67 protein-coding genes and 1 other annotated feature (1 of these 68 cut by a window edge) are annotated in these 55,225 nt (G+C 48.4%); of the genes, 7 read left to right on the forward strand and 60 right to left on the reverse strand.

From position 1 onward, the window contains the following. The first annotated feature begins 135 nt into the window (after positions 1–135). The 3 genes from C6Y45_RS11005 to C6Y45_RS11015 all read left to right on the forward strand — a co-directional run bounded on the left by C6Y45_RS11005 (position 136) and on the right by C6Y45_RS11015 (position 3,775). Complete coding sequence (locus C6Y45_RS11005; RefSeq protein ID WP_107585274.1) at positions 136–1,428, forward strand: GntP family permease; 1,293 nt, start codon at positions 136–138, stop codon at positions 1,426–1,428. Between the two features lie 302 nt (positions 1,429–1,730). Further along, positions 1,731–2,858: a carbohydrate kinase gene (locus C6Y45_RS11010; RefSeq protein ID WP_107585275.1), complete on the forward strand. Its 1,128-nt coding sequence runs from the start codon at positions 1,731–1,733 to the stop codon at positions 2,856–2,858. Between the two features lie 2 nt (positions 2,859–2,860). Further along, on the forward strand, positions 2,861–3,775 hold the full coding sequence (locus tag C6Y45_RS11015; protein WP_107585276.1) for a pseudouridine-5'-phosphate glycosidase: 915 nt from the start codon (positions 2,861–2,863) through the stop codon (positions 3,773–3,775). Positions 3,776–3,969: 194 nt separating this feature from the next. On the opposite strand, the gene C6Y45_RS11020 is transcribed toward C6Y45_RS11015, so the two are convergent. Both C6Y45_RS11020 and C6Y45_RS17570 read right to left on the reverse strand, forming a co-directional pair. After that, the gene (locus tag C6Y45_RS11020) at positions 3,970–4,866 is read right to left on the reverse strand and encodes a phosphorothioated DNA-binding restriction endonuclease (RefSeq protein WP_107585277.1); all 897 of its coding nucleotides are present in this window, start codon (positions 4,864–4,866) and stop codon (positions 3,970–3,972) included. A gap of 122 nt (positions 4,867–4,988) precedes the next feature. Beyond that, the gene (locus C6Y45_RS17570; RefSeq protein ID WP_160058324.1) at positions 4,989–5,135 is read right to left on the reverse strand and encodes a hypothetical protein; all 147 of its coding nucleotides are present in this window, start codon (positions 5,133–5,135) and stop codon (positions 4,989–4,991) included. A gap of 255 nt (positions 5,136–5,390) precedes the next feature. On the opposite strand from C6Y45_RS17570, the gene C6Y45_RS11025 reads away from it, so the two are divergent. Further along, positions 5,391–6,809 carry an FAD-binding oxidoreductase gene (locus C6Y45_RS11025; RefSeq protein ID WP_107585278.1) on the forward strand — a complete coding sequence of 473 codons (1,419 nt, stop codon included), beginning with the start codon at positions 5,391–5,393 and terminating at the stop codon, positions 6,807–6,809. Beyond that, the gene (locus C6Y45_RS11030; protein WP_107585279.1) at positions 6,787–7,773 is read left to right on the forward strand and encodes a bile acid:sodium symporter family protein; all 987 of its coding nucleotides are present in this window, start codon (positions 6,787–6,789) and stop codon (positions 7,771–7,773) included. The genes C6Y45_RS11025 and C6Y45_RS11030 overlap by 23 nt, the downstream gene beginning before the upstream one ends. Before the next feature lie 575 nt (positions 7,774–8,348). Here the strand turns inward: C6Y45_RS11030 and C6Y45_RS11040 are convergent. After that, positions 8,349–9,686, reverse strand: coding sequence for an MFS transporter (locus C6Y45_RS11040; RefSeq protein ID WP_107585281.1), 1,338 nt, complete (start codon positions 9,684–9,686; stop codon positions 8,349–8,351). Positions 9,687–10,127: 441 nt separating this feature from the next. Between C6Y45_RS11040 and C6Y45_RS11045 the strand changes: the two genes are divergently transcribed. Continuing rightward, positions 10,128–11,258: a hypothetical protein gene (locus tag C6Y45_RS11045; RefSeq protein WP_107585282.1), complete on the forward strand. Its 1,131-nt coding sequence runs from the start codon at positions 10,128–10,130 to the stop codon at positions 11,256–11,258. 16 nt (positions 11,259–11,274) lie between these two features. Continuing rightward, complete coding sequence (locus C6Y45_RS11050) at positions 11,275–12,153, forward strand: protein phosphatase 2C domain-containing protein (protein WP_160058328.1); 879 nt, start codon at positions 11,275–11,277, stop codon at positions 12,151–12,153. Between the two features lie 785 nt (positions 12,154–12,938). On the opposite strand, the gene rpsI is transcribed toward C6Y45_RS11050, so the two are convergent. From rpsI to cysS, 57 genes are all read right to left on the reverse strand, one after another. Then, positions 12,939–13,331, reverse strand: coding sequence for a 30S ribosomal protein S9 (gene rpsI, locus C6Y45_RS11055; protein ID WP_107585284.1), 393 nt, complete (start codon positions 13,329–13,331; stop codon positions 12,939–12,941). Between the two features lie 20 nt (positions 13,332–13,351). After that, positions 13,352–13,789 (reverse strand): 50S ribosomal protein L13, encoded by a 438-nt coding sequence (gene rplM / locus C6Y45_RS11060; protein WP_107585285.1) that lies wholly within the window; start codon positions 13,787–13,789, stop codon positions 13,352–13,354. A gap of 180 nt (positions 13,790–13,969) precedes the next feature. Next, the gene (truA, locus tag C6Y45_RS11065) at positions 13,970–14,752 is read right to left on the reverse strand and encodes a tRNA pseudouridine(38-40) synthase TruA (RefSeq protein ID WP_107585286.1); all 783 of its coding nucleotides are present in this window, start codon (positions 14,750–14,752) and stop codon (positions 13,970–13,972) included. A 13-nt stretch (positions 14,753–14,765) separates the two neighbouring features. Continuing rightward, the gene (locus tag C6Y45_RS11070; RefSeq protein ID WP_107585287.1) at positions 14,766–15,566 is read right to left on the reverse strand and encodes an energy-coupling factor transporter transmembrane component T family protein; all 801 of its coding nucleotides are present in this window, start codon (positions 15,564–15,566) and stop codon (positions 14,766–14,768) included. Beyond that, complete coding sequence (locus tag C6Y45_RS11075; RefSeq protein ID WP_107585288.1) at positions 15,563–16,435, reverse strand: energy-coupling factor transporter ATPase; 873 nt, start codon at positions 16,433–16,435, stop codon at positions 15,563–15,565. Before C6Y45_RS11075 ends, C6Y45_RS11070 begins: the two co-directional genes overlap by 4 nt. Next, positions 16,411–17,244 (reverse strand): energy-coupling factor transporter ATPase, encoded by an 834-nt coding sequence (locus C6Y45_RS11080; protein ID WP_107585289.1) that lies wholly within the window; start codon positions 17,242–17,244, stop codon positions 16,411–16,413. The genes C6Y45_RS11075 and C6Y45_RS11080 overlap by 25 nt, the downstream gene beginning before the upstream one ends. A 388-nt stretch (positions 17,245–17,632) precedes the next feature. After that, positions 17,633–17,995: a 50S ribosomal protein L17 gene (gene rplQ, locus C6Y45_RS11090; protein ID WP_107585291.1), complete on the reverse strand. Its 363-nt coding sequence runs from the start codon at positions 17,993–17,995 to the stop codon at positions 17,633–17,635. A gap of 47 nt (positions 17,996–18,042) precedes the next feature. Then, entirely contained in the window at positions 18,043–18,987 is a 945-nt protein-coding gene (locus C6Y45_RS11095) for a DNA-directed RNA polymerase subunit alpha (RefSeq protein WP_107585292.1), read from the reverse strand. A 159-nt stretch (positions 18,988–19,146) separates the two neighbouring features. Beyond that, entirely contained in the window at positions 19,147–19,539 is a 393-nt protein-coding gene (gene rpsK / locus C6Y45_RS11100) for a 30S ribosomal protein S11 (RefSeq protein ID WP_107585293.1), read from the reverse strand. Positions 19,540–19,557: 18 nt separating this feature from the next. Next, positions 19,558–19,923: a 30S ribosomal protein S13 gene (gene rpsM / locus C6Y45_RS11105; RefSeq protein ID WP_107585294.1), complete on the reverse strand. Its 366-nt coding sequence runs from the start codon at positions 19,921–19,923 to the stop codon at positions 19,558–19,560. Positions 19,924–19,942: 19 nt separating this feature from the next. Continuing rightward, on the reverse strand, positions 19,943–20,056 hold the full coding sequence (gene rpmJ / locus C6Y45_RS11110; protein WP_003322638.1) for a 50S ribosomal protein L36: 114 nt from the start codon (positions 20,054–20,056) through the stop codon (positions 19,943–19,945). A 49-nt stretch (positions 20,057–20,105) separates the two neighbouring features. Continuing rightward, positions 20,106–20,324 (reverse strand): translation initiation factor IF-1, encoded by a 219-nt coding sequence (gene infA / locus C6Y45_RS11115; RefSeq protein WP_107585295.1) that lies wholly within the window; start codon positions 20,322–20,324, stop codon positions 20,106–20,108. A gap of 4 nt (positions 20,325–20,328) precedes the next feature. After that, positions 20,329–20,631: a KOW domain-containing RNA-binding protein gene (locus tag C6Y45_RS11120; RefSeq protein WP_107585296.1), complete on the reverse strand. Its 303-nt coding sequence runs from the start codon at positions 20,629–20,631 to the stop codon at positions 20,329–20,331. Continuing rightward, on the reverse strand, positions 20,632–21,402 hold the full coding sequence (gene map, locus C6Y45_RS11125; RefSeq protein WP_107585297.1) for a type I methionyl aminopeptidase: 771 nt from the start codon (positions 21,400–21,402) through the stop codon (positions 20,632–20,634). Further along, positions 21,399–22,052 (reverse strand): adenylate kinase, encoded by a 654-nt coding sequence (locus C6Y45_RS11130; RefSeq protein ID WP_107585298.1) that lies wholly within the window; start codon positions 22,050–22,052, stop codon positions 21,399–21,401. The genes map and C6Y45_RS11130 overlap by 4 nt, the downstream gene beginning before the upstream one ends. A gap of 882 nt (positions 22,053–22,934) precedes the next feature. After that, positions 22,935–23,378, reverse strand: coding sequence for a 50S ribosomal protein L15 (gene rplO / locus C6Y45_RS11135; protein ID WP_107585299.1), 444 nt, complete (start codon positions 23,376–23,378; stop codon positions 22,935–22,937). A gap of 26 nt (positions 23,379–23,404) precedes the next feature. Further along, entirely contained in the window at positions 23,405–23,593 is a 189-nt protein-coding gene (gene rpmD / locus C6Y45_RS11140) for a 50S ribosomal protein L30 (RefSeq protein WP_107585300.1), read from the reverse strand. Between the two features lie 13 nt (positions 23,594–23,606). Next, positions 23,607–24,104 carry a 30S ribosomal protein S5 gene (gene rpsE, locus C6Y45_RS11145; protein WP_107585301.1) on the reverse strand — a complete coding sequence of 166 codons (498 nt, stop codon included), beginning with the start codon at positions 24,102–24,104 and terminating at the stop codon, positions 23,607–23,609. A gap of 26 nt (positions 24,105–24,130) precedes the next feature. Further along, positions 24,131–24,493 (reverse strand): 50S ribosomal protein L18, encoded by a 363-nt coding sequence (rplR, locus tag C6Y45_RS11150; RefSeq protein ID WP_107585302.1) that lies wholly within the window; start codon positions 24,491–24,493, stop codon positions 24,131–24,133. Positions 24,494–24,526: 33 nt separating this feature from the next. Continuing rightward, positions 24,527–25,063 (reverse strand): 50S ribosomal protein L6, encoded by a 537-nt coding sequence (gene rplF, locus C6Y45_RS11155; RefSeq protein WP_107585303.1) that lies wholly within the window; start codon positions 25,061–25,063, stop codon positions 24,527–24,529. A 31-nt stretch (positions 25,064–25,094) separates the two neighbouring features. Continuing rightward, positions 25,095–25,493 (reverse strand): 30S ribosomal protein S8, encoded by a 399-nt coding sequence (rpsH, locus tag C6Y45_RS11160; protein WP_107585304.1) that lies wholly within the window; start codon positions 25,491–25,493, stop codon positions 25,095–25,097. A gap of 28 nt (positions 25,494–25,521) precedes the next feature. Continuing rightward, positions 25,522–25,707 carry a type Z 30S ribosomal protein S14 gene (locus C6Y45_RS11165; protein ID WP_107585305.1) on the reverse strand — a complete coding sequence of 62 codons (186 nt, stop codon included), beginning with the start codon at positions 25,705–25,707 and terminating at the stop codon, positions 25,522–25,524. A gap of 29 nt (positions 25,708–25,736) precedes the next feature. Next, a complete protein-coding gene (gene rplE / locus C6Y45_RS11170; RefSeq protein WP_107585306.1) occupies positions 25,737–26,276 on the reverse strand; it encodes a 50S ribosomal protein L5 in 540 nt (179 codons plus the stop codon). Between the two features lie 29 nt (positions 26,277–26,305). Then, positions 26,306–26,620 (reverse strand): 50S ribosomal protein L24, encoded by a 315-nt coding sequence (gene rplX, locus C6Y45_RS11175; RefSeq protein WP_107585351.1) that lies wholly within the window; start codon positions 26,618–26,620, stop codon positions 26,306–26,308. Positions 26,621–26,684: 64 nt separating this feature from the next. Beyond that, complete coding sequence (gene rplN / locus C6Y45_RS11180) at positions 26,685–27,053, reverse strand: 50S ribosomal protein L14 (RefSeq protein WP_107585307.1); 369 nt, start codon at positions 27,051–27,053, stop codon at positions 26,685–26,687. Positions 27,054–27,096: 43 nt separating this feature from the next. After that, positions 27,097–27,360, reverse strand: a complete 264-nt coding sequence (rpsQ, locus tag C6Y45_RS11185; RefSeq protein WP_107585308.1) for a 30S ribosomal protein S17 — start codon at positions 27,358–27,360, stop codon at positions 27,097–27,099. A 20-nt stretch (positions 27,361–27,380) separates the two neighbouring features. Beyond that, the gene (gene rpmC, locus C6Y45_RS11190) at positions 27,381–27,584 is read right to left on the reverse strand and encodes a 50S ribosomal protein L29 (protein WP_107585309.1); all 204 of its coding nucleotides are present in this window, start codon (positions 27,582–27,584) and stop codon (positions 27,381–27,383) included. Next, on the reverse strand, positions 27,574–28,008 hold the full coding sequence (gene rplP, locus C6Y45_RS11195; RefSeq protein WP_107585310.1) for a 50S ribosomal protein L16: 435 nt from the start codon (positions 28,006–28,008) through the stop codon (positions 27,574–27,576). Before rplP ends, rpmC begins: the two co-directional genes overlap by 11 nt. A 2-nt stretch (positions 28,009–28,010) precedes the next feature. After that, positions 28,011–28,670 (reverse strand): 30S ribosomal protein S3, encoded by a 660-nt coding sequence (gene rpsC / locus C6Y45_RS11200; RefSeq protein ID WP_107585311.1) that lies wholly within the window; start codon positions 28,668–28,670, stop codon positions 28,011–28,013. A 2-nt stretch (positions 28,671–28,672) separates the two neighbouring features. After that, on the reverse strand, positions 28,673–29,014 hold the full coding sequence (rplV, locus tag C6Y45_RS11205) for a 50S ribosomal protein L22 (RefSeq protein ID WP_107585312.1): 342 nt from the start codon (positions 29,012–29,014) through the stop codon (positions 28,673–28,675). A 22-nt stretch (positions 29,015–29,036) separates the two neighbouring features. Continuing rightward, entirely contained in the window at positions 29,037–29,315 is a 279-nt protein-coding gene (gene rpsS, locus C6Y45_RS11210) for a 30S ribosomal protein S19 (protein WP_107585313.1), read from the reverse strand. A gap of 60 nt (positions 29,316–29,375) precedes the next feature. Further along, positions 29,376–30,215: a 50S ribosomal protein L2 gene (gene rplB / locus C6Y45_RS11215; RefSeq protein WP_107585314.1), complete on the reverse strand. Its 840-nt coding sequence runs from the start codon at positions 30,213–30,215 to the stop codon at positions 29,376–29,378. A gap of 29 nt (positions 30,216–30,244) precedes the next feature. Next, a complete protein-coding gene (rplW, locus tag C6Y45_RS11220; RefSeq protein ID WP_107585315.1) occupies positions 30,245–30,535 on the reverse strand; it encodes a 50S ribosomal protein L23 in 291 nt (96 codons plus the stop codon). Further along, positions 30,535–31,158: a 50S ribosomal protein L4 gene (gene rplD, locus C6Y45_RS11225; RefSeq protein ID WP_107585316.1), complete on the reverse strand. Its 624-nt coding sequence runs from the start codon at positions 31,156–31,158 to the stop codon at positions 30,535–30,537. Before rplD ends, rplW begins: the two co-directional genes overlap by 1 nt. A gap of 26 nt (positions 31,159–31,184) precedes the next feature. Beyond that, complete coding sequence (gene rplC, locus C6Y45_RS11230; RefSeq protein ID WP_107585317.1) at positions 31,185–31,814, reverse strand: 50S ribosomal protein L3; 630 nt, start codon at positions 31,812–31,814, stop codon at positions 31,185–31,187. 48 nt (positions 31,815–31,862) lie between these two features. Beyond that, complete coding sequence (gene rpsJ, locus C6Y45_RS11235) at positions 31,863–32,171, reverse strand: 30S ribosomal protein S10 (RefSeq protein ID WP_107585318.1); 309 nt, start codon at positions 32,169–32,171, stop codon at positions 31,863–31,865. Positions 32,172–32,792: 621 nt separating this feature from the next. Further along, the gene (locus C6Y45_RS11240; RefSeq protein ID WP_107585319.1) at positions 32,793–33,758 is read right to left on the reverse strand and encodes a nuclease-related domain-containing protein; all 966 of its coding nucleotides are present in this window, start codon (positions 33,756–33,758) and stop codon (positions 32,793–32,795) included. Between the two features lie 400 nt (positions 33,759–34,158). Beyond that, the gene (gene tuf, locus C6Y45_RS11245) at positions 34,159–35,349 is read right to left on the reverse strand and encodes an elongation factor Tu (protein WP_107585320.1); all 1,191 of its coding nucleotides are present in this window, start codon (positions 35,347–35,349) and stop codon (positions 34,159–34,161) included. 117 nt (positions 35,350–35,466) lie between these two features. Then, positions 35,467–37,545: an elongation factor G gene (fusA, locus tag C6Y45_RS11250; RefSeq protein ID WP_107585321.1), complete on the reverse strand. Its 2,079-nt coding sequence runs from the start codon at positions 37,543–37,545 to the stop codon at positions 35,467–35,469. Positions 37,546–37,639: 94 nt separating this feature from the next. After that, positions 37,640–38,110 carry a 30S ribosomal protein S7 gene (rpsG, locus tag C6Y45_RS11255; protein ID WP_107585322.1) on the reverse strand — a complete coding sequence of 157 codons (471 nt, stop codon included), beginning with the start codon at positions 38,108–38,110 and terminating at the stop codon, positions 37,640–37,642. Between the two features lie 47 nt (positions 38,111–38,157). Continuing rightward, entirely contained in the window at positions 38,158–38,568 is a 411-nt protein-coding gene (gene rpsL / locus C6Y45_RS11260; RefSeq protein WP_107585323.1) for a 30S ribosomal protein S12, read from the reverse strand. Positions 38,569–38,679: 111 nt separating this feature from the next. Continuing rightward, on the reverse strand, positions 38,680–38,928 hold the full coding sequence (locus tag C6Y45_RS11265; RefSeq protein WP_107585324.1) for a 50S ribosomal protein L7ae-like protein: 249 nt from the start codon (positions 38,926–38,928) through the stop codon (positions 38,680–38,682). 155 nt (positions 38,929–39,083) lie between these two features. Next, a complete protein-coding gene (gene rpoC, locus C6Y45_RS11270) occupies positions 39,084–42,698 on the reverse strand; it encodes a DNA-directed RNA polymerase subunit beta' (protein WP_107585325.1) in 3,615 nt (1,204 codons plus the stop codon). 36 nt (positions 42,699–42,734) lie between these two features. Continuing rightward, positions 42,735–46,280 carry a DNA-directed RNA polymerase subunit beta gene (rpoB, locus tag C6Y45_RS11275; RefSeq protein WP_107585326.1) on the reverse strand — a complete coding sequence of 1,182 codons (3,546 nt, stop codon included), beginning with the start codon at positions 46,278–46,280 and terminating at the stop codon, positions 42,735–42,737. A 367-nt stretch (positions 46,281–46,647) separates the two neighbouring features. Further along, complete coding sequence (locus C6Y45_RS11280) at positions 46,648–47,250, reverse strand: class I SAM-dependent methyltransferase (protein WP_107585327.1); 603 nt, start codon at positions 47,248–47,250, stop codon at positions 46,648–46,650. 564 nt (positions 47,251–47,814) lie between these two features. Continuing rightward, positions 47,815–48,174, reverse strand: coding sequence for a 50S ribosomal protein L7/L12 (gene rplL, locus C6Y45_RS11290; protein WP_107585329.1), 360 nt, complete (start codon positions 48,172–48,174; stop codon positions 47,815–47,817). Between the two features lie 55 nt (positions 48,175–48,229). Next, entirely contained in the window at positions 48,230–48,733 is a 504-nt protein-coding gene (rplJ, locus tag C6Y45_RS11295; RefSeq protein WP_107585330.1) for a 50S ribosomal protein L10, read from the reverse strand. Between the two features lie 45 nt (positions 48,734–48,778). After that, positions 48,779–48,932 (reverse strand) — a sequence feature (ribosomal protein L10 leader region). Between the two features lie 38 nt (positions 48,933–48,970). Continuing rightward, complete coding sequence (gene rplA, locus C6Y45_RS11300) at positions 48,971–49,669, reverse strand: 50S ribosomal protein L1 (protein WP_107585331.1); 699 nt, start codon at positions 49,667–49,669, stop codon at positions 48,971–48,973. A gap of 121 nt (positions 49,670–49,790) precedes the next feature. Continuing rightward, positions 49,791–50,216 carry a 50S ribosomal protein L11 gene (gene rplK / locus C6Y45_RS11305; protein ID WP_146159174.1) on the reverse strand — a complete coding sequence of 142 codons (426 nt, stop codon included), beginning with the start codon at positions 50,214–50,216 and terminating at the stop codon, positions 49,791–49,793. A 169-nt stretch (positions 50,217–50,385) separates the two neighbouring features. Further along, positions 50,386–50,919 carry a transcription termination/antitermination protein NusG gene (gene nusG / locus C6Y45_RS11310; protein ID WP_107585332.1) on the reverse strand — a complete coding sequence of 178 codons (534 nt, stop codon included), beginning with the start codon at positions 50,917–50,919 and terminating at the stop codon, positions 50,386–50,388. A gap of 62 nt (positions 50,920–50,981) precedes the next feature. After that, the gene (gene secE, locus C6Y45_RS11315; protein ID WP_107585333.1) at positions 50,982–51,176 is read right to left on the reverse strand and encodes a preprotein translocase subunit SecE; all 195 of its coding nucleotides are present in this window, start codon (positions 51,174–51,176) and stop codon (positions 50,982–50,984) included. A gap of 20 nt (positions 51,177–51,196) precedes the next feature. Further along, complete coding sequence (gene rpmG, locus C6Y45_RS11320; protein WP_107585334.1) at positions 51,197–51,346, reverse strand: 50S ribosomal protein L33; 150 nt, start codon at positions 51,344–51,346, stop codon at positions 51,197–51,199. 176 nt (positions 51,347–51,522) lie between these two features. Next, positions 51,523–52,185, reverse strand: a complete 663-nt coding sequence (gene sigH / locus C6Y45_RS11325; RefSeq protein ID WP_245922646.1) for an RNA polymerase sporulation sigma factor SigH — start codon at positions 52,183–52,185, stop codon at positions 51,523–51,525. 122 nt (positions 52,186–52,307) lie between these two features. Continuing rightward, the gene (locus C6Y45_RS11330; RefSeq protein ID WP_107585335.1) at positions 52,308–52,820 is read right to left on the reverse strand and encodes an NYN domain-containing protein; all 513 of its coding nucleotides are present in this window, start codon (positions 52,818–52,820) and stop codon (positions 52,308–52,310) included. Continuing rightward, positions 52,817–53,575, reverse strand: coding sequence for a 23S rRNA (guanosine(2251)-2'-O)-methyltransferase RlmB (gene rlmB, locus C6Y45_RS11335; protein ID WP_245922647.1), 759 nt, complete (start codon positions 53,573–53,575; stop codon positions 52,817–52,819). Before rlmB ends, C6Y45_RS11330 begins: the two co-directional genes overlap by 4 nt. Beyond that, entirely contained in the window at positions 53,568–53,990 is a 423-nt protein-coding gene (locus C6Y45_RS11340; protein ID WP_107585337.1) for a Mini-ribonuclease 3, read from the reverse strand. Before C6Y45_RS11340 ends, rlmB begins: the two co-directional genes overlap by 8 nt. Beyond that, positions 53,977–55,225 carry the 3' portion of a cysteine--tRNA ligase gene (gene cysS / locus C6Y45_RS11345; protein WP_107585338.1) on the reverse strand. Its footprint extends 170 nt past the window's final position, so the window shows 1,249 of its 1,419 coding nt (coding positions 171–1,419); its start codon lies off the right edge, out of view — the gene reads right to left on this strand; its stop codon occupies positions 53,977–53,979. Before cysS ends, C6Y45_RS11340 begins: the two co-directional genes overlap by 14 nt.

Consider the following 55,225-nt stretch of genomic DNA (forward strand, 5'->3'; position numbering starts at 1 on the left):
TTGTCCCAAATGATCCTAAGACCATTATCTAGAAATATCTCGAGGTGTCCAAGAGGAAAGTATCCTTGAGAAGAAAGCAAGAGAAATTGATAAGTTCCAAAGGGACTTAAACATACTATACGAGGAGAGAGGTATATGGAATTATGGAGCGGTTTGGGTATTTTATTAGGATTTTTGGTTCTAATGATCTCCGTCTGGAAAAAGATCAGTCTATTACTGGCTACGCTCGCTGCCAGTGCTATTATTGCAGGCTTTGGCGGCCTGAATATAGCTGACATTTGGACAGGGCCCTATATGGAGGGATTTGCTGGATTTGCTGGAGACTATTTGCTTTTATTTTGTATAGGAGCAATGTTTGGTAAAATTTTGGAAGATAGCGGTGCAAGCTGGAGACTTGCTACTACTATCGTAGATAAGGCAGGTGAAAAATGGTCTCTTGTTGCTTTCTGCGGGTTGATCATGCTGCTTTTATATGGGGGGGTAAGCATATTTGTTATTATATTTATTATTCTTCCTATTGGTAAAAACTTATTTGAGCGTTTGCAGATTCCCTGGTCCTACTTCCCTGCCATTGCTCTTATCGGTACCATTCCCCCAGTAGGGATGCTTCCAGGTTCTCTACAAATTCTTAATATTATCCCAACCCAGTATTTTGGTACCAACCTTATGGCTGGAGCCTGGGTAGGTATTATTGCTTCAATTGTATACCTTGTTTTAGCAGCGGTATTTGTAAGATTTTTGCTTAAAAATTCTGAGCAAAAGTTTGATATTAAAGAATTTCAAAATATCAAAGCAAGTTCGTCTACTCAGAAAGATTATGCAAATACCGCTCCTAACGTGTGGATATCAATTCTACCTATAATGGTAGCTCTTGCTTCAGTAAATATTTTCAATATTGAAATTATTATAGGGCTTCTGGTTGCAAGCGTTCTGGCTGTGCTGTTATTTTGGAAATCGCTGCAAGATATAATTTCTTCCTTAAGTAAAGGGGCAGAGAATGGATTTGTTCCTCTTATATATGTTTCTGTAGTCGTAGGAGTTGCCAGAGTCGTAGAACAGGTACCATTTTTCGAAGTCGCACAGGAATTATTATTTGAACTTCCTGTAAATGAACTCTTGATCGTTATGGCTGTGACTTCAGTCATCGCAGCAATGACCGGTTCTTCTTCCGGCAGTCTGACAATGATTGTTGATTTATTTGGGGAAACATTTGTTTCATGGGGATACGATCCTGAATTAGTTCACCGACTAATGTCTACCACTGCCATAGGATTGGACGCTGTTCCATGGAATTCAGTCATCGTAGTAATGTTCACTTTGACAGGCGTTGCTTTCGCTAAAGGGTACAAATACGTATTTGTAACGGCTGTGATCCTACCTTTAGTAGGAGCCTTGTCGATTCTCATGGTTTCCCCTGTTTTTTACTAAGTTGATGTAAATAAAAATAAGACCGCAAACAATTCTCAATAGAAATTTGTTTGCGGTCTTATTATGAACAGAAACTATAAATACGTCTATTTTAAACATGCTACGTACTTCCACTAAAATCTGCTTCTTATTAAGGATTACTGTTTTAACATCAGAATATCTGAAATATCTCAACACTCAAACTTAGCTATTAAATACTTAGTATCCCCGCTTTCTTACTTGACTTCTTCTATAGCAACCTTTAAACTAAATTTAACAAACAAAAGTTTATATTTTTTACAAATATCATTAGGAGGTGCACTATGACCCGTTTTCGCTGGACGGATCTTCCGGAAAATGAGCAGGAAGTGTTCCGTCTGATCCGGGATAACCCTTTTATCTCCCAGCAGGCACTTGCCGACAGTGTCGGTCTCTCCCGTCCGTCGGTGGCAAATATTATTTCTTCCCTTATGAAAAAGGAACTGATTAAAGGGAAAGCGTATATCGTCAACGAATCATCGCCGGCAGTATGTATCGGAGGGGCGAATGTCGACCGCAAGTACACAGCGAAAGATCCTTTGCAGTGGGGAACCTCAAATCCGACTTCTTCTGTACAAAGCGCAGGTGGAGTCGCCAGGAATATTGCGGAAAACCTCGGACGGATGGAAACGGACACGGTTCTCCTTACGGCAGCCGGCCGTGACGTGGAGTGGCAGCTGATTGAAGAAGCCACCTCCCCTTTTGTTGATTTAGAACGGACAGCTTTTGTATCCGGTGCTTCCACCGGATCCTACAGTGCTGTACTTGCTCCGGATGGAGAAATGGCTCTTGCGATGGCCGACATGGACGTGTTCGACTCGATTACTCCCGACCTTATCCGTCGGAACGAGTCTCTACTTATTCGGAGCTCCTGCCTTATTATCGATCTGAACTGTCCGCGGGAGTCGGTGGAAGCGGTACAGCAGACTGCCCGACGGGGAAAAATTCCGCTCGCTGTTATCGCCGTTTCCGCCCCGAAAATGAACCGCATCCCCGACAGTCTGGACGGCATTACTTGGCTTCTGACAAACCGTCAGGAAACTGAAACGTCCCTCGGATTCTCTCTCGATACCCGGGAGGACTGGCAGAAAGCCTGCAGGGAGTGGCTCACTAAAGGAATGGAAAAAGTCATTATAACGGACGGAGCAGCAGGTGCAGTACACGCAGAGCGGGAAGCTCCTGATGCCCGGCACGTACCGGCAGGCACGCCGCCGGCTGTCGTAGATGTCACCGGAGCCGGAGATGCTTTTTCCGCTGCCCTCATCCGTGCCCAGCTCGACGGCTGCTCTTTAGATGAAGCCGTACGTGCCGGGATGAGAAATGCCGAAGCAACACTCGCCGTCCCTGAAACTGTACGCCGTGATCTTCATGCAGACAGCATTTATAACCATATTGAAACGGAGGCAGAATAAACATGAATGAAGCCATTAAACTCAGCCGGGAAGTGCTCGAAGCCAAAGAAAACAATAAGCCGGTTGTCGCTCTGGAATCGACGATCATTTCCCACGGTATGCCTTACCCGCAGAACGTACAGACCGCCCGGGAAGTAGAACAGATTATCCGCGATAACGGAGCTGTACCTGCTACGATTGCGATTCTTAACGGCATTATTCACGTCGGACTTACTGATGAAGAGCTGGAAACTCTCGGAACTGCAGAAAACGTAGCTAAAGCTTCACGAAGGGATCTTGCGTACCTTACGGCTACAAAACAGCACGGAGCAACAACCGTTGCAGCTACGATGATCTGCGCTGAACGTGCCGGTATCGATGTGTTCGTTACCGGTGGCATCGGCGGCGTTCACCGCGATGCGGAAAAAACGATGGATATTTCCGCTGACCTCGACGAACTTGCCAAAACGAACGTTGCTGTCGTCTGTGCCGGTGCTAAATCCATTCTTGACCTCGGACTCACTATGGAGTATCTGGAAACAAAAGGCGTCCCCGTCATCGGCTACGGCACAGATCAGCTTCCTGCTTTCTTTACACGCACGAGCGAATTCCCTGTCAATTTCCGTGTGGATACGCCGGAAACTGCTGCAGCGGTGCTGCATGACAAATGGGCTCTCGATCTTCAGGGGGGAGCAGTAATTGCCAATCCAATTCCTGAAGAGCATGCGATGAAAGAAGAAGATATTTCTGAAATCATTAATAAAGCCTTAAAAGAAGCCCGGACGGATGGCATCTCCGGAAAAGACACTACACCGTATCTCCTGCAGCGCATTCATGACCTCACAGACGGAGGCAGCCTCAAAGCGAACATCGCTCTCGTAAAGCACAACGCCGAAGTCGGTGCTGCGATTGCTGTGAGTCTAAACGAACGAAAATAACCTCTCTTTATCAAAAAAGGCTGTCTCAAAAGGATCATAGAAACAGCCGGAATAGCACAAGTGGAGTCGGACTAAGATTTTTAAACCCTGTCAGATCGGAATTTATCTGACAGGGTTTAGTCCGTGCGAAACCGTGCTCTCTTACTTATGGAACATCCCCTTTTTCCAGTAGAAACCACATATATTTTTTGACGTTACTCCACAACATAACGCTCCGGCCCTTTAAACACTTCCTTCACATGCCAGTGAATAAAACTTTCATCCGGCTTATAAGCAGGGCGGACCGGGGCAGAAATTTCCCGTCCATGAAAATCAAGGAGCCATTCCTGAAATCCGGCGGACCCGTTTGCTTCTTCGGCAACTAAAAGTTTTCTTGAAGGAGTAATCGTAAATACACCGCGGTCGAACAGCTTGTGGTGAAGAGAGCAGAGCGCCATGCCGTTTTCTTCTGTATCAGGACCGCCCATCTGATGCCATTTAATATGCGCCGCTTCGATTCCGACAAGCTGACTGCCGAGACGTACGTTAAATCCACAGACGGCACACCGGTATTCGTACGCCCGGAGAATTTTCTCGCGGAAGCGGGGGTCCCGGGCTCTCCGCTTCCGGCTCAAAGCGTACATTTCCATATCGAGCCCCACCGCATCGAGAATATCCTCGTGCATCGTTTCCGGAAAATGCTCCTGCAGCAATAGTTCCGCCGCTTCTTTTAAAAGCAGCGGCTGCCGATCCAGCATCCGGCACACTTCCTCCGTAAAGCCTCCTTTAACATTTTCCTGAAGAAGTAGTTTGTTTCTTGGATTCCGGCGATCTATTTCCTTATCGAGCTGCCAGATGCCGTCCCCGGTGAGACGGACAAACGGTTCTTCCGGTGCATAGGAACGCCTTCTCGGACCGAATTCCATTAACAGCTCCTTCAATTTTGGCTTCACCTCTTCGTATGGAAGGGCGGAAATTTTTTCTGACTGATACTTGGCGAGGGCGTATAATACGAGCAGCGGCTTGTGGGGAGCACGCTGGTCCCCGTTCTTCCATATAGTTAACTGCTGCAGGTGCTGCTGCAGGTGCTGCTTCAGCTGCTCTTCTGTCATACATGGTACTCCTTTTTAATTCCGGCCTGTTTGTGTATTCATTGTACCAAAACCTTTTCTGCTTCTGAAAATATATGTAAAAAACAGGCCCCCGAATTTTTCAGGCTGCCTGCCGCTTTCCATTATAAAAACTGTCTAATCAGCGCAACTGCCACAATAATAACAATGACTGTTGCAGCCGTCCGTATCAGACATCCTACTCCCCGAAGAATGACCGGGAAGAAAAAGATGACGAGTATAATAACGAGAATGAGCGTAAACGGATCCATCATATTCCTCCTTTTTTCTAAAACCGTACTATACATTTAACCAAACAGACGGCAGGAAGTCGAATAATTTGCCGGTGTTCTCTTTCATCCTTACGAAATAAGGATGAAAAAGGTTACATCCTGCTTCTCCGAACGCATTCCCCCATTGCTTTTTTCAGATAATTTAGTAAAATAAACGGGACGGGAGCCCTTTGGAAGGGCTTTTATTCTGACAGCCTACAGCTGATGATACATAAAAGAAAAGAGGACTGCGTTATGGAAGAAAAACATCGGGAACTTATGAAGGAGCTTCAGTCCCTGCTTTCCGTGGAGCAGGTTACACAGAATGAAACAGCGCTTTTGCAGCACGGAGGAGACGAATCGTACCATGCCCCTGTACTCCCTGCATGCATTGCCTATCCGAAAACGACGGAGGAAGTACAGCACATTGTGCGTACAGCGAAAAAATACAGGATGCCGGTTATCCCATACGGGAGGGGAACGAGTCTTGAAGGTCACGTCATTCCCCATGAAGGAGGCATTACGGTCGATTTTGCCTTAATGGATCAGATTCTGGAAATCCGGGACAGCGACTTTCTCGTGAAAGTTCAACCCGGGGTCACCCGCTCCCAGCTGAATAAAGAATTGAAAAAGCACGGTCTGTTTTTTACTGTGGATCCCGGTGCCGACGCAACACTCGGCGGCATGGCCGCAACGAATGCAAGCGGAACCACCTCTGTAAAATACGGCGTCATGCGGGATCAGGTACGGGACCTGGAAGTCGTGACAGCGGAAGGGACGATCATACATACAGGCAGCGAAGCCGTGAAATCGTCCTCCGGCTATCATTTAAACGGCTTGTTTGTCGGGTCGGAAGGAACGCTCGGATGCTTTACGGAACTGACACTCCGGGTGTACGGCATTCCGGAATCGATCATGGCCGCACGTGTTACGTTTCCTTCCGTGTCTGACGCAGTCGGCGGTGTCGTGACACTTCTGCAGTCCGGTATTGAAATTGCACGCGTGGAACTCGTCGATGAACCGTCCATGCAGCAGGTGAATAAACATATGGAAACATCCTACAAAGAAATGCCGACGCTGTTCCTTGAACTTCACGGCAATGAAGCAGGTCTCGCCCAGGACGTGGACTTCATGAAAACGATCATGGAAGAGCACGCCTGCGAAAGCATTGACTTTGAAATGGAAACAGCCGGCAGAAACCAGCTGTGGGAAGCACGCCACAACCTCGCCTACGCTTACGTCCACGGTTATCCCGGCAAAAAGCTGATGGTAACAGACGTCTGTCTCCCTATCTCGCAGCTTGCCGGCGCTGTTGCCCATGCCAGAGAGGAATTAAACCGCCTCGAACTCGTCGGCGGCATCGTCGGCCACGTCGGGGACGGCAATTTCCACGTGCTTCTGATGATTGACTTAAACGACAGCGAAGAAATGAAAAACGCTGCGGAACTCAATGAAAACATTGTTTACTATGCCCTCGCACGCGGCGGAACGTGTACCGGGGAGCACGGGGTCGGCATCGGCAAAAAGAAATACCAGGAGGAAGAACACGGACCGGCGCTTGCTGTGATGGAAAAAATCAAACAGGCACTGGATCCTGAAGAAATAATGAACCCGAATAAAATTATCAGGACAAAACGTGGAGATGAAGCCGATGAAACTGTTAGAACAAATTAGTTCCATTGCCGGTAAATATTTTGCATTCTGGGTCATGGCAATCGCTGTTATTGCCTTTATGCTCCCGGATCTGTTCGTCGGGCTCGGCGCGTATATTACGATCCTGCTCGGTGTCGTTATGTTCGGGATGGGTCTCACACTGAAGGCTGTCGATTTCAAAATTATTTTCAAAAATCCGCTTCCTGTCATCGTCGGCGTCGTGGCCCAGTACGTTATCATGCCGCTGTGCGCATTTGCGATAGCTTACGCGCTGAACCTGCCGGCGGAACTCGCAGCCGGCCTTGTTCTTCTTGGTTCGGTACCCGGCGGGACAGCGTCAAACGTCATGGTGTATCTCGCCAGAGGAAACCTGCCGCTTTCCGTGTCGATGACTTCTTTTTCCACGCTTCTCGCACCGATTACGACGCCGTTTATTCTTCTGCTGCTTGCCGGCCAGTGGCTGCCGGTGGATGCAGGTGCGATGGTGCTTTCCATCGTCCAGGTGATTATTATTCCGATCGTCCTCGGGCTGACCATCCGCCGTTTCTTTACGAGAGCCGTGGATAAAAGTATTACCGTCGTGCCGCTTATTTCGGTGCTTGCGATCATTATTATCGTGTCGGCTGTTGTTGCCGGTAACGTGGAAAATATCGCTTCAGCAGGCCTCCTTATCTTTACCGCTGTTGCGCTGCACAACGCTTTCGGACTTCTGCTCGGCTACTTTACAGCCGTAGCAATGAAACTCGATGAATCGACCCGGCGGGCTATTTCCCTGGAAGTCGGTATGCAGAATTCCGGCCTCGGCGTAGCGCTCGCGAGCGCCCACTTTGGTCCTCTCGCGGCACTGCCTAGTGCTGCGGCCGCTGTTTGGCACAACATTTCCGGTCCGATCCTTGCCACACTCTGGGCGAAGCGGCCGGCAAAAACGCAGGATCCGTCCGCCGCGCAGTCAGAAAAAGAAGAGCGCCGCAGAAAACAGGCGTAACGTACGAAAAAGCTCCTGGCCGGGAAATAAGGCCTGGAGCTTTTTGTTTTAAGCTATATTCGCTGTGGCTGGCTCGAGAAACACTTCGCTTCCAACCGGCCTGCCGTGGAGGAGATTTTCTGGCAGGGTGCGCCCTATTCTCCAATCTCCTTCTTCCACAGGCCGCTTTCCGCCTCGTTTTTTCATAGAAAAAAAGTTCTACTTTTCAAGAACAACCCGGAGCTTTAACAGAGACACTCATGCACTATCTTTGCACCATGAAGAATGAAAATGTAATGTCCTTTTCCAGTAAGGTTATCTCCTATCAAACCAGGGAGGAATGTAGCCTGTTTATGTGCTGTCTTTTTTACCGTAAGCTGTAGTGGACATGGAGGGACTCCTGAGCGATAAAGGCCGAGCCGAAGATCCATTCCATCCGACGCAAGAAGGATGGAATTAGCTGAGGCCGGCCCGCTCGGAAAGCCTCTCCGTGGAAACGAAAGCGAACGTCCATTTTTTTATTTCCAAGGCAGCCTTATTTTAAAAGTTATCTTCACAGCATATACATCTACACCGATTTCCATTGAACTTTACGTTCACGACATTTTTTCTTCAGGCGCAGCAATGTTTATACTTTTATTTTGATCTCTCGTATACCACATAATAATAGGAATAAGTAATAAAGAAAGTAAGGCTCCAATGACTGCCAAAACGGCAAAACTGGACTGTGCCACGACCAGCCCGGATAATCCTCCTCCGAACGCCCCTGCTAATGCAATCCAAACATCCACCGTTCCCTGTGTTTTTGCGCGGGTGCCCTGTGAAGTAGCGTCTACGAGTATAGCGGTACCGCTGATTAAACCAAAGTTCCACCCGAGGCCGAGCAGACCGAGTGATGCCACAAGGACAATCAGAGAATTCCCGGTTCCTAAAGCTGCGATCGCTCCGGCAGCAAGCAGTGTCACAGAAGATGCGATAACCATTGTCCCTCTGCCTGCTTTATCTACAAGATAACCGGTTACTAAGGAAGGGAGAAACATGGCTCCGATGTGAAAGCCTATGACAAATCCGACTGCACTCAATCCATGTCCGTAGTGCCCCATATGGATCGGTGTCATCGTCATAATGGCTATCATGACAAACTGCGTCAAAAACATAACGGCCGCTCCTGTGAAAACTCCCCGCTTATTATTGACTGCCGGGACCGCTTTCTCCTCCAGAGAAGAAGGAATTTTTTCTTTTTCTGCTGCCTGACTGGCGTTTGCCACAATAAATGGATCAGGACGAAGCCAGATAAATAAGATGATACCGGCAAGAATATACGCGGCCGCTGCCAGGATGAACGGTCCTGCCAGTGCGGGTACTCCTATACTTAAAGCAAAGCTTCCCATTACTTCAACAAGGTTGGGACCTGCTACCGCTCCGAATGTCATAGCAACCAGAACGATGCTGATCGCCTTCCCTCTCTGCGTTGAGTCTGCTAAATCTGTTCCTGCGTAGCGGGACTGTAAATTCGTTGCTGCACCGGCTCCATACAGAAACAAGGAGATAAATAATAAAAAGACGCTGTTTATCACTGCTGCAATAATGACTCCGACAGCCCCTGCTCCACCTGCCAAAAATCCGGCCGTAAGCCCCGTCCGTCTCCCGGATCGTTGGGACAGGCGCCCGACAAGCAGAGCGGTCAGAGCCGCTCCTAAAGTAAATAATGCCACAGGCAGACCTGCCAAGCCGGCCGTTCCGAGCATATCCTGAGCTAAAAGTGCACCCACTGTTATACCGGCTGCAAATCCGGCTCCCGCAAAAATCTGTGAAATAGTAACGATAATTAACGTCTTCTTATATAACTGTTTCTGCTTTTCAGAAGAATCAATGTAGCTCTGCAGCCATGGGGATGGAGCACCTGCACCTTTCACCCTTTCTTTACGCAGCATAGTCTTTCCCCTCCTTAATCACGCATTCGTTATAAACAGGGATAAGCAGGATATCTGAAATAAACCGGGCTTGAATTGTCCGACGGAAGGGCCGTTAAAACGGCGGGGAATCGGTGAGGAATAAGCCTGTTTCCAAAGCTTTGAAGGGTTGTTCGGAAGGGTGGATTTTTCATCCTTATACAGAGTTGTAAGGTTCCATACCACCAAATGCCCGGGAGTAAACCCTTAAATTGCTCTGTGCATTTTCAGCCTCATTGCTTCCATTTCTCAAGCTGGCTTGAAACTGCGGTAAAAAGGCTTTTACGTCCGGCGGTCACTGTAAATATATGATAAAATAATGAAAAAAGATCCATTCAACAGGTGAAAAACGAAAAGTACGCTTCGTTCAGCGGATTTAACCAATGCTGTGCAGGCCATCCTATACGTGAAGCAGGTGAAAACATGCGTTATACACTCGAAGACATAAAAACAATACCGACAGATGACTACAAAAACATCGAAGATTTTATCCGCTCCCTTTCCAGTGAAGCTGGAAGAGAATTTGAGATACAGCTGACCTGCCTTGCCAAAGAAAGTGATATGCGGCTTCTTCAGTACATACCAAAAAACCTGCAGGCCGATGATCGTGGATTTGCTTACTTTGTCCTGAAAGCAACCTATTTCCGTCGCCACAAAGACTACAGCGAATTGCGGATGTACGTAAATGAGTATCAACAACATTTTCAGGACCGTGCCTTCTACTGGCATTTAAAATCGATGGCTTACCTGATTCAGGTAACCGAGGAAACGATCTTTCTGGAAGGATTGGCTTATATTAAAAAAGCGGTGGAGTTTGATGAAAGCAGCAGCCACATCGGCATCCTTCACAATTATTCGGAAGCGGTCGTCACCGGTCTGGAAGAATACCCCGGCCAGACAAAGGAACTGTTAAGTGAAAAAGAAATCCGCAGCGCCTCCGGTATGATTGATCAGGTCCTCGAAAAGGACCCCTCCTACCCGAAATTTTACTGTACAAAAGGCAGATGGGAAGCCGCTTTTCATCATAATTTTACTTCTGCAAAGAAACATATCGAAAAAGCGGTTGATATGGAATCCTCTAAAGAGAAAAATTATGCCCTCCGTATCGGCGACTATCAGCGGTATATGCTGAAAGTTGAGCTGCAGGAAGCGAAGATGGAACTTGATGATAAAAACAGCAGCCTGAAAAAACAGCTGGAAGAGTCGAAAAATGATATCCAAGAGCAGCAGGAAACTCTCCAGAAACAGGTGGAACAGTCGAAGCAGAAGCTGGAGACGATGAAATCGGATAATATGAAAGTTCTCGGCTTCTTTACCGCCCTGCTGAGCCTCGTAGTTGGTTCCATTTCCATCGTGGGTACGCAGGACTTTCTCGACGCAGCACTTTTAATCATGGTACTCGGCGGTGTTTTATTGTTTTCCTTTGCAGGCTTTTTCTTTCTTCAGGCAAGGTCCCACGCGAAGTACTTCTTCATTACCATCGCCGTATGTATTTTAATGATCGGCAGTTCTTTTGGTCTTTATATGATGCTTCAGGGACCGGGCAATTTATAACATAAGGATGATAAAAATGATTAAATCAGTAGACATTGTTTACGAGCAGGGAAGTAACGAACATAATGAAGATCAATATATCTCAAATGAGTCACACGGATTCTTTGCCGTCATTGACGGGGCCACCTCTCTTGCGAAAACCGGTATGCCCGGTTTGATCGCCTCTCAGACGGTCAGAGATGCAATGGCAGAGAGCGTTACTGCCTCCCCTCTGGCGGCGTTTCAACAGGCGAATGCTGCGTTGAGTGAAACCGCGGTGGCTGAGTCGGAGTACCTTTCTGTTTCCGCCACTCCAAAAGAGGAGCGAAGTACCTGCGGAGGAACGGCCGTCCGCTTCCACGAAGACGCGCTGGAATACGCACACCTCGGAGACTGCATGCTGTTTCTTGAGTACAGCGACGGGACAGTACGGAGAGTAACGTTTGATCATTTATCCAGGCTGGACAGCGTGGCTATCCGTGAAGCACATGACTACCGCATGAAATGGCTGGAACAGCACGGCCTGCCCTCAGGGGACGACGTGCAGCGGATGCATAAAGAAATAAAGGAGCATGTGTCCCCCACTCTCCTCGCCAACCGGCGGAAGCTGAATGAAAGCGATGGATACGGGGTCTTTGACGGCAGTAAAGAAGCAGAACGTTTCATTGAGTCCGGGACGATCCCGCTTATTAACGTTTCAAAAGTTTTATTACTGTCCGACGGCCTGCAGTATCCTGTTTCCCCGGATTCCGGTTCGGACGGATGGAACGAAGCAGCAGCGCACTCGTTTAAACACGGCGTCCATTCGCTGCTTAAAAAAGTGAACGAACTCGAACAGTCGGACCCTCTCTGTTATAAGTACCCGAGACTTAAACCCGCGGATGATAAAACAGCGGTGCTTATTAATTTAAAGTAGAGAACATTGTTCTTTTTATAATTGTAAAAAAGGTAGTAGACAGCCTCCGTTACAGACGAACGCTTTCCCGAGGGCTTGTCTTCAGCTGACTTATGCGGGAAGAAACCCCGCATAAGTGGATCTTCAGACGGCGCTGAATCCTCCGGGAGTCGTCGTCTTACACTTCGGCTTCCTTTATTGTCCGGACGGTCTCACATAAAATATTAGAGACATTCTTTTTTAAAATGGCTCTGTTAAAGCTCCGGGCTCTTACGTAAACATGGGAATCAAGCTGTTTTTTCTATTAAAACCAAATTGATCAAATAAATTCCATAGAAACAAACCCGTTCTACCAGTATTTTCAACAGATATACCTGATGAAACAAATCAGCATAAAAGGATCTTCCCGCTTTCCATTGTACGGAAGAAAAAACAATGTGGAAATCTGCGGATACCAATATCAGCCGGAGGTCTCCTCCTCGTCAGAACTGGAGCTGAGTTTCCTTCAGCCATCAGTCCCAGACTCCCTCGGTAACATAGGTTTATCTCCGAATAGAACGCAGCCTATTTTATAAAATATTTCTTCTTCAGCAGGAGAAAAAGACGAGAAAAGGAGCCTTTCTTCAGAAAGCCAGAGTGGAATTAGCTGAGACCGGCCCGCTCGGAAAGCGTCCCCATGGAAACGAAGGCGAACTATTATCGCTTATAAGCACACAAAAACCCCCTCTGCCGGGTTGGTAGCAGAGGGGGTGTACGTGCGCCTTTTCCGTCCACAGGAAAGGGCGCCGTTTGCAGTTGTAAAAAAATTAACGCTTCGAGAACTGAGGCGCACGACGTGCTGCTTTAAGACCGTATTTCTTACGCTCTTTTTCACGTGCGTCACGAGTAAGGTAGCCGGCTGCTTTAAGGGCCGGGCGGAATTCAGGGTCTGCAGTTACAAGGGCACGGGCGATACCGTGACGGATTGCGCCTGCCTGGCCTGTGTATCCTCCACCGTTTACGTTTACGTGTACGTCATACGTACCTTCTGTTTCTGTTTCAGCGAGTGGCTGCTTTGCGATTACTTTTAGTGTTTCAAGGTCAAAGTACTCATCGATGCCGCGCTTGTTGATGACAATGCTGCCATCCCCAGGTACTAGGTGTACACGTGCAACGGAGTTTTTACGACGACCTGTTCCGTAGTATTGAACTTGTGCCAAGAAAAATCCCTCCTTCTGAATTAACCGCGTAGTTCGTACGCTTCTGGTTTTTGTGCAGCGTGTGGATGCTCGCTGCCCGCATATACGTGAAGTTTTTTGCCTGTCTGACGGCCGAGACGACCTTTTGGAAGCATGCCTTTGATAGAAAGCTCAAGCAGACGCTCCGGCTTTTCCGCACGCATGTCACCTGCTGAAGTTGCCTTCAGGGAACCAGGGTAACGGCTGTGACGGTAGTAGTACTTGTCCTGCAGCTTGTTACCTGTCAGGTGAATCTTCTCTGCATTGATAATGATGACGTGGTCACCAGTGTCGATGTGTGGTGTGAATGTCGGCTTGTGCTTGCCGCGGAGCAGGCTGGCTGCTTCTGTGGAAAGACGACCGAGCGTCTTGCCTTCTGCGTCAATTACGTGCCACTTGCGTTCTACTTGTTCAGGGCTTGCCATATATGTTGTACGCATTTTTATTTCCCTCCTAAATCTGACTCTTCATAAAAAACTGCTGTCAATTACGATCGATTCCGTACCCGGGGCTAGTGGGCATAAGAATACCGTTAATCATCATATAACACATGCCGGGTGATGTCAATACGAAATACACCAGGCAGGGTTGCTTTTTCAAAAAAATTTTTTGTCTTTCGTTCAGCTTTTCCGAATGGAGGCTAAATGGGCTTTCAGCGCTTCTTCTTCATAAAATACCTGAGACAAATACAGGCCGTGTCCCGGGGCCGTTTTTCCGGCAGCGGCCCGCTCCTCCTGCCGGATAATCGCAGGAATGGATTCAGGCTCTCTCGCCCCGAAGCCGACTTCAAGGAGTGTACCGGTCATGACACGCACCATCTGGTATAAAAAGCCGCTCCCGACAAAGCGGAGTGTCCAGCTGCTTGTATCCTGAAGCACATCTACAGCATACATCGTCCGTACTTTATCCACGACAGACGTCCGCGGCGAAGAGAGGCTCGAAAAATCGTGCGTACCGAGCATAAAGTCCGCCGCCTGCTGCATTCTTTCCTGGTCCGGGGTCTTCCGGAGCTGGTGTTCATAGTGACGTTTGAACACACTGTGCTCTTCACCTGTCGTCATGCGGTATAAATACTCTTTGCCTGAAGCGTCGTAGCGCGCGTGAAAGGAAGGGTCGACTTCCCGGCACGTATGCACGTGAATATCTTTTGGAAGGAGGCTGTTCAGTGCCATCGGCCAGCGCTCCTCGGGAATGTGCAGCGGACTGTCGAAATGAAGCGGCTGCCTCAGCGCATGGACTCCGGTATCTGTCCGTCCGGAGGATACTGCCTGCCATTTCTCCGCTTTATGAAGTTTTGCTAAAGCCCGTTCCACTTCTTCCTGGACGGTACGGGCATTCAGCTGCTTCTGGTAGCCCCGGAAGCCGCTCCCATCATAGGAAATATGGGCAAGAATTCGTTTCATACAAGTAATCTCCTTACAGAATTCTAGTAGTGATACTGAAAGCTCCGAACGCCGAAAACAACACGAGAATCAGTGTGTCCCGCTTCCTCCAGGCAAGCTGGCGGAACTTGGTCCGTCCTTCCCCGCCGGCATACCCCCTTGCTTCCATCGCAATGGCAAGATCCTCCGCCCGTTTGAATGACTGGGCGAAAAGTGGTATCAGGACGGGAATCAGGGCATTCAGCCTTTTCCAGATCGACCCCTGGGAAAAAGACGCTCCCCGGGCCGTCTGCGCTTTAATAATTTTCTGCGTTTCCCCGAGCAGTGTCGGAATGAAGCGAAGGGCAATCGACATCATCAGTGCCAGCTCGTGAGTTGGAACCCGGACGCGCTCCAGCGGGCTCATGAGACGCTCCATGCCGTCTGTCAGGTCCACCGGGGTCGTTGTGAGGGTAAGCATCGTTGCGAGTACAATCAGGAGCAGAAGACGCAGCGCAATCAGCCCGCCTTCAATGACTCCCCCGCTGTAGATCGTCAGCCAGCCGAGATCGAGCCACACGTCTCCTTCTCTTGTCATAAACAGGTGCAGAGTGAATGTCAGCAGGACGATCAGCAGAATGACCCGGATGCCCTTCCAGAAAAACCGGGGCGGGATGCCTGCTGCAAGAAACGCAGCCACCGTGAGAACTACGGCCATGGAAAGAACAAACGGATCGCGCGAAATAAAAATAAATACCATAAATAAAACGACGGCCGTTATTTTTGCCCGGGGATCGAGCGAGTGAACGAAAGATTTTCCCGGGAGATACTGACCGATAATAATGTTATCCATCATCCGCTTCGTTCTCCCTTCTCCCAGGCGAGAATCCGCCGGAGCGTTTCTTCCCGGGTGAAGGCATCGGAGGCGACAGGCCGTCCGGAGGCATCTTCCAGTGCTTTTAAAATCCGGACTGTTTCCGGCATGGCCAGCTGGTAGGTCTGAAGCGTTGTGCCGTCAGTAAAAAGCTCTGCCGGCGTTTTTTCCAGCTGCTTTTCCCCATCTGCCATCACCACGACGTGATCCGCGTAGCGGGCCACCTGGTTCATATCATGCGAAATAAGAACGATCGTCCGCTCCGGCTTTTCTTTGAACCAGTCATAAAACAGCTCCATAATTTCTTTCTGGCCTTTCGGGTCGAGCCCGGCCGTCGGTTCATCAAGGAGAAGCAGCTCCGGCTCCATCGCCAGTACACCGGCAATGGCTGTCCGCCGCATCTGCCCGCCGCTCAATTCAAACGGGGATCGTGCATGCAGCTCTTCCCCGATGCCGACGCGCAGCAGCGTGTCTTTAGCCAGCTGTTCTGCTTTTTCTCTCTCCAATCCGAGATTTAACGGGCCGTACATGACGTCTTTTACAATGGTCTCATCAAACAGCTGCTGCTCCGGAAACTGAAAAACGATGCCTGCATGACGGCGGAGGTCGTACAGGTCCCGCTGTTTCGTTTCCGGAGTAATGGTCCAGTCTCCAACCGTCAGTTTTCCTTCTGTCGGTTTTTCGAGCCCGTTGAAAAGCTGCAGAAGCGTTGATTTCCCGGAGCCGGTATGACCCACTACGGCGTGATACTTCCCGGAATCCAGAACAAGCGACACGTCCCGGAGTGCCTCCGTCTCAAACGGGGAGCCGCTCATATACGTATAGCCTACGTGTTCTGCTTCAATCCGCATAGTGCGCTCACCAGCTCCTTCTCCGACGTCACCCCGGTATCCACTGCCACCCCTGCCTCCCGGAGTTCATGGGCAAGATAAACGGGCAGCGGAAGAGCCAGTCCTGCCTCAAGCAGAAGTTCCCTTTTCTGAAAGATCGCTGCCGGCGGTCCGTCCTCAAGAATTTTTCCTCCGGCCATGACGAACAGCCGGTCTGCTTCAGCAGCCTCCTCGAGATCGTGGGTAATAGCAACAATCGTCATCCCTTCTTCCCGGCAGAGCTCCCGCATCATTTTCCTCACTTCACTTCTTCCGGCCGGATCAAGCATGGATGTCGCTTCATCAAGAATAATCACTTCCGGCTGCAGTGCTTTAATGCCTGCAAGAGCCACACGCTGCTTCTGCCCTCCGGACAGGCGGTGCGGCTCCTGTTCTTCGAGCCCGTCCAGCCGAAGACGGCTGATGCTTTCTTTCACCCGCTCTTTCATTTCTTCGTACGGCACACCGGCATTCTCGAGTCCGAAAGCGATGTCGTCTGCTACCGTGGGGGCTACAATCTGATTGTCAGGATGCTGAAACACCATCCCGGCCCGGCGGCGGAGCGTCATAATCGTGCTTTTATCCATCGTATCCATTCCGCATGTCAGGACGCGGCCGCTTTCCGGCTCGAGAAGACCATTAAGGCATTTAGCAAGCGTCGACTTCCCGGAGCCGTTATGACCGACAACTGCCGCCCATTCTCCTTTCTGCACGCGCAGGCTGACGTTTTTAAGCACGGGGGTCTCCCTGTTATATGAAAATGTTACGTTCTCTACCACAATCGGATCCATGCCTCCGCCGCCTTTACTGAAAAATAGAAGCTTATCCTTTTCACGGGATAAACAGAAAACAGTGCTTTCTGCAAAACGTATTCGCTGCAGGGTCTGCCCATTCAATGACAGCGTGCTCCAGCCTCAGGGCGGGTGCCGCTCTTCCGCTTTCGCTATAAGAGACAGAAAGACCTGGAGAGGCACTTTCGGTACGATTACCGAAACACCTGCCTGTCCAGACCTCTGTTTCTTTCAAGGCTTCCCTGATAACTTCCGGAAAAGCAGCCAAGGGCCTCCTGCATCTATCGATTCACAAAGGAAGCTCCCTTATCTCTACAAAGCCGGGTACAAAAAAAAGGGCGTGCGCAATTACTGTTTCCAGCAATGGCATCCCGCCCTTCCGAATTAATTATACAAGCTCGATGATGGCCATTTCTGCACCGTCACCGCGGCGAGGTCCAAGCTTCATTACGCGCGTGTAACCTCCCTGACGATCTTCATAACGCTTTGCGACATCGTCGAAAAGCTTCTGAACAGCGTCCTGACCAGTCTCCTCGTCAGCAACTTCCTTACGTACGAAGGCAGCAGCCTGGCGACGGGCATGAAGGTCTCCACGCTTTCCAAGAGTGATCATCTTCTCCACGATAGAGCGGATTTCCTTTGCCTTCGGCTCTGTCGTTTCGATGCGCTCATTGATGATGAGGTCTGTCGTTAAATCGCGAAGCAATGCTTTACGGGCACTGCTGTCACGGCCTAGCTTTCTGTATCCCATGGTAGTTTCCCTCCTTCACAAATAACATCCCGCCGGATCCGGCGGTTTTATTCTTCTCTGCGCAGACCGAGACTGAGCTCGTGCAGTTTTTCCTGAACTTCCTCAAGGGATTTACGTCCAAGGTTACGCACTTTCATCATGTCGTCTTCGGATTTCTGCGTCAGTTCCTGTACCGTGTTGATTCCTGCACGCTTAAGGCAGTTGTAGGAGCGGACAGAAAGGTCGAGTTCCTCGATCGTCATCTCGAGTACTTTTTCCTTCTGATCTTCTTCCTTCTCAACCATAATCTCGGCATTCTGTGCCTGATCGGTTAAGCCGACAAAGATGTTTAAATGCTCTGTCAGGATTTTAGCTCCCAGAGAAACTGCTTCCTCCGGACGGATACTTCCATCTGTCCAGACGTCCAGTGTCAGCTTGTCATAGTTTGTAACCTGACCTACGCGCGTATTTTCCACCTGGTAGTTTGCTCTCGCTACCGGTGTGAAAATCGAGTCAACCGGAATCACGCCGATTGGCAGATCTCCGGTATTATTCCCTTCCGCCGGAACGTAGCCGCGTCCGCGGGAAGCTGTTACTTTCATCTGGAACTGGGCACCTTTGGAAAGAGTTGCGATGTGAAGATCCGGGTTAAGAATTTCTACATCACTGTCATGCGTGAAATCCGCAGCAGTAACTGTTCCTTCTCCGCTCACTTCGATCTCAATCGACTTCTCTTCATCAGAGTAAATCTTCAGCGCCAGCTGCTTCAGATTCAGGATAATGGTTGTTACGTCCTCAACCACTCCTTCAATCGTAGAAAATTCATGCAGGACTCCGTTAAACTGAACGGATGTCACCGCCGCTCCCGGTAGTGAAGAGAGCAGAATGCGGCGCAGGGAATTCCCTAGCGTTGTACCGTATCCACGTTCCAGAGGTTCTACGACGAACTTTCCGTACGCTTGATCGTCGCTTAATTCGACCGTTTCAATCTTCGGCTTTTCTATCTCGATCATTCAACAAACCCTCCTTCAAAACGTCGAAACCCCGGTTGTGAGTGGCCACAACCGGAATCCCTCACTGGGCACACCTTGACCTGTTGCGAAACTGCAGTCCCGCCCTCAGAGGGACGAGACAGTTTTCTTCCCGTCAGACAGGATCACCTGCCATGCTTATTATACGCGACGACGTTTTGGTGGACGGCAGCCGTTGTGTGGAACAGGCGTTACGTCACGAATCATGCTTACTTCAAGTCCAGTAGCCTGCAGGGAACGGATTGCTGCTTCACGTCCGGCACCAGGGCCTTTAACGGAAACTTCCACTTCCTTCATGCCGTGGTCCATTGCTGATTTAGCTGCTGCTTCTGCGGCAGTCTGTGCTGCGAATGGAGTAGACTTACGGGAACCTTTGAATCCAAGGCCTCCGGCACTTGCCCAGGAGATTGCATTTCCCTGAGTGTCAGTGATCGTTACGATCGTGTTGTTGAATGTGGAACGAATGTGTGCCACACCAGTTTCTATATTTTTACGCTGACGGCGCTTTGCGCGTGTCGTTTTTGGTTTAGCCATAATTAACCGCTACCTCCTTTACTTTTTCTTATTCGCGACTGTTCGACGAGGACCCTTACGAGTTCGCGCATTGTTCTTCGTCTTCTGTCCGCGAACCGGCAGTCCACGGCGGTGGCGGATACCACGGTAAGAACCGATTTCAATCAGACGCTTAATGTTAAGAGAAACTTCGCGGCGAAGATCCCCTTCTACTTTCACATTGTCTACAACTCCACGGATTTTACCGAGCTCATCTTCTGTCAGATCACGAACTCGTGTACTTTCAGAAACGCCGGCTTCTTTAAGAATCTCCGCTGCGCGGGATTTCCCGACTCCGTAGATATACGTAAGAGAAACGACAACCCGCTTATCACGGGGAATGTCGACACCTGCAACACGTGCCATACTTTACACCTCCTGTGGTTTATCCTTGCTTCTGCTTATGCTTTGGGTTTTCACAAATTACCATAACCGTACCTTTACGGCGGATAACTTTGCACTTTTCGCAAATTGGTTTGACGGATGGTCTTACCTTCATGCTCTTTACCTCCTTGATCATTCGGAGTTACGAATTCCAACGCCTCTTCTTATTTATAACGATACGTAATGCGACCGCGAGTCAGATCATACGGAGATAATTCGACTGTGACCTTGTCTCCCGGAAGAATACGGATATAATGCATACGGATTTTACCGGATACGTGGGCAAGAATTTTGTGCCCGTTGTCCAGTTCCACTCGGAACATTGCGTTTGGAAGCGGCTCAATGACCGTTCCTTCTACTTCGATTACATCTTCTTTGGCCATGAATTTACTCTCCTTCCTTCAGTAAATTATCATTCATATAGGATGAAATTGCAAAGCGCAATTTTGCATTGGTAACACGACCTGTTTCTATTATACTGTTCTTTACTTCCGAGGCAATAACATGGCTCCGCTCGATGTGCTGAATGTTCTTTTTCTTCGGCCGGTCCACTTTGCGCTTATCGCCGTCGGCGAGCAGCACGAACCGGTCGTCAAGAACTTCTATGACACAGGCAAACTGGCCTTTGTCTCTTCCGTCAAGAATCCGCACGAACTCGCCGGCACGCGGGATCGAGTCAGGATCTTTCATCTAATGACCACCTTTATCCCCTGTTGGGATTTTTGTCAAAATTTCATATCCTGTATCGACAATAGCAATCGTGTGTTCAAAATGGGCGCACATTGATTTGTCCGATGTCACGACCGTCCAGTTATCGGACAGCGTGCGGACATGGCGTCTGCCGGCGTTCAGCATCGGCTCGACAGCAATCACCATTCCTTCTTTCAGGCGGGGCCCTCTTCCAGGCGGCCCGAAGTTGGGAACAGCCGGCTCTTCGTGGAGATGTTTCCCTACGCCGTGGCCCGTGTATTCACGGACAACGGAAAAGCCGTAATATTCCGCATAGTTCTGCACCGCATGCGAGATATCAGTTACTCTTCTGCCCGGTGCGGCGTGGGAAAGGCCTTCAAATAATGAAGCTTCCGTCACGTCCAGCAGCCGCTGTTTACCGGCATCAATTGTGCCTACAGCGTACGTCCATGCGGAATCACCGTGGTAACCTTTATACTGCGCTCCAATATCAATACTGATGATATCCCCCTCGCGCAGCACGCGGGGCCCGGGTATTCCGTGCACCAATTCCTCATTTACTGAAGTACAGATACTCCCCGTAAAGCCATGGTAGCCTTTAAAAGATGGAACCGCATCAGAAGACCGGATAAACCTGTCTGCAATGTGGTCCAGTTCCTTTGTTGTAATGCCCGGGTGGATATGCTGTTTCAGCTCATGATGCGTACGGGCCACTATTTCGCCGGCCCGCCGCAGTTTATCAAGCTCTTTCGATGTCTTACTTGTGATCATCCACGGCTCTCCTGAAGGAGTTTATCAACCTCTGTGAATACCTGGTCGATCTCCTGCTGGCCGTCAATGTTACGAAGATATCCTTTATCCTCGTAAAAGTCAACGAGAGGCTTGGTCTGCTCGAGGTTAACCTCAAGACGCTTATCCACCGTTTCCGGCTTGTCGTCGTCCCGCTGAATCAATTCGCTGCCATCTTTGTCGCATTTTCCTTTTTCCTTTGGAGGATTAAACTGCTCGTGGTAGGCAGTACCGCAGGTCGGGCAGATCCAGCGGCCTGTCAGACGCTTGAACAGATCCTCTTTAGGTACCTTGATATATACTACGTGATCCAGGCTGCGTTCCATTTCCTGAAGCATGATTTCCAGTGCAGAAGCCTGAGCTACTGTACGTGGAAAACCGTCCAGAAGGAAGCCTTTTTTGCAGTCGTCCTGACTCAGTCGTTCACGGACAATACCGATCGTGACTTCGTCCGGCACGAGTGCCCCCTCGTCCATATAAGCTTTTGCCTTTAGTCCGAGTTCTGTTTCATTTTTAATTGCCGCACGGAACATGTCTCCCGTGGAAATGTGGGGCACACCGTACTTTTCAACGATTTTATCTGCCTGAGTACCTTTTCCGGCACCCGGAAGTCCCATAAGAATAAGATTCATAGTTATCTTCCCTCCATCGATTTTTTCGTCTTCAGCTGATTCTCCATGTGTTTCAATGTGTCATATAGGACACCAACAACGATCAGTAATCCATTCCCTTTCGTGCCTCGCACTGAAACAGGCACTGTTTTTTCCAGAGAAATAACAGTACGGATTGAGACGGTTGCCAGGAATTTAGCTCCGGCGAAATCAAACGATAGAGGTTACTCCTGATGTCTTACTGCATCGTATTCCCGGGACAGATTCCAGGGAGTCAGCCGTATACGGACTACTCGCCTGAACCGGCAGGCAGGATTTCTCCTGCAGCTGCCCGGCAGCTAATCGCCTGGTGTACTTGATCAAGTGTGTTTTCAGGGGCTTGCTGTAACAAAAATAACTCCTACAACGAGCAGTGCTGACTAAGCACAGCAACGATGTTTTTGAACAAGGCATCTCCTGCGCCTTCGAATTGAGTTACATTATATGGTTAACTCCATTCGGAATCCCAGCAGCAATCCCAGCAAAGATAAGAATTGGGATCCGTTCCCCTGTTTGTCCTTTTTCTGTAACTCAGAAAAAAGGGAGAGCCCGGAAACGTAATCACCATCGTCCTAATCCTGTCACTTGTGCTAGCTTTTTGCGACCTGCATCCCCTGAACAGGGACAGCAGCGGAGATTTCTCAGCCGATGCTGCACTGTAGGCATTATTTCTGCCGCAAAGATCGAGAAATTCCTGAAGGCACCTCCGCCAGTGGCGTTCCCCGCCCCGCCGAAGTTCATCACTTTAATGTTCCCTTCCGGCAAGGAGAAGCGGCACCGATTCGAAAGACGATTCACATCGCTGGGCGGAAAAGCATGCTGCTTTTCGCCGCCTGATCGAAAGATGAAAAGCTCATTCGGACATTATACTTCTTCAGCAGTTCCTCCGGCAGCTTCGATAGCTTCCTTTGCGGATCCGGAAAACTTGTTGGCCTTTACTGTAAGCTTACGCTCCAGCGTTCCGTTTCCTAGAACTTTGATACCGTCACGCTCGTTTTTCACCACACCGGACTCTACAAGCTGAGCCGGGGATACTTCTGTTCCGTCTTCGAAACGGTTGAGTGTATCCAGGTTCACGACAGCGTACTCTGTACGGTTCGGGTTCTTAAATCCTCGCTTTGGAAGACGTCGGAAAATAGGCATCTGCCCACCTTCGAAACCTGGGCGAACACCGCCGCCGGAACGCGCGTTTTGACCTTTGTGCCCGCGTCCGGCTGTTTTACCATTACCAGTACCGACACCACGGCCTTTACGCTTACGCTTCTGGTTACGGGAACCTTCAGCAGGTTTTAGTTCGTGAAGTTGCATGTTGACACCTCCTCAGGGTTTTCTAATTATGCGTCGATTTCTTTTACGCTGACGAGATGGGAAACTTTGTTTACCATTCCGCGCATTGCATCGTTATCCTCTTGAACAACTTTGCTGTTCATTTTGCCAAGACCGAGGGTCTTCACAGTAACACGCTGCTCTTCCGGACGTCCGATAAGGCTGCGTGTGAGGGTAATTTCTAATTTCTTCGCCATGCCAATTCCCTCCTTAACCTAGCAACTCTTCAACAGATTTGCCGCGTAGTTTTGCAACTTGTTCCGGGCTTTTCAGGCTTTCAAGACCCTGAAGTGTTGCACGTACCATGTTAATAGGGTTGTTTGAACCTAGGGACTTCGAAAGGATGTCACCTACACCAGCAAGCTCGAGTACCGCACGGACCGGTCCGCCGGCAATAACTCCTGTACCTTCAGAAGCGGGCTTGAGAAGTACGCTTCCAGCTCCGAATTCTCCAGTGATCTGGTGAGGGATGGATGTTCCCTGCATCGGCACTTTAATAAGGTTTTTCTTGCCGTCCTCGATTGCTTTACGGATCGCTTCCGGGACCTCAAGTGCCTTACCCATGCCAAATCCAACGTGGCCGTTCTTGTCGCCTACAACAACTAGTGCTGCGAAGCGGAAGCGGCGTCCACCTTTTACAACTTTGGCTACGCGGTTGACTGTAACCACGCGCTCTTCAATTTCAAGTTTGCTTGCATCGATACGCAATGTGTTTCCCTCCTTTATTGCTTCAATTAAAACTTCAGACCAGCTTCGCGGGCAGCATCTGCAAGTTCTTTGACACGACCGTGGTAGAGGTAGCCTCCGCGGTCAAATACGACTGTTTCTTTGCCTTGTTCAAGGGCACGTTTCGCCACAAGTTCGCCGACTTGACGAGCTGCGTCTTTGTTCCCGCCGTTTTCTAACCCAAGTTCTTTATCTAAGCTGGAAGCACCAGCGATTGTAACGCCTGCGACGTCGTCAATCAGCTGGGCATTGATGTGCTTATTAGAACGGAAAACATTCAGACGGGGACGTTCAGCAGTACCTGTGATCGAACGACGAACGTGGGCATGTCTTTTCTTACGTACCTCGTTCTTAGAATTCTTCGTGATCATCGAACGTCATTCCTTTCTTCCGTTATTCAGGATTTATTTACCTGTCTTACCTTCTTTACGACGAACATACTCGCCTTCGTAACGGATACCTTTGCCTTTGTAAGGCTCTGGGATACGTACAGCACGGATGTTGGAAGCAAGGGCTCCAACGCTCTCCTTGTCGATACCTCTGACAGTGATTTTCGTGTTGGAAGGAACGTCGATTTCGAGGCCGTTTTCCTCTACGAATTCAACCGGGTGGGAAAGGCCGACGTTAAGGACAACCTTATTACCGGTTTTCTGCGCACGGTAACCAACCCCAACGAGCTCAAGGTTCTTTTGGAAACCCTGGGAAACACCTTCGATCATGTTATTGATCATGCTGCGTGTTGTACCGTGCAGCGCGCGGTGATCCTTATGGTCGGATGGGCGCTCAACTGTGATGATATTATCTTCCTGCTTAACAGTCATGTCGTGGTGGATGTTACGGCTTAGTTCCCCTTTAGGGCCTTTAACCGTCACCTTAGTGCCGTCAAGCTTTAATTCAACTCCAGATGGAATTTCAATAGGCTTTAAACCAATTCGGGACATACGTGACACCTCCGTTCTCTTACGTTATTTATTACCAGACGTATGCGATTACTTCGCCGCCGACTTTTTTCTGACGGGCTTCTTTATCAGTGATGACGCCGCTTGAAGACGAAATGATTGCAATACCGAGTCCTCCGAGTACACGTGGTACCTCATCGGATTTCGCGTAAACGCGCAGGCCTGGCTTACTGATTTTCTTAAGGCCGGTGATAACCTTCTCGTTATTGGCACCATACTTAAGGAAAAGGCGTAGTACACCCTGCTTGCTATCTTCAACTGCCTCGTAGTCGCGGATAAAACCTTCGCGCTTGAGGATGTCTGCAATTTCTTTTTTCATGTTTGAAGCTGGAAGCTCCAAGCTTGTGTGACGTACTAGATTCGCATTACGGATGCGAGTCAGCATGTCAGCAATAGGATCTGTCATGACCATCGTATTTACCTCCTTCCTTTAAACGGAATTACCAGCTAGCTTTTTTAACGCCCGGAATTTGACCTTTGTGTGCAAGATCCCGGAAGCAGATACGGCAAAGTTTGAACTTGCGAAGAACACTATGCGGACGTCCGCACTTTTCGCAGCGAGTGTACTCTTGTACAGCAAACTTTTTCGTACGCTTCTGTTTTGCGACCATTGATTTTTTCGCCAAGGTCTACACTCCTCTCTTCTTTCAGAGTATTATTTCTGGAACGGCATGCCAAACTGTGTAAGCAGTTCGCGTGCTTCTTCATCAGTGCCTGCAGTTGTAACAACAACAATATCCATACCCCGGACTTTATCTACGTTATCGTAGTTGATTTCCGGAAAGATAAGCTGTTCTTTAACACCCAGTGTATAGTTGCCGCGGCCATCAAATGCTTTCTTTGATACCCCTCGGAAGTCACGTACACGTGGAAGAGATACAGAGACAAGCTTGTCGAGGAAATCGTACATGCGCTCACCGCGGAGAGTAACTTTCGCTCCGATAGGCATGCCTTCACGTACTTTAAATCCTGCGATGGATTTTTTAGCTTTTGTAACGATCGGCTTCTGACCAGTAATCTGAGTCAGCTCTTCTACTGCTTTATCAAGAACTTTAGAGTTCTGTACAGCGTCACCGACACCCATGTTCACAACGATTTTCTCAATCTTTGGCACTTCCATAACGGAAGAGTAATCGAATTTATCTTTTAGGGAAGGAGTAATCTCCTTGTTGTATTGTTCTTTCAGACGGCTCATTAAGTGGACCTCCTTTCAGCAACCGGCATTTACTTGTCGAGAGTTTCGCCGGACTTTTTAGCAATGCGTACTTTTTTTCCGTTTTCATCGGTCTTGAATCCTACACGCGTCGGCTCGTTCGTAGATGGGTCGACAACCATTACGTTGGATACGTGAATAGGCGCTTCCTGGTTAAGAATTCCACCTTGTGGATTGGATTGTGATGGCTTGGCATGCTTCTTTACCATGTTGACGCCTTCCACAAGAACACGTGATTTTGTCGGATAAGCTTCAAGAATTTTTCCTTCTTGGCCTTTGTCCTTACCGGAGATGACTTTTACGGTATCTCCCTTTTTAACGTGCAATTTCACTTGTTGGGACATGAGGGCACCTCCTCTTTACTCGGTCTTTATCGATATATGGCATGAATTAAAGTACTTCTGGAGCAAGAGAAACGATCTTCATGAACTTGTTTTCACGGAGTTCACGTGCAACTGGTCCAAAGATACGAGTTCCTCTTGGGCTCTTATCATCACGTACGATAACCGCTGCGTTTTCGTCGAACTTGATATAAGATCCATCGTTACGGCGTGCACCGCTCTTTGAGCGTACAATAACCGCGCGTACAACTTCACCTTTCTTGACAACGCCACCAGGTGTTGCCTGCTTTACAGAGCAGACGATTACATCACCGATGTTCGCAGTCTTACGGCCGGTTCCACCAAGTACTTTAATGCAGAGCACCTCACGGGCACCGGAGTTATCAGCAACTTTTAAACGGCTTTCCTGTTGAATCATAGATTCCTTTACCTCCCTTCAGGTAAGCAAACATAATGTCTGGTTAGATAATTACGGCCTCTTCTACTACTTCCACAAGGCGGAATCGCTTATCCTTAGATAGCGGTCGAGTTTCCATAATGCGAACGACGTCATTCACTTTTGCAGTGTTGTTTTCATCGTGCGCTTTATATTTCTTCGTATGCTTCACGCGTTTGCCGTAAAGCGGGTGCATCTTGTAAGTTTCAGCTACCACGGTAATTGTCTTATCCATTTTGTCGGATGTTACACGACCTACATAGCTCTTACGATTATTTCTATCTTCCACGGTAAGACCTCCTCTCAAGACTATTCGCCCGCGATTCCGAGTTCGCGTTCGCGTAAAACTGTCTTTGCTCGTGCAATAGCTTTCTTAACTTCACGAATACGGGCCGGGTTATCGAGCTGTCCGGTCGCAAGCTGAAAGCGAAGGTTGAAAAGCTCTTCTTTAAGAGAAACAGCTTTTTGTTCAATTTCAGCAGTGGTTAGGTTGCGGATTTCATTAGCTTTCATTTGCGTCACCACCCACTTCTTCTCGTTTAATCACTTTTGTTCTGATCGGCAGTTTGTGTGATGCCAGACGAAGAGCTTCGCGCGCTACTTCTTCGGATACACCTGCGATTTCAAACATAACTTTCCCAGGCTTAACAACTGCCACCCATCCTTCAGGAGAACCTTTACCGGAACCCATTCGGACTTCAAGAGGCTTTGCAGTGTATGGCTTGTCCGGGAAAATTTTAATCCATACTTTACCGCCACGCTTCATGTAACGGGTCATAGCGATACGGGCAGCTTCAATCTGACGGTTTGTGATCCACGAAGCTTCAAGAGCCTGAAGACCATATTCACCGAATGTTACTTCTGTGCCGCCTTTTGCACGTCCACGCATCTTACCACGATGCTCACGACGGTATTTTACACGTTTAGGCATTAGCATGATTAATTTCCTCCTTCCTGTTCGTTCGTTCCTTTAGTCGGAAGGACTTCCCCTTTGTAGATCCATGTCTTCACGCCGAGCTTACCGTACGTAGTATCTGCTTCTGCAGTACCATAGTCGATGTCAGCCCGTAGAGTGTGAAGCGGTACAGTTCCTTCGCTGTAATGTTCATCTCGTGCAATATCAGCTCCGCCGAGTCGGCCGGAAACCTGAGTTTTGATTCCTTTAGCACCGGAACGCATTGTGCGCTGCATAGACTGCTTCATTGCGCGTCGGAAAGAAATACGGCTTTCCAGCTGTCGGGCAATGTTTTGAGATACGAGCGTAGCGTCAAGATCCGGCTTTTTGATTTCGTTGATATTGATGTGTACACGCTTGCCGGTAAGTTTGTTAAGAGCTTTACGAAGTGCTTCCACTTCAGAACCACCCTTACCAATAACCATTCCCGGTTTTGCAGTATAGATCGTAACGTTCACACGGTTAGCCGCGCGTTCGATTTCAATCGTGGAAACGGAAGCTTCTACTAAACGCTTCTCCAGGTAATCACGAATTCTGATGTCTTCGTGAAGCAGATCAGCATAGTCTTTGTCAGCGAACCACTTGGATTCCCAGTCGCGGATAACACCGACACGTAGTCCGATAGGATTTATTTTCTGACCCACACTTATCCCTCCTTCTTCTCAGTTAGCACCACTGTAATGTGGCTCGTTCGTTTATTGATCCGGCTCGCACGTCCCTGTGCACGTGGACGGAATCTTTTAAGTGTAATTCCTTCGTCTACGAAAATTTGATCGACAACCAGGTTGTCCGGCTCCATTTCGTAGTTATGCTCTGCGTTCGCAATAGCTGAATTTAAAAGCTTCTCCACCACAGGGGATGCTTTCTTCGGCGTGTGGTTAAGGATGGAGATTGCTTCTCCTACTTCTTTTCCACGGATCAGGTCTACGACCAGACGAGCTTTGCGAGGAGCAATACGCACTTGTTTTGCAACTGCTTTAGCTTCCATGATCAGTACCTCCCCTCTCTATTTAGCGTCGTGTTTTTCTATCGTCAGAAGCGTGGCCTTTGTACGTACGCGTTGGTGCAAATTCACCAAGCTTGTGTCCAACCATGTCTTCTTGAATGTAAACCGGCACGTGCTTACGACCATCATAAACTGCAATCGTATGCCCGATGAACTGTGGGAAAATTGTAGAGCGGCGGGACCACGTCTTGATAACTCTCTTATCACTCGTTTCGCCCTGAGCTTCCACCTTTTTCATAAGGTGATCATCTACAAAAGGTCCCTTTTTTAAGCTGCGACCCATAATGGTACCTCCCTTCGCGACTGCGCTACGGTTCTGCCAGAGAACCGTAGGACAATCCCGTTATTTTTTCTTTTTCTTGCGTCCACGTACAATATATTTGTCAGTGTCTTTGTTTTTCTTACGTGTCTTGTAGCCAAGCGTAGGCTGACCCCAAGGAGAAACTGGAGATGGACGTCCGATTGGCGCTCGTCCTTCACCACCACCGTGTGGGTGATCGCTAGGGTTCATAACAGAACCACGTACGGTTGGACGACGGTTCATCCAGCGGGAACGACCAGCTTTACCAATGTTTACAAGTTCGTGCTCGATGTTTCCAACCTGACCAACTGTAGCACGGCATGTGCCAAGAATCAAGCGGGTTTCACCGGAACGAAGACGTACAAGAACGTACTTGTCTTCCCGGCCGAGCACCTGTGCTTCTGCTCCTGCAGAACGTACAAGCTGTCCACCTTTTCCTGGACGGAGCTCGATGTTGTGGATGATCGTACCAACTGGAATGTCCTTCAGCTGAAGAGCATTACCTACTTTGATATCGGCATCCTTACCGGAAGTGATTTCTGTGCCTACTTTAAGACCTTTTGGTGCAAGAATGTAGCGCTTTTCCCCATCAACGTAGTTGATAAGAGCGATATTCGCAGAGCGGTTCGGATCGTATTCGATCGTAGCAACGCGGCCTGGAATTCCATCTTTATCACGCTTAAAGTCGATTACACGGTATTGACGCTTGTGTCCGCCACCCTGGTGACGCACTGAAATACGTCCCTGGTTATTACGGCCGGCCTTTTTAGAAAGTGGCGTCAGAAGTGAACGTTCAGGCTGGTCTGTAGTCAGTTCCTGAAAGTCCAGTGACGTCATAAAACGGCGGCCGTTCGTGGTCGGTTTATACTTTTTAATAGCCATGAGCTTTTCCCTCCTTCTCTAAAAAATGTTTACGCACCTTCAAAGAATTCTAGTTCTTTGCTGTCCGCTGAGAGCTCAACAATTGCTTTTTTGCGCTTGCGAGTGTAGCCGCTGTGACGGCCGAAACGCTTGAATTTCCCTTTATAGTTCATCGTGTTAACGTTCACGACTTCCACACCGAAGATTTCCTCAACAGCAGATTTAACCTGCGGCTTAGTTGCGCGGGGATCTACTTCAAATGTGTACTTCTTTTCAGCCATAAGGTCTGCAGAACGTTCCGTGATGATCGGGCGCTTAATAATATCTCTTGCGTTTGCCATTATGCAAGCACCTCCTCTACCTGTTTAACAGCATCCTGTGTGATAACGAGTTTCTCGTGGGCGAGAAGATCAAGTACGTTCACATTCGCTGCTTTCACGGATTTTACTCCTGGAAGGTTACGGGCGGAAAGAGCAACTGCTTCATTTTCGTCCGCTGTTACGATAAGCGTTTTTGTTGTTGCCGATAGGCCGGCAAGAACTGCTTTCATTTCCTTCGTTTTTGGAGCTTCAAAACTTAGTGCATCAACAACAAGGATGTTTTCATCCTTTACTTTGGAAGATAGTGCTGATTTTAGTGCCAGACGGCGCTGCTTCTTAGGAAGCTTGTAGCCGTAGTTACGTGGTGTAGGACCGAAAGCTACTCCACCGCCTACCCAGATTGGGGAACGTGTGGAACCATGACGGGCACGGCCTGTACCTTTTTGACGCCAAGGCTTCGCTCCACCGCCGCGTACTTCTGAGCGGTTTTTTGTTGAATGTGTACCTTGACGGCGTGATGCTTGCTGCATAATCACTGCGTCGTAAAGTACGCTTTCGTTTGGTTCAATACCGAATACGCCTTCTGCAAGCTCGATATCGCCTGCTTGAGAGCCATCTTGTTTATACAAAGTTACTTTAGGCATCGGGGCTCCTCCTTTCTTATCCGAAATTATTCAGCTTTAGTTGCTGATTGAACTGTTACAAAGCTTTTCTTCGCTCCAGGGACATTCCCTTTGATTAGAAGAACATTGCGCTCTGTATCTACTTTTACGACTTCAAGATTCTGAATCGTTACCGTTTCGCCGCCCATGCGTCCTGGAAGTAGCTTACCAGGCCGTACGTGGTTCGGGTCAACAGGACCCATTGAACCTGGGGAACGATGGTAGTGGGAACCGTGAGTCATTGGTCCGCGGGACTGATTGTGGCGTTTGATCGCACCCTGGAATCCTTTACCTTTGGACTGCCCGGTTACGTCAACCACATCTCCCTCTGCAAAGACGTCTACCTTAATTTCCTGACCAACCTCTAGTTCCGCTGTTTCAGCGTCGCGGACTTCCTTCACGAAGCGCTTAGGAGTTGTCTGCGCTTTTTCAGCGTGACCTTTTGCAGGCTTTCTCTGTGCACTCCCTTTTTTGTCAAATGCACCAAGCTGAACAGCTTCATAGCCTTCTCCTTCAACCGTCTTCTTCTGAAGAACAACGTTAGGCTCTGCCTGAATCACTGTCACCGGTAATGCTTCACCAGTTTCGCTGAAAATCTGCGTCATGCCTAGTTTCTTTCCTAAGATTCCTTTGGTCATCCGTCACACCTCCTGTAATTAATATTTTTAATTTATATTTATCAAAAATTAAAGCTTGATTTCGATATCTACGCCGGATGGAAGATCGAGACGCATAAGCGCATCAACTGTCTGCGGCGTTGGCTCAACGATGTCGATCAGACGCTTATGAGTGCGCATTTCGAACTGTTCGCGAGCATCTTTGTATTTGTGCACGGCACGAAGTACTGTGTAGACAGAACGCTCTGTTGGAAGCGGTACTGGACCAGTAATGCCGGCACCTGATCGTTTTGCTGTTTCAACAATTTTTTCTGCAGATGCATCAAGTACACGGTGATCATAAGCTTTCAATCGAATACGAATTTTTTGCTTTGCCATTTTGTTACCTCCTTTTTCGCCCATTATCGGAAATAGACTTGCTCCCCGGAAATTTCCCCACCCCCGATCCATGGCAACGGGCTCGGGTGTGTCGGCAACCTTCCAGATCTAAGCCTTTTTGTGACCAACATTAGATAGTATACAGGATTCCTCCGGTACACGCAATCTTTTTTTCAACATTTCTACGGTCACACTTTGAATATTATACAAGCCGCCTCCCGGAATTTCAAGGGGGCATGAAAAATTCTCATCAATTGTCCCAGAGAAGCAGTGCTGCAGCTTGTAAGCGGGTTAGCAGGCGGCTCTTCTGCAGCAATACAATACTATAGAAGAAACTCGTTATTTTTAGACCACCGGGCGCATCAGTCGGGCGGTGAAAACAAGAGCCGTGCGTTCGCTCGTGGCGTCTTTTAATCATTATAAGAGCATCTTTAATCATTATAGACGCTGTTTAAACTTTATAAACGGCTCATTTGTCATCAGTGGAAGTTTTAATCATTATAGAGGTGTTTTTAATCACCTGTCTCCTCTTTTTCAGGAGAATCAATCATTACCCGCCGCCGATTAATCATTACTCAAGTACAAAAAAGCTGCCGGCCCATGAGCGGACCGGCAGTACAGTTATTGAAATTTTTCCAGAACTACTTTATATTCTCTGCTCCTTCTATTTCCTTTCACCGTTACATAAGGATCCAGCAGCTTCCGGGCCGTATTAACAGAAATGTGACCGAGTAAGATACGGTACATACCCAGGGGGTGAAAATCTGTATAAAGAAGAGCCAGATCACGCAGGGCTTCGACGTGCAGAAGCTGTTTTTTACTGCCGCAGGCTGTACAGTCCCATCCTCCTCTCCTTCTTTTCAGTAAGCGGGAACTGCACGAAGGACAGGTTATGGACTGAAGAATTTCCTGAGGTCTCAGGTCATATTTTTCTAGTAGAGAATAAGTTCCTTCGACATTTTCTTTTGCAAAAAGTTTCTCAAGTCCAACAATCTGCTTTTTAGTCAGTACCCGCTTCGTATGATTCAAACAGAGAGAATCCAGTATTTCCGGAAGAAGGGCTGCATGATAAAGATCAGTAATCTGTTTTTCTGCCGATATTCTTGTGCGGGGATTCGCAAGGAGAACGTGGGAATGCACGGGAAGTTGTTTGATTCCGTGCTGTTCCAGCCACGTGGTCAACTGACGGGCCTGACGTCTTCCCTGCTGAAGCGGGCAGGGGAAAGTTGCTGTCGTCTCCCCTTTTATTTGAGTGACCTGCCCGTAATGAGGCTCAAAAAGCAGCTCCCCTGAATAATTTTTCACTTCCCCTATGTAAAGAAAACAGGGGGTTACAATCAGCAGGTCAATTTGAAAATAATAATCGTTTGAAACGCTTTTTAAACGGAGACCTCTTCGTATAAAAGCTTCTTTATGTAGGTTAAGCATTGCGAGGGTATACGTCAGGTTCTCCTCACCCTGAAAACCTGCTGCGTATTTTTGGTAATCTGCTGATGCTCTGGCATATTTCGGATGTCTTTCGGGCAGCCGGCGCAGGAGTGCCTCGTACTGCTCCAGGTAAAGCGGCTTCTCTACATCGTTAGTCACCTTCTCCACTCCTTCATTGTGTAGATGACTTGATTATAGCTTTATTTTACTAATATTTCCACTAATAAGAGAACGTTTGTTTGGAAATATTTTTGAAGAGGGAGGAGGACTCCTGAGAATATGGAATGATTAATCATTAAGAGGAGCACTTTAATCATGATAGATGGACTTTTAAACTTTATATGTCTACTTTTGATCATCAGCTGCCTGTTTAATCATTATAAAAAATTTACTGTCATTATATAGACCAATCCCTCTGAAATTAATCATTCCACCCTCAGGATTAATCAGCAGCCTCCTTATGCGTATTACCGGAAAAAAAAACGACAGTACCGGCCCCACTCTCCAGAACACAAAAAAAAGCCGAGCGATAATTCGCTCGGCTTCAGAAGAGTAAATACTACTCCATGATGTTTGCTACAACGCCAGCTCCAACTGTACGTCCACCTTCACGGATAGAGAACTTAGTTCCCTCTTCGATCGCGATTGGTGAAATAAGTTCAACTGTCATCTCAACGTTGTCCCCAGGCATAACCATTTCTACGCCTTCAGGAAGATGAGTAACACCAGTTACGTCCGTAGTACGGAAGTAGAACTGGGGGCGGTAGTTAGTGAAGAATGGAGTGTGACGTCCACCTTCTTCTTTTGAAAGAACATAAACTTCCGCTTTGAACTTTGTGTGTGGAGTGATAGTTCCTGGCTTCGCAAGAACCTGACCACGGTTGATGTCGTCACGGGATACACCACGAAGGAGCGCACCGATGTTGTCACCAGCTTCAGCATAGTCAAGAAGCTTACGGAACATTTCTACACCAGTTACAGTAGTTTTGGATGGCTTTTCAGAAAGACCAATGATCTCAACTTCGTCACCAACGTTAAGCTGTCCACGCTCAACTCGTCCAGTTGCTACTGTACCACGGCCTGTGATAGAGAATACGTCCTCTACAGGCATCATGAATGGCTTGTCCTTGTCACGGTCAGGAGTTGGGATGTAGTCATCTACTGCCTGCATGAGGTCAAGGATATTCTGCTGCTGCTCTTCGTCACCTTCAAGTGCTTTAAGTGCAGAACCTTTGATAACTGGGATGTCATCGCCAGGGAAGTCGTACTCAGAAAGAAGTTCACGTACTTCCATTTCTACAAGCTCAAGAAGCTCTTCGTCGTCAACCTGGTCCGTCTTGTTAAGGAATACTACGATAGAAGGTACCCCAACCTGACGGGAAAGCAGGATGTGCTCACGAGTCTGTGGCATTGGGCCGTCAGCTGCGGATACTACAAGAATAGCTCCGTCCATCTGAGCAGCACCAGTGATCATGTTTTTAACATAGTCAGCGTGCCCTGGGCAGTCAACGTGTGCATAGTGACGAGTGTCTGTTTCATACTCAACGTGTGCAGTGGAAATAGTGATTCCACGCTCGCGCTCTTCCGGCGCTCCGTCGATCTGGTCATACGCCATAGCTGTACCTTTACCAGATTTTTTGTGAAGTACAAAAGTAATTGCTGCAGTCAACGTTGTTTTACCGTGGTCAACGTGTCCGATTGTACCGATATTGGCATGCGTTTTGGAACGATCAAATTTTTCTTTTCCCATGATCGAAATCCTCCTTACATATAGTTAATTTATTTTTTATATCTAAGCGAAGGTGAAGAAGCTGGTTCATCACCTTCCCTAGCTTACAACAAAAAGTCTTGCCTGACAATTGCCGGTTTACTGGCCGGACGCTTTTTTAACAATTTCTTCAGAAATACTCTTAGGAACTTCTTCATAATGGTCGAAGTGCATGGAATACTGGCCGCGTCCCTGCGTGTTGGAACGAAGAGAAGTCGCATAGCCGAACATTTCAGCAAGTGGAACCATTGCTTTAACTGTCTGCGCGTTACCGCGTGCTTCCATACCTTCTACACGGCCGCGGCGTGACGTAATGTCACCCATGATATCGCCCATGTATTCTTCCGGAATAACAACTTCGACTTTCATAATAGGCTCAAGAAGGACAGGCTTACACCGGTTCTTCGCCTCTTTGAATGCCATGGAAGCTGCTACCTTAAATGCCATCTCGTTGGAGTCGACATCGTGGTAGGAACCATCGAACAGACGAGCCTTTACGTCTACCATCGGGTAGCCGGCAAGAAGTCCGTTATCAAGAGATTCTTTTACACCCTGCTCAACAGAGTTGATATATTCACGTGGTACAACACCGCCGACGACGTTATCGATAAATTCGAATCCGGCACCTTCATCGTTTGGAGTGAATTCAATCCATACGTGACCGAACTGACCGCGTCCACCGGACTGACGGACAAATTTACCTTCACACTTCGCACCTTCGCGGATTGTTTCACGGTAGGATACCTGTGGAGCACCAACATTTGCACCGACTTTGAATTCACGCTTAAGACGGTCAACGATGATGTCAAGGTGAAGCTCACCCATACCACCGATGATAGTCTGGCCTGTTTCTTCGTCTGTGTGCGTACGGAATGTCGGGTCTTCCTCTGCAAGCTTTGCAAGTGCCATACCCATTTTATCCTGGTCTGCTTTAGAAGCAGGCTCTACGGAAAGGTGGATAACCGGCTCAGGGAATTCCATGGACTCAAGAATAACAAGATTCTTTTCGTCACATAGAGTATCACCTGTGGAAGTATCCTTCAGGCCGACACCTGCCGCGATATCCCCTGCGTAGCATGTTGGGATTTCTTCACGGTGGTTGGCGTGCATCTGCAGAATACGACCCATGCGCTCACGCTTGCCTTTGGAAGAGTTGACTACGTAGGAACCTGCATCGACCGTACCAGAGTAGACACGGAAGAATGTAAGCTTACCAACGTAAGGGTCTGTTGCTACCTTAAAGGCAAGAGCAGAGAAAGGTTCTTTGTCATCCGCCGGGCGGACAACTCTTTCCTCAGATTCCGGAAGGTGTCCTTCGATCGCAGCAACGTCTGTCGGTGCTGGAAGGTAGTCCACTACTCCGTCGATGAGAAGCTGAACACCTTTGTTTTTGAAGGCTGATCCACAGAAAACAGGGTAGAATTCCACGCTGTTTGTTGCTTTACGGATTGCTTTCTTCAAAGTAGGGTTATCAATTTCTTCTCCTTCAAGATAAAGCATCATTAGATCTTCATCAAAGTCGGAGACAGCTTCGATCAGCTTTTCACGGTACTCTTCCGCCTGAGCTTTGTACTCTTCCGGAATTTCACGTGATTCACTGCGCTGACCGAGGTCATCAAGGTAGAAGAACGCCTGCATATCGATCAGATCGATGATGCCTTCGAAATCGTCTTCCGCTCCAATAGGAAGCTGAACTGCTGCTGCATTCGCACCAAGGCGGTCCTGAAGCGTTCCAAGGGAGTAGATGAAGTCAGCGCCGAGCTTGTCCATCTTGTTGACAAATACGATACGAGGTACGCCGTAGGTGGTAGCCTGACGCCATACTGTTTCCGTCTGTGGTTCAACACCGGACTGTGCGTCAAGTACCGCTACTGCACCATCAAGTACACGAAGGGAACGTTCTACTTCTACTGTGAAGTCTACGTGTCCCGGAGTATCGATGATGTTGATACGGTGACCTTCCCACTGTGCTGTTGTTGCTGCAGACGTAATTGTGATCCCACGCTCCTGCTCCTGCTCCATCCAGTCCATCTGGGAGCCGCCGTCGTGAGTTTCACCAATTTTATGGATACGTCCTGTGTAGAAAAGAATACGCTCAGTCGCTGTTGTCTTACCAGCGTCAATGTGAGCCATGATACCAATGTTACGTGTCTTTTCTAAGGAGAACTCTCTTGGCATGTGTCTTTCTCCTTCCTGTAAATCAAGTTATATTCACCGCAGAAAAGCGGAACAGTGCCCGCTTCCCTGAGTGATGTGCACACTTTTATACGGCTTACCAGCGGTAATGAGCAAACGCTTTGTTTGCTTCTGCCATTTTGTGTGTTTCTTCACGCTTCTTCACGGCTGCACCTGTGTTGTTGGCTGCATCCATGATTTCGTTCGCAAGACGCTCTTCCATCGTCTTTTCACCACGAAGGCGGGCGTAGCTTACGAGCCAGCGAAGTCCAAGTGTCGTACGACGCTCCGGCTTAACTTCAATCGGTACCTGGTAGTTGGCACCACCGACACGGCGGGCTTTAACTTCCAGAACCGGCATGATGTTCTTCAGTGCTTCTTCAAACACTTCCTGAGGATCTTTGCCGGAACGTTCGCGGACTAGATCAAAAGCGTTATATAGTGACTTCTGAGCTGTTCCCTTTTTTCCGTCGATCATGATTCGGTTGATCAGGCGGGTAACAAGTTTTGACTTATAGATAGGGTCGGCTAATACATCGCGGCGAGGTACTGGTCCTTTACGAGGCATATAGGTCCCTCCTTTCAATTATAATGCGGCCGGCTGGCAGCCTTTTATTACTTAGGTCGTTTCGTACCGTATTTTGAACGGCTCTGACGTCGGCCTTCGACACCTGCTGTGTCAAGTGCACCACGTACAATGTGGTAACGTACACCCGGAAGGTCCTTTACACGTCCTCCACGGATAAGCACAACACTGTGCTCCTGAAGGTTGTGGCCGATTCCCGGGATGTAAGCTGTAACTTCAATCTGGTTCGTAAGACGAACACGCGCGTATTTACGCAGGGCGGAGTTCGGCTTCTTTGGCGTCATTGTCCCGACACGGGTACATACACCGCGCTTCTGCGGGGAATCCTCGTGTGTTTGTCTCTTTTTGTAGCTGTTGTAGCCACGGTTAAGAGCCGGGGAGTCTGACTTTGATGGCTTCGACTCACGGCCTTTGCGTACAAGCTGATTAATTGTAGGCATTGATTTGTCCTCCCTTCTTATTCGAAATGCAAGCCCACTGGTCCAGGTGGTTCACAAATGGGTAAAAGGAAAGTTTTTGCTGATTTCCTGGGAACCCAGCAAAAACTTTTTTTACTTTTTTATCGCTACGATGGCTGCATTCACATCGATTCCGCAGGCCCGGCCGAGTTTTTTCATCGACTCTACATAGCCTACTGGAACTTCAAGATGTTCCGCTGCCGCCAGTACTCTTTCAAGTATGTCGCGGTCTGCATCCTGCGCCACTATGAGCTCTCGTACCTGTTCACTTTCCAGTGCTTTTAATGTCTGCTTCGTGCCGACTACTTTCTCTGCTGCCTGTGCTACTTTTTCATAAGACATCTTTATCCTCCAAAGCATCAGGTATTTGGCACACTTAGATATACTATCACCGGGGACGTATAGTGTCAATACTTTTATACGGGATTTTCTTCCGTTTCTCCGGTCTTCCTTCTTCGGGAAAACCGGGAGCTGCCACCCGCCCCCGGACTGACTGTTTATTCTTCGCGTGCTGTAACTTCTTCCATTGTATCTTCTGTTTCTTTTTCTTCCAGATCTACATGCTTCATTTGACGGTAGCGCTGCATGCCGGTTCCGGCAGGTACAAGTTTACCGATGATAACATTTTCCTTCAGGCCGACAAGCTCGTCACGCTTACCTTTGATGGCAGCGTCTGTAAGAACACGCGTCGTTTCCTGGAAGGAAGCGGCAGATAGGAAGGAATCTGTTTCAAGTGAAGCTTTTGTAATACCGAGCAGTACCGGAAGTCCTGTGGCAGGGCGGCGCCCTTTGAGAAGGATATCACGGTTGACGTCGTTAAACTGATGGATTTCCACAAGGGATCCCGGAAGTACTTCTGTATCTCCGGCGTCAATAACGCGTACTTTGCGCATCATTTGACGAACCATTACTTCAACGTGCTTGTCTCCGATTTCCACACCCTGCATACGGTAAACTTTCTGCACTTCGCGGAGCAGGTATTCCTGTACTCCGTGCACACCGGAAACTTTCAGAAGTTCCTTCGGATCAATGGAACCTTCTGTCAGTTCCTGTCCCGGTCTTACTTCGTCACCGATTTCCATTTTAAGGCGTGAACCGTAGAGCGTCGGGTACGTGCGTGTTTCAATCGCGTTCTGAACGACAATTTCTTTTTTGTCATTCGCTTCCCGGATATCTGTAATTTTACCTTCAATCTCGGAAATAACAGCCTGTCCTTTCGGATTACGGGCTTCAAATACTTCCTGAATACGCGGAAGACCCTGGGTAATATCGTCTCCGGCTACACCGCCTGTGTGGAACGTACGCATCGTCAGCTGGGTACCCGGCTCCCCGATTGACTGGGCAGCAATAATACCAACCGCTTCTCCGACTTCCACTTCTGCTCCTGTCGCCAGGTTACGGCCGTAACACTTTTTACAGGATCCGTGTTTCGTATCACACGTGAACACAGAACGGATAAGCACCGTTTTAATACCGGAATCTTCAATTACTTTTGCTGTATCTTCGGAAATTTCCTCATTGCGTGCGACAAGAAGTTCATTCGTTTCCGGATGGTAAACGTTCTGGAAGACAGTACGGCCGACCAGACGGTCGTAAAGACCTTCAATAACTTCCGCACCTTCCGTAATCGCCTGTACTTCGAGTCCACGGTCCGTTCCGCAGTCTTCTTCCCGGATAATAACATCCTGGGCAACGTCTACGAGACGGCGTGTAAGATAACCGGAGTCTGCTGTTTTCAGAGCGGTATCCGCCAGACCTTTTCGTGCCCCGTGCGTGGAAATAAAGTACTCGAGTACTGTCAGACCTTCACGGAAACTGGATTTGATCGGAAGCTCGATAATACGTCCGGACGGGTTTGCCATCAGACCACGCATACCGGCAAGCTGGGTGAAGTTGGACGCGTTACCACGCGCTCCGGAATCACTCATCATAAAGATCGGGTTCGTTTTATCAAGAGTGCCGAGAAGCTTTTCCTGGATAACATCCTTGGCTTTACCCCAGACCTCGATTACTTTATCGTACCGCTCGTCTTCTGTAATCAGACCACGGCGGAACTGCTTGGATATTTTCGATACCTTTTCTTCCGCATCGTCAAGAATATCCTGCTTGTCCTTCAGCACGACGATGTCGGATACACCAACTGTTACACCGGCTTTTGTGGAATAGTAGAATCCAAGATCCTTCATTTTATCAAGCATGACGGATGTTTCGGAAATCTTAAACTTTTTGAAGACTTCGGCGATGATATCCCCGAGGAAGCCTTTTTTAAACGGCGCAACGATTTCCCGTTCACTGAATTCCTTCTTCACATCTGTATCGGCTTTCACCATGTAGCGGGAAGGTGTTTCAATTTCCAGGTTCTCTGCTGTCGGCTCGTTAACATACGGGAAGGACTTCGGCAGGATCTCATTGAAAATTACTTTCCCGACGGAAGTGAGAAGAAGGTGATCTTCAAACTCATCCCGGAAGTTGGCTTTATCAATGGATTTTACCGGAAGGGCAATCCGCGTATGCAGGTGTACATAGCCATTCTGATAAGCTGTCAGCACTTCGTTCGGTGCATGGAAAGTTGTTCCTTCACCGACTGATCCCGCGCGCTCCAGGGTCAGATAGTAGTTACCAAGAACCATATCCTGGGAAGGTGTTACAACCGGCTTACCGTCCTTCGGATTCAGGATGTTCTGAGCTGCAAGCATAAGAAGGCGTGACTCTGCCTGTGCTTCGGCAGAAAGCGGTACGTGTACAGCCATCTGGTCCCCGTCAAAGTCGGCGTTATAAGCCGTACATACGAGCGGGTGAAGCTTGATCGCACGTCCTTCGACGAGCGTTGGTTCAAACGCCTGAATTCCAAGACGGTGCAGCGTCGGCGCACGGTTCAGAAGCACCGGGTGTTCACGGATAACTTCCTCCAGTACGTCCCACACTTCCGGGTGGACACGTTCTACTTTACGTTTTGCACTCTTAATATTGTGAGCGAGGCCCTTGCCTACAAGCTCCTTCATGACGAAAGGCTTGAAGAGTTCCAGTGCCATTTCTTTCGGAAGACCGCACTGGTACATTTTCAGGTGCGGACCTACAACGATAACCGAACGTCCGGAGTAGTCTACACGTTTACCGAGAAGGTTTTGACGGAAACGTCCCTGCTTTCCTTTCAGCATATGTGAAAGGGATTTAAGCGGACGGTTACCCGGCCGGGTGACCGGACGGCCCCGACGGCCGTTATCGATAAGAGCATCCACTGCTTCCTGAAGCATCCGCTTTTCGTTCTGTACGATGATGCTAGGAGCACCAAGATCCAGAAGACGCTTCAGACGGTTGTTCCGGTTAATAACCCGGCGGTACAGATCGTTCAGGTCAGACGTGGCAAAACGGCCGCCGTCCAGCTGAACCATCGGCCGGAGTTCCGGTGGAATAACAGGAAGTACGTCAAGGACCATCCAGTCCGGATCGTTATCAGAGTGGCGGAACGCTTCAAGCACTTCCAGACGCTTGATTGCACGTGTACGCCGCTGGCCCTGTGCCGTTTCCAGCTCTTCTTTCAGCATGTTTGCTTCTTTATCCAGATCAATATCTTCAAGCAGTTTGCGGATAGCTTCTGCTCCCATTTCCGCATTGAAGGTACGTCCATACTTTTCACGGTACGCACGGTACTCTTTTTCAGAAAGAAGCTGTTTCAGCTCAAGTGGTGTATCTCCTGTATCTGTTACAACATAGGAAGCAAAGTAAATAACTTCTTCCAGGGACCGCGGGGACATGTCGAGGACAAGTCCCATACGGCTTGGAATTCCTTTGAAGTACCAGATGTGGGAAACAGGGGCAGCAAGTTCAATGTGCCCCATACGCTCACGCCGCACTTTTGCACGTGTTACTTCCACTCCACACCGGTCGCAGACGACGCCTTTATAGCGGACTCGTTTATACTTGCCGCAGTGGCACTCCCAGTCCTTTGTCGGACCGAAGATGCGCTCACAGAAAAGCCCGTCCTTTTCCGGTTTGAGGGTACGATAGTTAATCGTTTCCGGTTTTTTTACTTCTCCGCGTGACCAAGAGCGGATCTTGTCGGAGGAAGCAAGACCGATTTTCATATATTCAAAGTTATTTACATCTATCAAGGGGCCAACCTCCCTTTCAGCATTCGAATTCACCGGTTACGCGTTAGATTCTCCACCTGATTCCAGATTCAGATTCAGCTTGTCGTTCGTCTGCTCTTCCTCTTCATCTATTTCAAGCATGTCAATTTCTTCATCATTGCTGGAAAGCATCTTCACGTCCATACCAAGACTCTGCAGTTCCTTAATCAATACTTTGAAAGATTCAGGTACTCCCGGCTCCGGTACATTTTCACCTTTTACAATCGCTTCGTACGTTTTCACGCGGCCGATTGTATCATCGGATTTGACGGTCAGAATTTCCTGAAGGGTGTAGGCGGCACCATATGCTTCCAGTGCCCAAACTTCCATTTCCCCGAAGCGCTGTCCACCGAACTGGGCTTTACCACCGAGCGGCTGCTGCGTAACAAGGGAATAAGGACCGGTCGAACGGGCGTGAAGCTTGTCATCAACCATGTGTGCCAGTTTAATCATATACATCACACCGACAGACACCCGGCTGTCGAAAGGCTCCCCGCTTCGTCCGTCGTAAAGGACGGTTTTTCCATCGCGGGCCATACCGGCTTCTTCGATCGTAGACCATACATCTTCTTCATTCGCTCCGTCAAATACCGGTGTAGCAATGTGCATGTTGAGCTGGCGTGCAGCCATACCCATATGCAGCTCCAGCACCTGTCCGATATTCATACGTGATGGTACACCAAGCGGGTTAAGCATAATGTCGATCGGCGTGCCATCCGGCAGATAAGGCATGTCTTCTTCCGGAAGAATCTTGGAAATAACACCTTTGTTACCGTGACGACCAGCCATTTTATCCCCTTCGTGAATCTTACGCTTCTGTACGATGTAGACACGCACAAGCTGATTCACACCAGGAGGAAGTTCGTCGCCGTCTTCCCGGTTAAAGATCTTCACGTCAAGTACAATACCGTCGCCGCCGTGCGGTGCACGAAGGGAAGTATCCCGGACTTCACGGGCTTTTTCACCGAAAATCGCGTGAAGAAGACGTTCTTCTGCCGTCAGTTCCGTCACCCCTTTAGGCGTCACTTTACCAACGAGAATGTCGCCGTCCTTCACTTCTGCTCCGACACGGATAATACCGCGGTCATCCAGATTACGGAGCGCATCGTCCCCGACATTTGGAATGTCGCGTGTAATTTCTTCCGGTCCAAGCTTCGTGTCACGGGCTTCAGATTCGTATTCCTCAATATGAATGGAAGTATATACATCATCTTTGACAAGACGCTCACTGAGGATAATCGCATCCTCATAGTTGTAGCCGTCCCAAGTCATGAAACCGACAAGTACGTTCTGTCCGAGAGCCATTTCTCCCTTTTCCATAGAAGAACCATCGGCAAGAATTTCTCCTTTTTCCACGATGTTTCCTTCCGCCACGATCGGCCGCTGATTGTAGCAGGTACCCTGGTTGGAACGTTCAAACTTCGTCAGGTTGTAACGGTTTACGTCGCCTTCTACTTCTCTGCCTTCCATCGTTTTAATTTCACGGATATCGATGTATTTTGCGGATACGCGCTCTACACGCCCCGGCTTTCTTGCTACGATCGACGCTCCGGAATCCTTGGCAGATACGTGCTCCATACCTGTACCGACAAGCGGGGAGTGCGGCTCGATAAGAGGCACTGCCTGACGCTGCATGTTTGCTCCCATAAGAGCACGGTTGGAGTCATCGTTTTCAAGGAATGGAATACAGGCTGTCGCTGCTGAAACTACCTGTTTTGGTGATACGTCCATATAGTCTACGCGGTCACGGGCAACGATAATGTTTTCCCCGCGGAACCGGCAGATAATATTTTCATCTACGAAATGCCCGTCCTCATCCAGCTTGGCATTCGCCTGGGCAACAACGTAGTTGTCCTCTTCATCCGCTGTCAAATAGTCAACTTCCTGCGTTACGAGGCCTTTTTCGTGATCGACCCGCCGGTAAGGAGACTCGATGAAACCAAATGGATTCACCTTCGCAAAGGAGGAAAGAGAGTTAATCAGACCAATGTTCGGTCCTTCCGGCGTTTCAATTGGACACATACGCCCGTAGTGGGAATAGTGAACGTCACGCACCTCAAAGCCGGCACGTTCCCGTGTCAGACCGCCGGGTCCAAGTGCAGACAGCCGCCGCTTATGCGTAAGCTCGGCAAGCGGGTTCGTCTGATCCATGAACTGGGAAAGCTGGGAACTTCCGAAAAACTCTTTAATAGATGCGATAACCGGGCGGATGTTAATAAGAGCCTGCGGTGTAATCATGCTGGCATCCTGAATGGACATCCGCTCACGCACGACACGCTCCATACGGGAAAGTCCGATCCGGAACTGGTTCTGAAGAAGCTCTCCGACAGAACGCAGACGACGGTTACCGAGATGGTCGATATCATCCGTATTTCCTACTCCGTGAAGAAGGTTAAAGAAATAGCTGATGGAAGAGATGATATCCGCCGGGGTGATATTTTTGATTTTCGTATCAATTTCCCCGTTTGCAATGACCTTGATCGTTTCTCCTTCTTCTGAAGGCTTCTGGGAGTAAATCATTACTGACTGAAGATCTACATCCTCATCATCAATAACACCGCCCTGCAGATTGAAACGGTCAAATCCTACACCGTTCTCAAAGTAAGGGATCAGTTTATCCAGCACGCGGCGGTCAATAACTGTTCCTTCTTCTGCCAGGATCTCCCCGGTTTCCGGGTCAACGAGTGTTTCAGCAAGACGCTGATTGAAGAGACGATTTTTAATATGAAGCTTTTTGTTCATTTTATAGCGGCCGACATTCGCAAGGTCGTAGCGCTTTGGATCGAAGAAGCGGGAATCAAGAAGGCTTCTTGCACTCTCTACTGTCGGCGGCTCGCCAGGGCGCAGTCGCTCATAAATCTCAAGCAGTGCTTTTTCCGATCCGTCTGTATTATCTTTTTCCAGCGTGTTACGCAGGTACTCATCTTCTCCAAGCAGATCAATGATTTCTTGATCAGAGCCGAATCCAAGCGCACGAAGAAGTACCGTTGCCGGAATTTTTCGTGTGCGGTCGATTCGTACGTAGACGACGTCTTTTGCATCTGTTTCCAGCTCAAGCCAGGCGCCGCGGTTCGGAATAACCGTCGCGGTATAGCCGCGCTTTCCGTTTTTATCGATCTTATCGCTGAAATACACGCTCGGTGAACGGACCAGCTGGGATACGATAACACGTTCAGCACCGTTAATAATAAATGTTCCGGTGTCAGTCATAAGCGGGAAATCACCCATAAATACTTCCTGCTCTTTTACTTCGCCGGTCTCTTTGTTAATGAGCCGGACCTTTACCCGAAGCGGAGCAGAATACGTCACGTCGCGTTCTTTTGATTCGTCGACGGGATACTTTGGTTCTCCTAAACTATAATCGACAAATTCCAATACGAGGTTACCTGTAAAATCCTCGATTGGCGAGATGTCCTGAAACATCTCCTGAATACCTTCATCAAGAAACCATTGATAGGAAGCCGTCTGAATCTCGATCAAATTCGGCAGATCCAGCACTTCATTAATTCGTGCGTAGCTTCTTCTCTGGCGGTGGCGTCCATACTGAACTAGTTGACCTGTCAACTCATTCACCCCTCAAACCTAACGTTTTTATCATCAAGAGACATTGCTGCCTCTGATTGATAGCATGATTAAACTGATCACAGACTGTGGAATGTGCCCCGAGAACGATACTTTGCTGATAATGGACACAGAGGATAAAGTGTAGAAAATGCGCGGATAAACTCTGGAAACAAAGAAAAAAAGGGTACTAAGGTCTTCTCATACTGCATCTTCAAAGACGTCCATAGTTTTCTTGCCTTCACCCTTTTTCTTTCACGTTCTCTATTAAAATCTGTTGACACGGCAGTGCTGTAATATGAAAGAGCATAATAACCCTATTTTCATATTCATACGCATTAAATAACACTAACACAACAGGTTGTCAACGTCAATGTTTTTTACCGCAGAAGATAAAATATCCTTTAGCCTTTGCTTTCGTCTCTACGGTAAAACCGATTTCTTCCAGTTTTTTCTTTGTTGAAGGCGCTCCCTGCTTTTTCTGAATGACAACTGTGAGCTCCCCTCCCGGTTTCAGCACTTTCCATGCCTGCTCGTACAGGCGGAAAACCGTCTCCTTACCTGCACGGATCGGTGGATTGGAGATCACCGCTGCGAATGATTCCTCTTTTTCTCCGGCGAGAAGATCCTGGTCATATATTTTTACGTTGCGGATTTTATTCATCTCCGCATTTTCCCGGCTCAGCTCCACCGCGCGTTCATTCACATCCACCATATGCACGGTCCGTTCCGGAAACAGATGGGCAGCGGTAAGCCCTATCGGCCCCCATCCGCATCCCGCGTCAATAAAAGGACCGGCCACTTCCGGTTCCTGAAGGTTTTCCACGAGCAGACGGGAACCAAAATCAACACCCCGCTTGGAAAACACCCCTTCGTCCACCGTATACACAAGTTCTACTCCACGGATTTCTTCTTCCATCCTCACCCGCCGGCTCCCCGCAGACGGCTTTTTGGAATAATAATGATCGGACATTCTTTTTCCTCCCATCCATATCTTTCATTGCGATGTTTCTGTTCGGTGATATCTTTTCGGATCTCCTGTGATTTATCATATGATTTTTCTGACTGTCTTCTGTTTTCTACATTCCTGGGCGAAAACACCCGCTTACTAAAAGACCTTTCTGTTCAGACAGACAGAACTGCGCACGTTATTACTATATAAAAGGCTGCTTATGGAAACGAAAACGGATATTCATTTTTATTTTCGGCTGCCTTGAAAGTAAAAAACGAACCTTTGCTTTCGTTACCATGGAGAGGCTTTCCAAGCAGGCCGGCCTTACTCGCTCTGGAGTTTCTCCATGTCCAGTACAGCTTACGGTAAAAAAAGACCAGGCATAAACACGCTTCGTTCCACCTCTTTGAATAAGAGGCATTCTTACTGGAAAAGGACCTTTTCATTCCTCATGGTGCAATGATTTTGTATGAATGTCTCTGTTAAAGCTTTAACATAGCTTTACTTTTTAGACAGATATATGAAACGGATGAAAAAAGCCCGCTTTGGAATGATCCAAAGCGGGCTTCTTCTATAAAAGGTCGATTACTTAACCTCGATTTTCGCTCCAGCTTCTTCAAGCTTAGCTTTAAGCTCGTCAGCATCTTCCTTAGAAACGCCTTCTTTAACTGGGGATGGCGCGCCATCAACAAGTGCTTTTGCTTCTTTAAGTCCAAGTCCAGTGATTTCACGAACAACTTTGATAACACCGATCTTGGAAGAACCAGCGTCAGTAAGAACTACGTCGAATTCAGACTGCTCTTCTTCTGCTTCTGCTCCGCCGCCTGCTACTGCTACCGGCGCTGCTGCTGTTACACCAAACTCTTCTTCGATTGCCTTTACTAGGTCGTTAAGCTCTAGTACAGACATTTCTTTTACTGCATCAATAATCTCTTGATTTGTCATGATTGTGTTCCTCCTATTTATAATTAGTTTTTATGCCGCTGAACGGCTGGACGCATTACGCGCTTTCTTCTTCTTCTTTCTTATCCGCAACGGCTTTCGTAGCGATTGCCAGTCCACGGACCGGAGCCTGAAGTACGTTGGCAAGCATGGAGAGAAGACCTTCGTAGGAAGGAAGTTCTGCAAGTGCTTTAACCTGTTCCAAAGTAGCTACTTCTCCGTCGATAACGCCTGCTTTCAGCTCAAGAGCCTCGTGCTCTTTCGCGAAGTTGTTAAGAAGCTTCGCTGGAGCTACGACATCGTCGTATCCGAAAGCAATTGCCGTTGGTCCGACAAGCTGCTCGTCGATACCAGTCAGATCAGTTTCTGCTGTAGCACGGCGGACCATTGTGTTTTTATACACTTTAAAGTCGATACCTGCATCACGCAGCTGCTGACGAAGTTCTGTTACTTCTGCAACGTTAAGACCGCGGTAGTCGACGACGATTGCTGCTTTGCTGTCTTTCAGCTTGCCTGCAATCTCATCTACAACCTGGCTTTTTTGATCGATTACTGTGCTCATGTTGACACCTCCTATACGTTAAGTTGTTCATACCGGAAATTTGTTAAGGCCGAAAAAATACCTCTACATCCGCAGACGTAGAGGCAGGCTGATATATCTCCCGCCTTCCTTGGAAGGACGGGAAGCATTCCGCTCGAAACCTCGGCAGGAAATTAAGCCCGGAAGCACCTGCTGTCTACGGTATGATCTATTTAATTAACAACTAACAGTATAACCTGCCCATCAGGGCGAAGTCAACTACAGTTTAAATTCGTTTGTATTAACTTTCACACCAGGACCCATTGTTGCTGCTACTGCCACACCGCGGATGTAAGTTCCTTTTGCCGCTGCAGGCTTCACTTTAACAATTGTTTCCATCATTGTGCGGAAGTTTTCTTCCAGCTTGCTGTTGTCGAAAGAAGCTTTACCAATCGGCACGTGAAGGTTTCCGGTCTTATCAACACGGTACTCCACTTTACCAGCTTTAATTTCTTCTACAGCTTTTGTTACATCAAATGTAACAGTGCCTGTTTTCGGGTTCGGCATAAGACCTTTTGGTCCAAGCACGCGTCCGAGCTTACCAACCTGAGCCATCATGTCCGGCGTAGCTACTACTACGTCGAAATCAAGCCAGCCCTGGCTGACGCGGTTGATGAGGTCTTCTTCCCCTACAACATCCGCTCCTGCTGCTTCAGCTTCTTTTGCTTTTTCACCTTTTGCGAAAACAATAACACTCTGGGTTTTACCAGTTCCGTGCGGAAGCACGACAGCGCCGCGGATCTGCTGATCAGCTTTCTTTGGATCAACGCCGAGGCGTGCTGCAAGTTCTATAGTTTCATCAAAGTTGGCTTTAGCAGTCTGTTTAACAACATCTACTGCTTCGCTGACTTCGTAAGCTTTTTCACGGTCGACAAGCTTCAGTGCATCTTCATACTTTTTGCTGTTCTTTTTAGCCAATGTTAGTTCCTCCCTATTGTGGTTTTAGCGGTTATACCTCCCACTAATAAAGGTTGCGAACCTGAATAAATCAGGCAGGGACAGCACCCTTTACTCGCAACCTTCCTGGCCTCAGGCCTCATTAGTCTTCGATGTTGATTCCCATGCTTCGGGCCGTACCTTCAACCATACGCATAGCTGCTTCTACATCAGCTGCGTTCAGGTCAGGCATTTTTGTTTCTGCGATCTCACGTACCTGATCACGTTTAACCGTAGCAACTTTCTTGCTGTGCGGCTCACCGGAACCGGATTCGATTCCTGCAGCTTTCTTCAGAAGAACCGCTGCCGGCGGAGTTTTTGTGATAAAAGTGAATGAACGATCTTCAAAAACAGTGATTTCAACTGGAATAATAAGACCAGACTGCTCCTGCGTCTGAGCGTTGAATTCCTTACAGAATCCCATGATATTTATCCCTGCCTGACCAAGCGCTGGCCCGACCGGTGGTGCTGGGTTAGCTTTACCAGCTGGAATTTGTAGTTTTACAACTTTAATTACCTTCTTTGCCACGCGACACACCTCCTTAAGTCCGTGATGTGGTAAACCGAGCTTTATGCTCTCCCACTCATAAAACCTGCTTTTCAGCAGGAAAAACGTGAACAATTGTCCACGTTCCATAGCAACATTCAAATTCTATCACTTCCACACCTCGTTGACAAGGTGTTTTTTCATGATCGAATTAGATTTTTTCCACCTGGTTGAAGTCAAGCTCCACCGGTGTTTCCCGTCCGAACATATTCACGTGTACTTTCAGCTTCTGCTTCTCAGCAGAAATATCTTCAATTGTACCAGTGAAGTCGGCGAAAGGACCTTCTTTTACTTTGACGGGTTCCTTGATTTCAAAATCCACTTCCTGCTTAGGTGATGCTACACCCATCTGCTTCAGGATAGCTTCTGCTTCTTCCGGAAGAAGCGGCGTCGGCTTGGATCCTGCACCGGAGGATCCAACGAACCCTGTTACTCCCGGCGTGTTCCGCACAACATACCAGGAATCATCTGTCATGACCATTTCTACGATGACATACCCGGGGAAGACTTTTTTAGTTACCTGCTTGCTCTTACCGTTTTTGATCTCTGTTTCTTCTTCGACCGGAACAAGAACGCGGAAGATTTTATCCACCATGTCCATGGACTCCACCCGTTTTTCCAGGTTGGTCTTCACTTTGTTTTCATAGCCGGAATACGTGTGTACTACATACCAGTTTTTATCCATATAGTCAGGGCGACCCTGCCTTTCCCTCCTCTTACGGCGTTTCATAACTGACGCGCCGTGTTTTAATTAGCGATCAACTGCAGAAGCGACGAGATAATGAAGTCAGAGATTGCAAAGAAGATCGCAATGAACGTTACTGTGGCAACAACAACACCCGTGTACTTACGGAGTTCTCTGCCCGTCGGCCACGTTACCCGCTTCATTTCCGTCGTTACTTCCTTTAAAAACCTGACCGGTTTTTTTGCACCTTCAGCCATTCCATACACCTCCAGTCCGCTCACTTTGTTTCCGCATGCATTGTATGGGCAGCACATTTTTTACAGTATTTTTTTATCTGAAGCCGCTCTTCCCGGCTGTTAGATGTTTTTGTAGTCCAGTAATTGCGTGTCTGACAGCGTTGACAGGCGAGAGCCGTCTTATTTTTCAAACTCTCCACCTCCTTACGCGTACGTATACATACTAACTGAACTTATCACACGCCGGGCTCCGGTGTCAATGTCATCCGGCAATCATACCGCCGGGGCATCATCTTCATCCCTTTCTTTACAGGTGCCTACAAAAAAGCACTCCCAGCTTTACAGATCCGCCGGAAGCGCTGGTGCTTTATGGTATTTTTACTTCTTTCAGCTCCACATAGCGTTCCAGCTTTCGTTTTACCCGCTGCAGCGCGTTATCGATTGATTTTACGTGCCTTTTTAAATCTTCCGACATTTCCTGGTAGGAACGCCCTTCCAGATACTGCATCAGGACTTCGCGTTCCAGTTCGCTGAGCAGCTCTCCCATTTTCATTTCAATGTCGTGAAATTCCTCCTGATTAATCAGAAGCTGCTCCGGGTCCGTCACTCCATGTCCTGTAAGTACATCCAGCAGTGTGCGGTCCGATTCTTCATCATAGATCGGCTTATCGAGGGAAATATACGAATTCAGCGGAATGTGCTTCTGCCGGGTTGCTGTTTTAATGGCGGTAATAATCTGGCGGGTAATACACAGCTCCGCAAAGGCACGAAAAGAGGAAAGCTTATCCCCCTGGAAATCTCTGATCGCTTTATAGAGACCGATCATTCCTTCCTGCACAATGTCTTCGTGATCCCCTCCTATTAAGAAATACGCCCTGGACTTCGCACGCACAAAGTTCCGGTACTTCGTAATTAAATACTCCAAAGCCCCGGTGTCCCCTTCACGTACATAGCTGACGAGTGTTTCATCGCTTACGGCACGATATTTTTCCTGCATACCCTTCTCCATGAAGTTCACAGCCACCGCCATCCCTCCGACCTGTTTTTTCCGCAGCCGCCGGAAAAAACGTACTCTAGTCTGCCAGGGCCCAATCTTGCAGGACGCCTGATAGTATCATCAGTATACTTGATAAAAAAGGAAATCGCAACCAGTTAACGCTTTCCCCGGCGCCATTTTTCAAAAAGTTCTGCCATTTCTTTATCGATAGGAAGTTTCGTCCGTGCTTTCATCGTTTTTGTTTTTTCCACATCGACCCGTATTCCCTGTTCTATCTGCTCCATCTCTGTCCGCAGTTCCCGCGCTGATTTCCGGTAGGCCCCGCTTGCGAAAATGACTCTCTGTTCCATAAAATCAGAGGTTGCTACGTAAATCTGGCGGTCCACCCGCTTCGTTTCGTTAACGAGTTTTTCTATGCATTCATCGGCAGTTTCTTTTTCCTTCGTATATATAATACCGAGTTCGTACTGGCGGTATTTTTTCCCAAGCCCGGGAACCATATGGGCATCGAAAACAAGCGTAACTTCGACACCTGTGTAAGCCTGATATTCCGCCATTTTTTCGATGAGCATATCCCGCGCTCCCTCCAGGTCTTTTTCCTGGAGGGCCTTCAGCTCCGGCCAGTCGCCTATAATATTATAGCCGTCTACAAAAAGCAGACGTTTCATCGTCCACCCTCTGAAAGCGGAGAGCGGCGGCGGTACACTTCATACATTAAAAGAGATGCGGCAACGGAAGCATTCAGGGAAGTTACTTTTCCGAGCAGAGGGATCTGTACGAGGAAGTCACACTTTTCGCGTACGAGACGGCTCATTCCCTTTCCTTCGCTGCCTATGACGATTCCTGTCGGCATATCAAAGTCCACTTCCCGGTAATCCTGGCTTCCTTTGGCATCAGTTCCGACAAACCAGAGTCCCCGGTCCTTCAGCTCATCCATCGTCTTAGCAATGTTTGTCACCCGCGCAACCGGCACGTATTCTATCGCTCCTGCAGATGCTTTTGCAACAGTAGCCGTCAGGCTGACAGATCGTCTTTTCGGGATAATCACGCCGTGCGCCCCCGAAGCATCCGCTGTACGGAGAATGCTTCCCAGATTGTGCGGGTCTTCCAGTTCATCGAGAATCAGAATAAACGGCAGCTCCCCTCTCGCTTCTGCACGATCGAAAAGCTCATCCACCTCTGCATATTCAAACGCCGCGATATAGGCGAGGACCCCCTGGTGGTGTGCACCTGCTATTTGGTCGAGTTTTTTCTTCGGAACATTCTGCACCTGTACTTTTTTATCACGGCACAGCTTCATTACCTGCTGCACCTGCCCCTTCGTTGTTCCTTCGGCTATGAGCACTTTATGAACTGTCCGTTCTCCTTTCAGTGCTTCTATCACCGGATTTTTCCCTGCTACATAATCTTCTGATTCAGCCACGGGATACCTCCTTTTCTTCGACCACGTCGAATGCTTTTTGTACGATTTCATCCAGACGTCCCTGCTGGCCGGTAAGATACAGCAGACCTATCAGCGCTTCAAAAGCTGTACTGTTCTGGTAGGTTGCCCGGTCCGTGTTTTTAGGAATGGTACCGGACTTCGCATTTCTTCCCCGCCGGACGACAGAAAGTTCTTCGTCTGACAGTACGCCGTCTTCCTGGAACTTCTTTAAAATTTTGGACTGGGCTTTCGCCGATACGTAACGCTTTGCCTCCCGGTGCAGTTTATGAGGACGCACCCCGCCGCGGGCGATCAGACGGAAACGCACGTACATTTCAAAAACTCCGTCCCCCATGTAAGCGAGGGTCAGTCCGCTCAGCTGTTCCGGCTCCTGAACGTTTTCATTCAGCTTCATCGGCTTCCCCCCGCTTCCAGCGCGTACCCTGCGGAGTGTCTTCCAATAGAATATTCCGGCGCTTTAATTCATCCCGGATATCATCAGCTCTTTGAAATTCCCTGTTTTTTCTGGCCTGAATCCGTTCTTCAATCAGGTTCTCTACTTCTTCATCGAGAATTTCCTCGTCGATTTTAAGCGTCATGCCGAGAACGAAGGCCATATCTTCAAACTGCTTCACGAAAGCTTCAAGCACGTCTTCTCTCGTATGGTTTTCGTTTAAATAAATATTCGCCTGCCGTACGAGATCAAACATCGCAGCTACCGCGTTGGCGCTGTTGAAATCATCATCCATGCTTGCGGTAAAACGTTCCTCGTGCTCTTTAATAATTTTCATCCATTTGTCTTTTTCCAGACCGAGATCAGCAGTTTCTTTTCTGCGTTCGTGCAGGTTCTTATATGTTGTTTTAATGCGCTCCAGGCTGCTTTTGGCACTGGCCAGCTGCTCATCGCTGAAGTTGATCGGGCTGCGGTAGTGGGCATTCACAATAAAAAACCGGACTACTTCCGGATCAAACTGCCGGATAATATCATGGACGAGAATGAAATTCCCAAGTGATTTCGACATTTTTTCATTGTCAATATTAATATAGCCGTTATGGATCCAGTAGTTGGCCATCTGCTTTTCGTTTAATGCTTCCGACTGGGCAATTTCGTTTTCATGATGCGGAAACGACAAATCCTGACCGCCGGCGTGAATGTCGATAGTGTCCCCAAGGTATTTCTTTACCATTGCCGAGCATTCGATGTGCCATCCAGGGCGGCCCTTGCCCCAGGGGCTGTCCCAGGAAATTTCGCCTTCTTTCGCTGCTTTCCAAAGTACAAAATCAAGCGGATCTTCTTTTTTATCTCCTATATCCACACGGGCTCCTGCCTGCAGGTCGTCGACCGACTGGTGGGACAGTTTGCCGTAGCCTTCAAAGCGTCTAGTCCGGAAGTATACATCTCCCTGGGATTCGTACGCATAGTCCTTCTCTATCAGCCGGGAAATAAAATCGATAATTTCCGTCATCGTATCCGTTACGCGGGGATGAAGATCAGCCTGCTGGACGCCGAGAGCTCCGGTATCATTGTGATAGGCTTCGATAAACCGTTCCGCAACAGCCATCACGTCTTCCCCCATCTCTTCCGCGGCTTTAATGATTTTGTCATCGACGTCTGTAAAGTTGGAAATATACGTAACGTCGTATCCACGG

This window comes from Alkalicoccus saliphilus, assembly GCF_003044065.1.
In the GTDB taxonomy this organism is placed as follows: domain Bacteria; phylum Bacillota; class Bacilli; order Bacillales; family Salisediminibacteriaceae; genus Alkalicoccus; species Alkalicoccus saliphilus.

Bases quoted from the DNA above. Each gene is read 5' to 3' on its own strand.
- C6Y45_RS11005 (WP_107585274.1), top strand. From the start codon at position 136: ATGGAATTATGGAGCGGTTTGGGTATTTTATTAGGATTTTTGGTTCTA.
- C6Y45_RS11010 (WP_107585275.1), top strand. From the start codon at position 1,731: ATGACCCGTTTTCGCTGGACGGATCTTCCGGAAAATGAGCAGGAAGTG.
- C6Y45_RS11015 (WP_107585276.1), top strand. From the start codon at position 2,861: ATGAATGAAGCCATTAAACTCAGCCGGGAAGTGCTCGAAGCCAAAGAA.
- C6Y45_RS11020 (WP_107585277.1), bottom strand. From the start codon at position 4,866: ATGACAGAAGAGCAGCTGAAGCAGCACCTGCAGCAGCACCTGCAGCAG.
- C6Y45_RS17570 (WP_160058324.1), bottom strand. From the start codon at position 5,135: ATGGATCCGTTTACGCTCATTCTCGTTATTATACTCGTCATCTTTTTC.
- C6Y45_RS11025 (WP_107585278.1), top strand. From the start codon at position 5,391: ATGGAAGAAAAACATCGGGAACTTATGAAGGAGCTTCAGTCCCTGCTT.
- C6Y45_RS11030 (WP_107585279.1), top strand. From the start codon at position 6,787: ATGAAACTGTTAGAACAAATTAGTTCCATTGCCGGTAAATATTTTGCA.
- C6Y45_RS11040 (WP_107585281.1), bottom strand. From the start codon at position 9,686: ATGCTGCGTAAAGAAAGGGTGAAAGGTGCAGGTGCTCCATCCCCATGG.
- C6Y45_RS11045 (WP_107585282.1), top strand. From the start codon at position 10,128: ATGCGTTATACACTCGAAGACATAAAAACAATACCGACAGATGACTAC.
- C6Y45_RS11050 (WP_160058328.1), top strand. From the start codon at position 11,275: ATGATTAAATCAGTAGACATTGTTTACGAGCAGGGAAGTAACGAACAT.
- rplM (WP_107585285.1), bottom strand. From the start codon at position 13,789: ATGCGTACAACATATATGGCAAGCCCTGAACAAGTAGAACGCAAGTGG.
- truA (WP_107585286.1), bottom strand. From the start codon at position 14,752: ATGAAACGAATTCTTGCCCATATTTCCTATGATGGGAGCGGCTTCCGG.
- C6Y45_RS11070 (WP_107585287.1), bottom strand. From the start codon at position 15,566: ATGATGGATAACATTATTATCGGTCAGTATCTCCCGGGAAAATCTTTC.
- C6Y45_RS11075 (WP_107585288.1), bottom strand. From the start codon at position 16,435: ATGCGGATTGAAGCAGAACACGTAGGCTATACGTATATGAGCGGCTCC.
- C6Y45_RS11080 (WP_107585289.1), bottom strand. From the start codon at position 17,244: ATGGATCCGATTGTGGTAGAGAACGTAACATTTTCATATAACAGGGAG.
- rplQ (WP_107585291.1), bottom strand. From the start codon at position 17,995: ATGGGATACAGAAAGCTAGGCCGTGACAGCAGTGCCCGTAAAGCATTG.
- C6Y45_RS11095 (WP_107585292.1), bottom strand. From the start codon at position 18,987: ATGATCGAGATAGAAAAGCCGAAGATTGAAACGGTCGAATTAAGCGAC.
- rpsK (WP_107585293.1), bottom strand. From the start codon at position 19,539: ATGGCTAAACCAAAAACGACACGCGCAAAGCGCCGTCAGCGTAAAAAT.
- rpsM (WP_107585294.1), bottom strand. From the start codon at position 19,923: ATGGCACGTGTTGCAGGTGTCGACATTCCCCGTGATAAGCGGGTTGTC.
- rpmJ (WP_003322638.1), bottom strand. From the start codon at position 20,056: ATGAAGGTAAGACCATCCGTCAAACCAATTTGCGAAAAGTGCAAAGTT.
- infA (WP_107585295.1), bottom strand. From the start codon at position 20,324: ATGGCCAAAGAAGATGTAATCGAAGTAGAAGGAACGGTCATTGAGCCG.
- C6Y45_RS11120 (WP_107585296.1), bottom strand. From the start codon at position 20,631: ATGAAAGATCCTGACTCGATCCCGCGTGCCGGCGAGTTCGTGCGGATT.
- map (WP_107585297.1), bottom strand. From the start codon at position 21,402: ATGATCACAAGTAAGACATCGAAAGAGCTTGATAAACTGCGGCGGGCC.
- C6Y45_RS11130 (WP_107585298.1), bottom strand. From the start codon at position 22,052: ATGAATCTTATTCTTATGGGACTTCCGGGTGCCGGAAAAGGTACTCAG.
- rplO (WP_107585299.1), bottom strand. From the start codon at position 23,378: ATGCAACTTCACGAACTAAAACCTGCTGAAGGTTCCCGTAACCAGAAG.
- rpmD (WP_107585300.1), bottom strand. From the start codon at position 23,593: ATGGCGAAGAAATTAGAAATTACCCTCACACGCAGCCTTATCGGACGT.
- rplR (WP_107585302.1), bottom strand. From the start codon at position 24,493: ATGATCACGAAGAATTCTAAGAACGAGGTACGTAAGAAAAGACATGCC.
- rplF (WP_107585303.1), bottom strand. From the start codon at position 25,063: ATGTCCCGAATTGGTTTAAAGCCTATTGAAATTCCATCTGGAGTTGAA.
- rpsH (WP_107585304.1), bottom strand. From the start codon at position 25,493: ATGGTCATGACAGATCCTATTGCTGACATGCTGACTCGCATCCGTAAT.
- rplE (WP_107585306.1), bottom strand. From the start codon at position 26,276: ATGAGCCGTCTGAAAGAACAATACAACAAGGAGATTACTCCTTCCCTA.
- rplN (WP_107585307.1), bottom strand. From the start codon at position 27,053: ATGATTCAACAGGAAAGCCGTTTAAAAGTTGCTGATAACTCCGGTGCC.
- rpmC (WP_107585309.1), bottom strand. From the start codon at position 27,584: ATGAAAGCTAATGAAATCCGCAACCTAACCACTGCTGAAATTGAACAA.
- rplP (WP_107585310.1), bottom strand. From the start codon at position 28,008: ATGCTAATGCCTAAACGTGTAAAATACCGTCGTGAGCATCGTGGTAAG.
- rplV (WP_107585312.1), bottom strand. From the start codon at position 29,014: ATGGAAGCTAAAGCAGTTGCAAAACAAGTGCGTATTGCTCCTCGCAAA.
- rpsS (WP_107585313.1), bottom strand. From the start codon at position 29,315: ATGGGTCGCAGCTTAAAAAAGGGACCTTTTGTAGATGATCACCTTATG.
- rplB (WP_107585314.1), bottom strand. From the start codon at position 30,215: ATGGCTATTAAAAAGTATAAACCGACCACGAACGGCCGCCGTTTTATG.
- rplW (WP_107585315.1), bottom strand. From the start codon at position 30,535: ATGGCAAACGCAAGAGATATTATTAAGCGCCCGATCATCACGGAACGT.
- rplD (WP_107585316.1), bottom strand. From the start codon at position 31,158: ATGCCTAAAGTAACTTTGTATAAACAAGATGGCTCTCAAGCAGGCGAT.
- rplC (WP_107585317.1), bottom strand. From the start codon at position 31,814: ATGACCAAAGGAATCTTAGGAAAGAAACTAGGCATGACGCAGATTTTC.
- rpsJ (WP_107585318.1), bottom strand. From the start codon at position 32,171: ATGGCAAAGCAAAAAATTCGTATTCGATTGAAAGCTTATGATCACCGT.
- tuf (WP_107585320.1), bottom strand. From the start codon at position 35,349: ATGGGAAAAGAAAAATTTGATCGTTCCAAAACGCATGCCAATATCGGT.
- fusA (WP_107585321.1), bottom strand. From the start codon at position 37,545: ATGCCAAGAGAGTTCTCCTTAGAAAAGACACGTAACATTGGTATCATG.
- rpsG (WP_107585322.1), bottom strand. From the start codon at position 38,110: ATGCCTCGTAAAGGACCAGTACCTCGCCGCGATGTATTAGCCGACCCT.
- rpsL (WP_107585323.1), bottom strand. From the start codon at position 38,568: ATGCCTACAATTAATCAGCTTGTACGCAAAGGCCGTGAGTCGAAGCCA.
- C6Y45_RS11265 (WP_107585324.1), bottom strand. From the start codon at position 38,928: ATGTCTTATGAAAAAGTAGCACAGGCAGCAGAGAAAGTAGTCGGCACG.
- C6Y45_RS11280 (WP_107585327.1), bottom strand. From the start codon at position 47,250: ATGTCCGATCATTATTATTCCAAAAAGCCGTCTGCGGGGAGCCGGCGG.
- rplL (WP_107585329.1), bottom strand. From the start codon at position 48,174: ATGACAAATCAAGAGATTATTGATGCAGTAAAAGAAATGTCTGTACTA.
- rplJ (WP_107585330.1), bottom strand. From the start codon at position 48,733: ATGAGCACAGTAATCGATCAAAAAAGCCAGGTTGTAGATGAGATTGCA.
- nusG (WP_107585332.1), bottom strand. From the start codon at position 50,919: ATGGATAAAAACTGGTATGTAGTACACACGTATTCCGGCTATGAAAAC.
- secE (WP_107585333.1), bottom strand. From the start codon at position 51,176: ATGGCTGAAGGTGCAAAAAAACCGGTCAGGTTTTTAAAGGAAGTAACG.
- sigH (WP_245922646.1), bottom strand. From the start codon at position 52,185: ATGGCGGTGGCTGTGAACTTCATGGAGAAGGGTATGCAGGAAAAATAT.
- C6Y45_RS11330 (WP_107585335.1), bottom strand. From the start codon at position 52,820: ATGAAACGTCTGCTTTTTGTAGACGGCTATAATATTATAGGCGACTGG.
- C6Y45_RS11340 (WP_107585337.1), bottom strand. From the start codon at position 53,990: ATGAAGCTGAATGAAAACGTTCAGGAGCCGGAACAGCTGAGCGGACTG.